This is a genomic window from Thermococcus chitonophagus, assembly GCF_002214605.1.
GTDB classification, from domain to species: domain Archaea; phylum Methanobacteriota_B; class Thermococci; order Thermococcales; family Thermococcaceae; genus Pyrococcus; species Pyrococcus chitonophagus.
On the sequence record NZ_CP015193.1, the window covers coordinates 1386753 to 1440096 of the forward strand.

The window sequence follows — 53344 nt, forward strand, 5'->3', positions numbered from 1 at the left end:
AAGTGATGTATTTACAAAAATTAGAAAGCACCTTGAGGCCGTTGAAGATACCTTAAAAAGCTTTAGAGAGATGTTCGAAGAGTACATTAATGGAAACATTGAGAAGTCCGAAGAAATCCTCAAAAAAGTTGAAAAGAATGAGGGAAAGGCAGACGATCTAAGAAGAGAAATAGAGCTAATGCTGTATGCAGGAGCCTTTATCCCGGCTAATAGGGGAGACTATATAAGGCTAAGTGAGCTAGTGGACAATATTGCTGATGCTGCAGAAAGTGCTGCCCATACTCTAATTTTCGCCAGACCAAATGTTCCAGAGGATCTAAAGGATGAGCTAGTAAAACTGGTAGAGGAATCCCTAAAGACCTTTGAATACTTAAAGCTTTCAGTTCTCGCACTAGAAAGTGACGTAGATGAAGCATTAAGACTTGCAAAAGAAACAGAAGTACAAGAAGAAAGCGCTGATAAAGTGGAATATGCTGTTTTGAGGAGAATTTTCTCATGCCAAAATATTTCAACATACGCAAAGCTTATCTGGAATCAAGTGGTCACCAAGATCGGGGACATTGCGGATAGAGCGGAGGATGCATCAGACCATATAATGCTGATGGCAGTTAAAAGGAGGTGATATAACATGAAGGTGCTCGTAGCAGCTCCCCTACACGAAAGGGCGCTCCAAGTTTTAAAGGAGGCTGGACTTGAGGTCGTCTACGAGGAGTATCCAGATGAAGAGAGGTTGCTAGAGCTCGTTAAGGATGTTGAGGCCATAATAGTCAGGAGCAAGCCAAAGGTGACAAGGAAGGTTATAGAGAATGCTCCAAAGCTCAAAGTCATTGCAAGGGCTGGAGTTGGTCTAGACAATATTGATGTCGAGGCTGCGAAGGAGAGAGGAATAGAGGTTGTGAATGCTCCTGGGGCCAGTTCGAGAAGTGTCGCTGAGCTCGCCTTTGGTCTAATATTCGCCGTTGCAAGGAAAATAGCCTACGCAGATAGAAAAATGAGAGAGGGAGTGTGGGCGAAGAAGGAGTGCATGGGAATTGAGCTCGAAGGTAAAACAATAGGAGTCGTGGGATTTGGAAGAATTGGATATCAGGTTGCAAAGATAGCTAGGGCCTTTGGAATGAACGTCCTATTGTATGACCCATACCCCAACGAGGAAAGGGCAAAGGAAGTCGGAGGAAAGTTTGTCGATCTTGAGACCCTACTTAAGGAGAGCGACATTGTAACGCTCCACGTCCCACTACTGGATTCAACTTACCACCTGATAAACGAGGAAAGATTAAAGCTTATGAAGAAGAACGCGATACTCATAAACGCCGCGAGGGGAGCAGTCGTTGATACGAACGCGTTAGTTAAAGCACTACAAGAGGGATGGATAGCGGGAGCTGGACTGGACGTTTACGAGGAGGAACCATTGCCCAAGGATCATCCTCTAACGAAGCTCGACAATGTTGTCCTAACACCACACATAGGGGCTTCAACTTATGAAGCACAGGAAAGGGCAGGAGTAGAGGTAGCAGAAAAAGTAGTAAAGATATTAAAGGGCTGACTTCATTCTTCTAAATATCTTTTTTAGCCTGCTCCTTGGTATCCCGGTTTTCTTTGCTAGATCCTCTATCCTCCATTTGGAAAGCTCTCTTAGTGAATTTATCCCTGCTTTCTTGAGCCTTTCCACAGTTTTAGGACCGACGCCTTTTATCGATAACAAGAATTTCTCAAAGTTCACGGTGTCCTCACTCTGACCGCTCACGAACTTTCCCTCATCCTTCTCTCCAGTCTCCGGTGGTATCTCCGGAGGCTCTATGTATTTTGGAACCTCCGGAGGAGCTTCGCTGATGTAAGGACCAAGCACAATTGGAGTGAAGACTTTATCTGTGTCCTCAACCTCTTCAAGTAGTTCCATCTCTTCGAACGTTCCGCTCTCAACGTATTCTTCTAGAGCGTTCGCGAGCCTGTGGAAGATGTGAGCGTGCTCTAAAAGTCTTCTCTTTCCGTACTCCTTAGCTTGGCCAGTAGTTATAAGGAACTGCCAGTCGCTTGCCTCTATGAGTAGCAACTCCCTGCCCAGCTGATCGAGAACCCTATCTGCTAGATCGTCCCTTCCCAGATATCTACTGACAAGTGATACCATCCTCCTCTCAGCTAGGTGTATTATCGGCCATGTCCACTCTACTTCTGGGTTCCACCATGTATAGTGCGTCCCAAACATTCCCCAGGATCCCTCTGGAAGTTCTATTTCATACTTCTCACCAGAATATGAATCCAAGAAATTGCTTATTGTTGTTGTCTTTATTCCATTCTCCTGGGCTAATTCCAAAACCCTGGTGAGCCACTTGACGCCTTCAAACCACCAGTGGCCAAATAGCTCTGTATCATAGGGTGCTACCACTATTCCTTTCTCTCCCTCTCTCTTTTCGAACTCTTCTAGCAGAGAACTAACGAGGGAAATAAAGTGCTTTGCATGCTCTTCAACTCTCTCCAAGGCTTTTTCCGGCTCATAGGGCTCCTTTGCTCCAAGGTCTTTTGTTCCAGTAACCCTCCAGTACTGCCCTCCGCTCTTCTCAGCTTTCTTATGAAACTCCCTATACCAGAAGTCCCCAGGATACCCAATATCGGCGCTCCATACCTGAATTCCCGTCTCCCTATTTCTTGCAAACACCGCAACCCCATTCTTAAGGAAGTAAGGTCTTAAGGTGGACTTCTTTGTCTTTGCTGGGAGGATCTTTCCATATTTTGATGTCGCAGGCCCTTCATCGACAAGATGGCTCTCGACAAAGAAGTATTCTATACCGTACTTCTTCAAGAAGTGCTCTATTCCTTTCCTCCACCTCACCTCACCATCACTGGGACTTCTCCAGAAGCCATCTGGCCTATAGGCACACTCTGGTAGCCAAATTCCTCTCGGCCTTCTTCCGAAGTATTTCTCATATGTCTTAATGCCATTAAGTATCTGAGCCTCTATCGCTTCGTCTCTATCGAGGAGGGGGAGGTAACCATGGGTTGCAGCTGAGGTAATCACCTCAACGTAACCAGCGTCCTGAAGCTCTCTAAATTTGCCCAGGATGTCCCCATTTATGGACTTCCAGTAAGAGTAGACCCTCTCAAAATAACCAATCATGTAGGAGATTGCCTCTTTGATCTTAACATCCTCAAACTTTTCAAGATCCTTGGCCATGGCCCTTAGCTTCCTCTCCATGTACTTCTCAAACTCCCTCTTTACGTATTCGTCATTAAGTTGCTCCATGAGAACCGGTGTGAAACTTATGACAAGTTCGAATTTCACACCTTTTTCCTTTAGCTTTTCGAGCTCCATGAGAAGGGGCAGATAACTCTCTGAGATTGCCTCAAATAGCCATTCCTCTCCAAAGGGCCACTTACCGTGCTTCCTAACGTAGGGAATATGAGTGTGTAAAACAAATGTTAAATATCCTTTCATGGCCTTTCCCCTAATGGAAAGTTCTTGGAGTAGTATTTAACGATTTCGCAAATTTCCTGTCTTTATTTCCAAAAAAATGATTTATCTACATAAAACACCATGATTTATGGGAGAGAGTGAGTTTTACAAAATCCCGGGAATTTATAAAAAAATTGACACACAGTCAAATGGGGGGAGGAATTTGAAGGAAAGCATGACGAGTGTCGACGTTAAGTACGTCATTGAGGAGCTTAAAGATATCGTTGGAAGTAGAGTCGATAAAGTTTATCATGAGGGTAGCGAGGTAAGAATTAAGCTCCACAAAGCTGGAGAGGGGAGGATAGATCTCCTAATTGAGGCCGGGAGGCGGATACACGTAACCACATATGTAAAGGAAAACTTACAACCTACGGCATTCGCAATGCTCCTCAGAAAACATCTCTCAGGAAAGTTCCTCACAAACATAGAGCAGAGGGAATTCGACAGAATCGTTGTGTTGCACTTTGGTGAATATAAGCTAATTGCTGAGCTCTTTGGAAAGGGAAATATCGTGCTCGTAAACAATGACTGGGAGATCATTGGAGCTTTGAGGTACGAGGAGTTCAAGGATAGAAGCATCAAGCCAAAAGTGAAGTACAAGTTCCCCCCAACACGTGAGAATCCATTAAAGGTAAGCTTCGAGAAATTTGTAGAGCTAATAAAGGGGGAAGATACTGAAATAGTCAGAGCCTTGGCGAGAAAGCTCAGCATCGGTGGGCTGTACTCTGAAGAGACCCTTCTAAGGGCAGGAATTGAGAAGACGAAGAAAGTGGGCGAGCTTAAAGATGAAGAGCTAAAGAAGATATACGAAACCATGCTTAGTGTTCTTAATTCCGAGAAGAGGCCTAACATAGTATTCAAAGATGGAGAGATGGTAGACGTCGTGCCAATCGACTTGATCTGGTACTCGGACTATGAGAAGAAGTTCTATGAAAGCTTTAGCAGGGCGTTGGATGAATACTTTGGCAGACTAACAATAGAGAAAGCCAAAAGAGAAAGAACAAAGGCGCTTGAGGAAAAGAAAAAAGCGCTGGAAATTTCTTTAAGGAGGATAGAGGAGCAGATTAAAGGGTTTGAGAAGGAGGCTAGTGAAAATCAGGAGAGAGGGGATCTTTTATACGCAAATTACACCTTAGTCAAAGAAGTTCTTGAAGGCATTAGAAATGGAATTAAAAAACTGGGAGTCAATGAAGTCAAGAGGAGAGTTGAGGAAGCCAAAAAGAAGGGTTACCCTTGGGCTAGGAGTATAGTGGAGATTGCCGAGGATTCCCTAACGCTGATTTTAGATGGGAAAAAGATAAAGCTCGACATCAACAAGTCGCTCGAGGAAAATGCAGAGCTATTCTACGAGAAAGCTAAGAGAGCAAGACAGAAACTAGAGGGAGCGAAGAAGGCTTATGAGGAAACAAGGAGGAAGATAGAAAACATAGAAAAAGAAATCGCAGAGGAAGAAGAGAAGATCTCAGTAAAGAAGCTTGAAAAAAGGAAGAAGAAGTGGTTTGAGAAGTTTAGGTGGTTCATAAGTAGCGAGGGATTTCTGGTCATTGGAGGAAAGGACTCAACCACGAATGAAATAGTGGTGAAGAAATACATGGATGAAAATGACCTCTATTGTCATGCAGACATCTGGGGAGCGCCTCATATCGTGATAAAGAACGGACAGAAAGCCGGAGAGAGGACAATCTTTGAAGCGTGTCAGTTCGCGGTCTCTATGAGCAGAGCGTGGAGTGAAGGTCTAGCCAGCGGTGATGCCTACTGGGTTTATCCAAATCAGGTTAGCAAGCAAGCACCGGCGGGAGAGTACCTTCCAAAGGGCGCGTTCATGGTCTATGGAAAGAGAAACTGGCTACACGGAATACCCCTCAAGTTGGCCGTTGGGATAATTAACTACGAAGGGGAGAACTTAGTTATGTGCGGACCCGTAGATGCCGTAAAGGCGCACACAGACAAATACATAGTTATAAGGCCCGGCGATACTAAAAAGAGCGAACTAGTAAAGAAGATAAAAAAGATATTTGAAAAATGGGGATATAAGGTTCCCGAAGAGGACATTATGGCGGTTCTTCCTCCCGGTGAGGGGGACATCGTGGAGGTGGTTGAATGAAGTTAATGAAGCTTTATTCTCTTGCACAGGAGCTGGCTAGAGATCTAGTGTTTGAGGTAGATGACGAAGTTGTCACGCTCTCAATAAAAGGTGTGTTAATAGCAAACGTCCTATCGAAATCCTACAACTTTTCCTTTTTTGAAGTCTCGGAGGATGAGTTCATACTTGCCCTTCAAGCCTCGGGCTATGTGATATACCTGGGAATCGAAAGTGATGCAGAGCTGAGTGAAGATGCATACCCGTCAATAGTTCAGATTTTAATATCAGAGTTAATGCCTCATGTAAACGCCCTAATAAGGGAGGCTGAGAAGATAAAATACAGGGGAAGCGATGTGCTACTCGATGACAACATGTCTCCCACACTGAAGGAAGCCATGTATGACATTCTCATTAAGCATAGAAAAGGAAAGATGCCTTATGAGCAGTTTGAGGTTGCTTAGATATTTTCCAAGATGTATTGAAAAAATTCTAAATATTTAGAAATTACTTTAAGTTTTTTTCAATTACTTGTGGATATAACATTATTTTGTTAGAAATTTTACAAAACACTTAAATATGTTCTGAGCGTATAGTTAATGGTGAGAGAAAGCATGATAATCTATGAGGGACCGAGAGACTATGAGTTCGCTGTCATACCTCATGCGAAGAGATTAGTTGAAGCCCTTGAGACGCTCGGAATGAAGATCAGAGAGTTTTCAATCCAAGGCAGGATATTAACACTAAATGGATACTTTGTACTGCACCTACAAGGGGAGTTGATAATAGAAAGGGCAGGTTTAATGTTCAAGACCCTCCCACAAGTGCTGGTAGAGCTAATTGAAGATATGGAGGAGAACATAAAGAAAGAACTGAAGCCCCTAGGAATGTTCGTCTACTTAAGGCCTTCAGACATAAAAATAACGTATGAAGAAAAGCCAAAAGCTAACGAAAGCCTTGTCATTGACTGTCCAGAAGAAATAAAGAAAGAGTGCGAGAGATTTGGAAAAGGCGTTTTAATAGATCTGAGGGATAAAGGAATTGCAATAGACACGTTGGTAATTTCCTCCTATGTCGTTGGAAGAACTCTGAAAGTTCGGGTAACGGTTGTTCCAAATGGAGAAACAGAAGGAATCGAGGAAGTTGTTAAGAAAAAGATCGCATACCTTGAAAGGACAATTAAGGGATACAACATTTCACTAGAGAAAGTCGAAGTCATAACTCCAAAGATAAAGCCAGTTCTCGGCTTTGTCCTTATAAGAAAGAGGTCAATAGAAAGAGAGGCTGATGAAATAGTTCAGAACGAGGAAGTCAAATCAGTTCTAGCTAAAATCAGGGAACCAAGTGAGAACCATCGCAAGTAGGGTAGGAGTAATAGCCTTCCCTGCAGGATCCGAAGGTTATGCCCCTCTTTTCTATGAGCTTCCTTGCCTTTTGAAGTATGGCAAACCTTAGATCCCTCTTTAGGTAATAGTATCCTTCGTACTTCTCAGTATACAGGGGCTCAAGCCTCTTCATAAGATCAGGAAACTTGGCACGCATCCTGGCCTTAATGTCGGGCCTGAGCTTCAAGGTCGAAACCGTTATATGGCTGACGAAATCTAAAGCCTTCAGGGTATCCTCAAAGTCATCCCACGTGTAGAAAGGTATTATTGGATCAATTCTGGCATAAACGGGAATTCCGGCTTTTTTAGCTTTTTTAAGAGCTCTTATTCTGTTCCTAGGGGGAGGAGCGTTAGGCTCAAGCAATTCTGCTTTATCCTCATCAACGGTTGTAACCGTAATTCCAACGGCACACCTCAACTCGCTCAATATGTCAATGTCCCTCTCAAATATATCGGATTTCGTCAAGAGCAGGCATCTGACGTTGTACCTCTTTAAAAGCTCAAGAACCCTCCTGGTTATCCCAAGCTCACGCTCTATTGTAGGGTAAGGATCGGAAGAGTACGACATGGCTATGATAAACCTCTTGTCAAACTTCCTTAATTCCCTCTCCAGTGAGGGAAGGAGGTTGTCTTTGGTTCTAACTTTGAAGGCCTTAGGTATATAACCCGTTATATAGCAGTACACGCACGCGTGATCACAGCCCGTGTAAGGGTTTAGCGTGTACTTGAAGGGGCACGTACAGAGCTTCGATTTCCACGGGTCGAATGGCCTTATGTACATCACTTGGAGTGTTGTTTGGCAAAGAGATAAAAGGATTACGAGAAAACTGAAACGGGTGAAAGTAATGTCAGATGTTGTGAAAGGAAAAGTGAAGTGGGTTGAGGGAGAGCAGTTCATCGGCAGGATAGAAGGAGATCAGTGTTCGGTGATCCTGGGAGAGGGTGGAATAAGTCCAATGAAACTGCTCCTCCTGAGCGTCGCTGGGTGTACAGCATTTGACGTCGTTATGATACTAAAGAAGATGAGGGAACCAATCAAAGGGCTCGAGATAGAAATTGAAGGAACAAGAAGAGACGAGTACCCCAGGATATACAAGGAGGTCACGATACACTACAGAATATATGGTAACGTCGATGAGAAGAAAGCTAGGAGAGCAATAGAGCTCAGTCAAGAGAAGTACTGCTCAGCATCAGCCCATATAAAGCTGAGCGGGGCAAAAGTTAACTATACCCTTGAGATAATCCCCGAATCTTAATTTAATTTTTTGGTGATCTTAATGCCCCTAATAGCAGTTTATGGGAGCTTAAGAAGGAGAAAGTGCCTTCACGACCACTACATGAAGAGTGCAACCTTCTTAGGGAAGGACTGGATAGAGGGATTTGAACTGTGGGTCGGGGAATGGCCTTATGCAGTTAAAGGAGAAGGAAGGATAAAGGTTGAAGTCTATGAGGTTTGTGAAGAGACCTTTGAGGAAATAAACAAGATGGAAGTAGAAAGTGGTTACATTCCAACAAAAGTTAAAACGAAGTTTGGCATTGCAGTTCTATGGGAGTATCCCAGGAGAAGAGGGAGAAAAATTGAGAGCGGGGACATAAATGATCAATGATGAGCCTCCATCCCCACTGAAGTGTGATGAGTGCACATCAGGCTGAGATAACTCTTTTCTACTCCCTCTTCCAAATCATTCTGGTGATTTAGGTGGTCAAAATACCGAAGAGCCATCCAAGATACTGGAGCCTTTACTATAGAGAGAAGATAATAGAAGGGATGGAGAAAGGAATAACGGCAAAGGCAGGCCTTATAGCTCATGGAAGAGGAGAGGCTTTTGACTACTTAATAGGAGAAAAAACGATTCCTCCGGCCGAAGAGGCCATGAAAGCGGCAGTTGCAAAGCTACTTCTGGCAGAACATCCCGTTATCTCAGTAAACGGGAACGTCGCAGCCTTGGTACCAAAGGAAACTGTTGAACTGGCAAAGGCCCTGGGAGCAAAACTTGAAGTAAATCTGTTTTATAGAACTGAGGAGAGAGTGAAGAAGATCGCAGAAGTTCTTTATGAGCACGGAGCTGAGGAAGTTCTCGGAATAAATCCAACTAAATTTATCCCAGGATTGGAGAGCGAAAGAGCAAAAGTCGATGAAAGAGGAATATGGAAAGCAGATGTCGTTGTTGTTCCCCTTGAGGATGGAGACAGGACTGAGGCTTTAGTTAAGATGGGAAAGTTCGTGATCACGGTAGATCTAAATCCACTCTCAAGGTCAGCTAGAATGGCGGACATAACCATTGTTGACAACATAATAAGGGCCTACCCCAGGATGATAGAACTTGCAAAGGAAATGAAATCCTGGGATAAAGAAAGGCTTCAAGACGTCCTCAAGAGTTACGACAACTCCAAGGTTCTAAGTGATGTCCTGATTCACATAAGGGACAGGCTAACGAGGCTCGCTAGCGAGGGGGTATGGAGGAAAGAAAGGTTAGACTAAAAGCTTCCAACAAGCTTTCTTAGACCAGCTATGAGCTCCGCTTCATTTTCTGCATGAGAAACAACAAGAGGAACCCTTTCCTTTTCCGCTATTTTTACCGCGAGTTCATCCAACCTCTTTACACCATGTAGAACGACCATGGCTGGTTTAAGCCCCTGAACTCTCACAGCTATCATGGGGCTTCTTCCAGTAGTAACCTTCGTGAAAACCAGGGCCCTCTCCGTGGTCCAGCCATAGAGCTTTAAGAACTCCTCGGCGGACATTTCAAGTATGGCCTGTATGCTGTCAACGACGGTGTAGCCATAAATCTTCTTGTCCATTAAATCAGGATTTGCCACTATCTCGCCTTTAACGGCGTCAACTATGTCCTTTACTGTAACTGGGATGTTGAACTCCCTTATGTCAAGAATTGCGCTCGTTGGAATTTCTCCCCCAAGGGTCCTGCTGAAAGCCTTTATTACGTTCCCCCCTCTCTTCTCGTCTATCTCAATCAAGGCCTCGACGAACTTCCTTATTGTTGAAGCTCCCGGGCTCTTCCTTCTCCCACCTTCATAATCGCTGATAACAGAAGAGGAGACACCCAAGTATTCAGCAAGCTCAGTTTGACTTATGCCAAATATTTCTCTCCACTTTCTCATGGTTTTACCCGGGTCTGGGGATAGAACTATCTCGCCGGCTATCCTTCTAGCAAGGGCTTCTTTCTCCTTTTCGAACATGATAGTATTTTAACTAAAAGGGATATAAACGTTTCGGCAATTGCCTAAATCTTAATGGAGTTCAAAAGTTCTCTTAGCTTCTTGAAATCCTCCTTTAGTTCTTCTCTAAGCTGAGGCCTATATAGAGCAACTGCTGGATGGTACATTGGGATTATATAGACCTTTCCAAAGAGCGTTCTTGCCTCAAACACTTTGCCATGAATTTTACTTATCCCTTCAACAGTGAAGCCAAACTTCTTGAGTATATATGAGGTGGAAAACCTGCCCAAAGTAACAATTACTTTGGGCTTTATTATATCTATCTGCGCATCAAGGTAGGGGGAGCAGGCCTTTATCTCCTCCTCGGTTGGATCCCTGTTGTTTGGGGGTCTGCACTTAACTATGTTCGTAATGTAAACTTCGCCTCTGCTAAGACCTATGGAAGCAAGCAACTCATCAAGAACTTTTCCCGCTTTACCAACGAAGGGCAGACCTTGCTGATCTTCCCAGTACCCTGGGGCTTCTCCGACTAACATTACCTTAGCATCGTAACTCCCAGCGCCGGGAACGGGATTAGTCCTTAATTGCCAGAGCGGACATTTCCTGCAGTTCCGGATTTTCTCCTCAAGCTTCTTCATTAATTCCCTCTTTGAGGGCACGGAAATCACCTTTTAACCGGCAACCTTGCCTGTGAGAGGTAAGCCTGAAGGAGTTCAACCCATGCTGTGTAGTAGCCCCTCTCATAGTCGTCTCTAAACTCCTGACTCCTTATTTCTTCAAACTGTTCAAGTAACTTCTTTATCTCCTCGGGATCAGGATTATTCATGAGCCTAACTATCAAAGAATCTGGATCGTTGTCCTTAATTGCACTCATGAACCCGTTTATCGCCTTAAGGTATCCTCTTCCCCACTCATCATCCTTTACTAGCTTTGACAGCTTATCTAAGTGTGACTTTGCCTTATCAAAGTCCCTCCTAAGAAGTGCCCTCAGGAACATTTCCATTCGCATTTCCCTAGCAGGCATTGCCTCACCTCCTGAGCCTCTGAATTAAATCCTCCTTAGGCGGCATGTTGTGGAAGACCTTGGGATCCTTGACCTTTACGAGAATGGGAATGTTATCATCGAACATCTTGAGAACCTTTCCGAAGGGTATCTTGCCTTCTCCCGGAAGCAAGTGAAGATCGCCGACTCCATACGCGAGGGCATCCTCTGGTTCAACCTGGGGAAACATCTTCCCGAAGTTATCATGAACAAGCAGAAGAATGGTCTTCTCGATGCCGAGCCTCACATCTTCAAGCAACTTATTCTCATCACCTTGAGCGCTTAAGAATGCATGGGCCACATCCAGGGCAAAACCGACGTTGTCCTTATCGACGTTGTCTATAACGTAAAGTGTATCTTTAACGCTGAACGTATTTTCAAGAGCTATCTGAATGCCAAACTTTGAGGCAGTATCAGCTAGGGTCTTTATAGCATCTATCTCCAAATCAAGCCTTCCAGTCTTTCCGCTCTGCATTACCACTATCTTGGCACCCAACTTAATGGCAACGTCCAATGCAGCCTTGGCAACCTTGAAGTGCCTACTATAGTAAATGCTATCCCTTAGGTTTATTGAGGCAGGCATTCTAATTATGTATTCAATTCCAACTCCCCTAAGTGCCGCCTCAACTTCTTGTAGGTGATTTTCGACGACTATTCCATTCTTTATCAAACCAAGAGCGTGAGGGAATATCTGAACAAAATCGTAGTTCTTGATCTTAATTTCAGCAAGAATCGAGGGCAAAGTCCTTCCTTCCTTAATGAAGTGGGGGTATATGCTTACTCCAACCTTCATTCTTAACCCACCTTGAGAGACCATCAAGCGAAAGACTTAAAAGTCTTCCGTGGGTGAGGTAATTCCGGGCAGTGCCGGGGTAGCTTAGCCTGGTCAAAGCGCCCGGCTCATAGGGCTACTCCCCCGTGAGGGGGAGCCTGAGAAACCGGGAGATCCGGGGTTCGAAGCCCCGCCCCGGCACCACCTTTTCTAAGCATAGGTATTTTTAAGGAGTTGAGCGTAGATAAGAGGGGATAGCGATGCACTTAATGGAGTTCCCCAGGGAGGTCGTTCTTGGCAATAATTTAATTCCGGAAGTAGTTAATGTAGCTAAAAGACTCAAACTTGAGTCCCCTGTTCTAGTTGTTTATGGTCCAAAAACAAAAGAGATCGCCGGAAAAGACGTTGAAAGGGAGTTAAAATCTGCCTTTGACGTTCATTCTGTCACAGTTGGAGAAGCAGATATAGAGAATGCTGAGAAAGTTCTCGCTAAAATCATGGACTTAGGGGTTAAATGGGCAATAGCAGTTGGTGGTGGAAGCATAATAGACGTAACGAAGCTTGCAAGCTACAAATCAGGTATTCCTTTTGTCAGCTTTCCCACGACAGCGTCGCACGATGGAATAGCAAGTGCAAATGCATCGATAAAGGGTCTCGGATCAAAAACATCGGTAAAGGCAAGACCCCCTCTCGCCGTGATCGCTGACATCGACGTGATAAAAACAGCTCCAAGAAGGTACCTCGCCGCAGGAGTTGGGGATGTTATAAGCAACATAACTGCAGTTAGAGACTGGAGGTTAGCCCACAAAATTAGAGGAGAGTACTTCAGCGAATACGCTGCCGCCTTAAGCTTAATGAGTGCGAAGATGGTTATGAGGGATGCAGAGATAATAAGGCTTGGAGAAGACGAGGGAGTTAGAAAGGTTGTTAAGGCCCTCATATCAAGCGGAGTGGCAATGAGCATAGCGGGCTCTTCAAGACCAGCAAGTGGAGCAGAACATCTTTTCAGTCACGCTCTCGACATGCTTCTCGACAAGCCCGCTCTCCACGGTGAGCAGACAGGGATAGGAACTATAATAATGGCATACCTGCACGGAATAAACTGGAAGAGAATAAAAGAGACCCTAAAAACTGTTGGAGCACCAACCACGGCATATGAACTCGGAATAGATCCAGAGATAATAGTGGAGGCCCTAACAATAGCCCACACGATAAGGCCAGAGAGATACACAATCCTAGGTAGGGATGGCCTCACTAGAGAAGCCGCCGAAAGGGCTGCTAAAATCACGGGTGTAATTTGAGGAGGTGATCGGATGGTCATCACATTAGTTGGTGAAAAGCTAGCCAAACCCGGGCTCGAATTCGTGTATTATGGACCGGGGGAACCGTGCAAGACATGCAAGCTTGCAAGGGTCTGCATAGGAAACTTAGAGCCTGGAAGGAGGTACAAGATAGTTAGGGTGAGAAACATTGAACACCCCTGCCCGCTCCATGAGGGGAAAGTCAGGGTTGTTGAAGTCGTTGAGCCAGCAATAGACGTTCTCATAGACCCAAGGTACGCAATAGCCGGCAGTAAGATAAAGCTTACCTTTGTAGAATGCGAGGAGCCTGACAAAACCGAGCTAGTAAGGCCAGAGGGCCTATTTGAGGGAGACATGGTCAAAATTCTAGAGATCCTTGGAGATATTGAGTGCAATGGAAAGAAGTATAAATTGGTAAGGGTGATGAGAGAGAAAGAGTAATCACATCTTTTCGGGAGCATCAATGCCCATGAGCCAAAGCGCGTTCCAGAGAACCTGTTTTACCGCCATGACTAGCAGTAGCCTTGCTTCCCTAACTCCTTTTTCTGCCTTTATAACTGGGTGATCCATGTAGAATTTGTTAAACAGAGAAGCTAACTCATTGGCATACCAGGCTATTAGGTGGGGCTTTACATCCCTTCCGGACTGCTCAACTATCTCCGGGAACTTTGCTAGGAGCATCAAGAGTTCTCTCTCCCTCTCAGTCAACTTTTCAAAGTTGGCAAAGCCTAAGAGCAACTTCCAGTCCGTTGTTATCCCAGTTTCTTCAGCCTTCCTGAGGATTGAAGCGCACCTGGCATGAGCGTACTGAATGTATGGGGCACTCTCTCCCTCGAAGTTCAAGACATCTTCCCACCTGAATACGATCTTCTTGTCGGGACTGTACTTAATGAGGTTGTATCTAACTGCTCCTATTCCGACCTTTTGAGCTATCTCATCCTTCTCCTCTTCAGAGAGCCCTGGGCTCTTCTCCTCTATTAGCTCCCTAGCCCTCCTTATAGCCTCGTTTAGTACTTCATCAACTGTAAATCCAACCCATGTTCCCTTCCTTCCAGAGAACTTCCCTTCAGGACTCTCCACGTGCTCATAGGCTAAGTGATAGAAATTGTTTGCTGCATCTTCATAACCTAGGAGTTGCAAGGCATACTTAACGGCAAGCTGTGGATGCCTCTGCTCTGCCCCAATGACGTTTATTACAACATCCGCATTCCCAAACCTTCCCGGCATTGGATCCCCATCTGGAGCGGTTGTCCAAGTGTGGAAGTCCCACCTTTTGTACAGAAGATCAACATCAACCTTGCCGAACTTCCACAGGTGATACGCTATATCCTTCCCTGTGTAAGTTGCCGTTCCATCGCTCCTCCTCAAGACCAAGTAGGGATTCTTCATATCGGGGAACAGCTTACTGAGATCCATAACGAAGGCTCCCTTATACTTGCCTTCCTGGGGGACGTAGAAGTTCTCATTCTTTTCTAAAAGCCTAAGGGCTATCTCAAAAAGCCTCCTAGCAACTATATCGCTTTCCCAGACCAGTAGATCATAGTTAATCTTTAATCTGTACGTAGTTTCCATTTGAGCCCTCACAACTTCCTCAGCTAATCTCCTGCCCTCAGGATCCCCCTCCTCGAGCTTCCTCATGAGCTCCCTTATCTCTTTGTCAACCTCAGGGTTTTCCTCAATTAACCTGTTAACTTCAACGTACAAGAGCCCCAAAGCATGATCTATCGGATTATCCTTGAGGTTCTTCTCCTTAAGCTGACTGTATATTTCCTCAAATTTATCCTTTAAGTTCAGGTAGCCCCAGTAAACTTGGGCAAACTGAACGCCTAGGTCATCTATGTAGTTCTGCACCTCAACCTCGTAGCCCAGGAATCTCAAGATTCTGGCCATGGTGTCTCCAAGGATGGCGTTCCTTGCGTGCCCCATATGGAGAGGCTTTGTCGGGTTTACGGACGTGTGCTCAACTATAACCTTCTTGCCCTTACCAACTTCGCTCCTTCCATAGTCCGTCGCTTTGCCAAGTATCTCACTTATCAGCAACTTTGCGAACTCCGCATAGTCTATGAAAAAGTTAACATAACCATTTACAGCTTTAACGTCCTTTATCCCCTCTAACTGCCTTGTCTTAAGCCTCTTTGCTAGCTCTTCCGCTATGACCATGGGGGACTTTCTTAAAACTCTTGCCAACTGAAACGCTACGGCAGTCCCAAAATCTCCCATCTCAGGATTCGGCGTATCGGCAAACTCTATTTTACCTTCCCAATCGGGTGCCATCTCTCTAATAACTTCCCTAAGAGAATTCTCCGCCTCAAGCTTAATCCTGTCCAACATCTTCAACACCTCACCTGATCTTGAACCTCAGAAGTGCAGCTATTCCCCCGAGGGCCTTAAGCTTATCGCCCCCTTCATGCTCAGAACTGACAACTACAACATTCGCCCTTAGGTTCCTCGCGAGTTCCATCATATCCTCGATCTTTCCCCTATTTTCGCCCTTTAACAGCTCGTCAAGCACGAGCAATGTATCTACAGCTCCATAGTTTATCGCTTCTTCAACCTCCTTGAGACCATATGCAACTGGCCCGTTCTTAGCTATCTCCTCTATAACTTTCTCAACCAGATTTATTTCTTTTGAGACCCTGTTTTCCATGTAAACCTTATCCACCGTTCCTCTCTTGATTACTTCATAAATTCCAGTTCTGCCCCCCATGCTCGTGTCATCTGTGACGACTTTTTTGGCGAGCTCTGGATAGTTCTCCTTAAGGAACTTAACAAAGTCCTCCTTGTAGAACCCAGGACCTGCAACTATTGCCCTCTCTATGTTTTCCCTCTCAAAAAGCTCGAGCATCGTCTTAGCGACGTCATGGAAGAACTTCTTTTCCTCTTCTTCCCTCTTGACGTTGTACCTCTTTCCTCCAAGGTTGTGCCTTATCGATGCTATGAAATCAAGCCCGTACTCCCTAACTACTGCAATTTCAGCCTCACCGTCCTCAATTGTGACTATCATAACTTTGGCCCTCTTAGAAGCCTCGACCGCTTCCTTTATCCTCTCTATGTGATGAGGCCTCCACCTTTCCTTCTGGATCGTTATAACTGTTCCTGGCTCAACAGCTATAGTGTGATACTTTCCCAAAGGCACATCATCCCTACTCGTGTAAACAATAGGACCAGTAATTCTAAGCTGATTTGCAAACCTATGCAGGTTTATTTTTTCAGCTTTAACGCCCAGAAAGACTGGGATCACCTCCACCTTTTCGGGCCTCAAGGAATCGCTCCTCTGAGCCTGCTTCCTCAAGGTTTTCGCATACACAATATCTCCCTCGTTTATAACGTGATAGAGGTGCCAGAGATCATCGAGAGTCTCAACTTTAATTTTAACCATTCCCTCTTTAGGTTTCTCCTCGAGTACTTCCACTCTCTCACCTCCAGCCAAACTCAGACAAAAACTTCTTCTTAAGCCTTCTTATGGTACCGGAAACTCCAAGGGTCCTCACTAGAACCTTTCTTCCTTTATATTCTGTTATTAAAGCCAGAGAAAACCTAACGTATTCAACGTAATTCCTGTCGCACCTAATAATCCCCGTTTGTGATTTTTCATCAAACTTAATTAACCATGGCTTAGCCATTGAGGTTCCTACTTCACCAAGAACTCGAAGGACGTTACTCCAGACCATATCCTTTACTTCTCCTTTCTTGAGGAGCTCCTCGGAGATGACTTGAAAAGCTATGTACCTATACTTGTCTCTGAGAGTTGGAGGTAGTGTTTTTGGTCTATCGCTCATGCTCTAAGTTACTCAGCCAGAATTTAATAATTGCTGTGCAAAAAATTTACACGATATGAGTCCTTAAAATACTTTTGGGAGATCCACTTAACACCCAATTTAGTAACACAAAAGGTTTATATACCTTTCGGTATCCGTAGTTATATTGAGAAGGGTTCTTGGACCGCCGGCGGGGGTGTTGGGGTGAGTAAGCAAAGAGTTTGTCCTGTTTGTGGATCAACCGAGTTCATTTATGACCCCGAAAGGGGAGAAATCGTCTGTGCAAGGTGTGGTTACGTAATTGAAGAGAACATTATCGACATGGGACCAGAATGGAGAGCGTTTGACGCTTCTCAGCGTGAAAGAAGGTCAAGAACAGGAGCTCCAGAGAGCATACTTCTCCACGACAAGGGACTATCCACGGATATAGGTATTGACAGGTCTTTGACTGGGCTAATGAGGGAAAAGATGTACAGGCTTAGGAAGTGGCAGTCAAGGCTTAGGGTCAGCGATGCAGCAGAGAGGAACCTCGCGTTTGCATTAAGTGAACTCGACAGGATTACCGCCCAGTTGAAGTTGCCAAAACACGTTGAGGAGGAGGCTGCAAGGCTGTATAGGGAGGCCGTGAGGAAGGGACTAATAAGGGGAAGATCAATCGAGAGCGTTATAGCTGCCTGTGTATATGCAGCCTGTAGATTGTTGAAAGTTCCCAGGACCTTAGATGAGATATCGGACATAGCAAGAGTAGAGAAGAAGGAGATTGGAAGGAGCTACCGTTTCATCGCAAGGAACCTGAATTTAACTCCCAAGAAGCTCTTCGTTAAGCCAACAGATTACGTTAATAAGTTTGCAGATGAGCTCGGGCTGAGCGAGAAGGTTAGAAGGAGGGCTATAGAAATCCTTGAAGAGGCCTACAGGAGGGGCCTCACAAGCGGAAAGAGCCCGGCTGGATTGGTTGCTGCCGCCCTCTACATAGCATCGCTCCTTGAAGGGGAAAAGAGAACCCAAAGGGAAGTTGCCGAGGTCGCAAGGGTTACTGAGGTTACCGTAAGAAACAGATACAAAGAACTTGTGGAGAAGCTCGGAATTAAAGTTCCCGTTACATAGCATGCCTTTCTCTTTATACCCTGTTAAGTAATGAATGGAATATTCTGGCGCCGGGGCGGGGATTTGAACCCCGGTGGGCGAACGCCCACGGGCTCTCCAGGCCCGCGCCTTCCCTGGCTAGGCTACCCCGGCATGCCCATATTAAATAGAATTAGAGGGATTATAAACCTTCAGGATATGAGCTCAATCTCAATTGTAACATCCTCAGGAACGCGAATTCTCATGATCTGTCTCATAGCCCTCTCATCAGCCTCGATGTCGATGAGCCTCTTGTGTATCCTGAGCTCCCACCTATCAAAGGTTGCTGAACCTTCCCCGTCAGGGCTCTTCCTTGTTACGATCCTTATCCTCTTGGTTGGCAGTGGTATTGGCCCGCTCATTCTAACTCCAGTCCTCTCTGCTATCTGCCTTATCTGATTTGCAACCTCCTCAAGGGAGCGGACGTTAGTGCTTGCAAGCTTGATCCTCGCTTTTTGCATAAAAATCACCTCAAGAGAATTAAAGAAGGGAGAAGAGATCACTCACCCTTCTGGATTGAGATTACCATACCAGCAGCGACGGTCATACCCATGTCTCTGATAGCGAACCTACCGAGCTGTGGGATCTCCTTGACGGGCTCAAGGACAACTGGCTTCATTGGCCTGAGGACAACGATAGCTGAGTCACCAGTCTTGATGAACTGTGGGTTCTCCTCTACGATGTTACCAGTTCTCGGATCAAGCTTGGCAAGGAGCTGCTCGAACCTGACTGGAACCTGAGCAGTGTGAGCGTGAAGAACTGGGCTGTATCCAACGGTGATTGCAGTTGGGTGGTTGAGCACGATGATCTGGGCCTTGAAGGTGTCCTTGGTTCTGACGACTGTTGGTGGCTTGTCTGGGTGTCCAGCAACGTCACCTCTCTTGATGTCGTTCTTGCTGACACCTCTGACGTTGAATCCGATGTTGTCACCTGGGAGTGCTTCCTGAAGTGGCTCGTGGTGCATCTCGATGGACTTAACTTCACCCTGGATGGGCTTGTGGAAGATAGTTGATGCTGGCTCGAAGATGACTACGTCACCGACCTTGAGCTTACCAGTCTCAACCCTACCAACTGGAACGGTACCAACACCCTTAATTGAGTAAACATCCTGGATGGGTATTCTGAGTGGCTTGTCAACTGGCTTCTCTGGCTCTGGAATCTGGTCGAGAGCCTCGATGAGAGTTGGGCCGTTGTACCATGGCATCTTGTCGCTCTTCTTAACGACGTTGTCACCCTCCCAAGCGCTGATTGGGATGACTGGGAAGTCCTTGTAACCGAGCATCTTAAGGAGCTTCTCAACCTGAGCCTTGACCTTCTCGAAGACCTTCTGGTCGTAGTTGACCATGTCCATCTTGTTGATGGCAACAATTATGTGCTTGATACCAAGGGTCCTTGCAAGGAAGGCGTGCTCCTTGGTCTGTGGCATGACACCATCAGTTGCTGCAACGACAAGGACTGCAGCGTCAGCCTGTGAGGCACCGGTGATCATGTTCTTAACGAAGTCCCTGTGACCTGGGGCGTCGATAATGGTGATGTACCTGTGTGGTGTCTCGAACTTGGTGTGGGCGACGTCAATAGTAATACCTCTTTCTCTCTCCTCCTTAAGTCTGTCCATGACCCAAGCGAACTTGAATGACTTACCCTTTTCACCCATCTCCTCGAACTTCTTGATAATCTGCTCTGGAATGTTACCGGTATCGTAAAGGAGCCTACCGATTGTTGTACTCTTACCGTGGTCTACGTGTCCGATAAACACGATGTTAACGTGGGGCTTCTCCTTTGGCATCTTTAACCACCTCCAAACTTTTGCCTAACCCTACTTTTGAGCGAGCTTTTTAAAATTTTCGCACATCGGCCCCCTCAGGCGGGAAACCCGCCCAAGTAGAGGGAGCCTCATGAGCTCGGATTGAAGTTGAGAAGGAGGTTTAAAAACTTAACTCAGGGCTCAGCGGTGACCACTCTCATCACTCCTCAGACAAGACCGATTTCTTCATCGCCTATTCAAGGCTAGCTCGTGAAAGTATTTAAGCGGTTTTCCCAAGCTGAGGTGGTGTTTATGATGAGGTTCATTCCACTCATCGTTGCAAGGCCCGAAGTTCAGATGGCCATAGATGAAGCAATAATGATGGCAAGGATTGAGGGCAAAGTCCCAGATACGGTAAGGCTTTACGTCTTCAAGCCTAGTTCTGTGACCATAGGGAGATTTCAGAGCGTAAAGCACGATGTCAATCTAGAGAAGGCTAGAGAGTTAGGTATTCCAGTCGTGAGGAGAATAACGGGAGGAGGAAGTGTTTTCCACGACGAATACGGTGAGATAACTTATTCTGTGATTATAGGGGAAGACTACCACCCTGCCCTTAAGAACATTCAAGAGAGCTATAGATTCTTAGCAGGCCCCTTGGTCGATGCCCTTAAGGATCTAGGGTTGAAGGCAGAGTTTTCAGGACTTAACGATATCATCGTTAACGGGAAGAAAATTAGTGGATCAGCCCAAACCAGAAGAAAGGGCGTCATTTTACAACACGGGACTTTCATGTACTCGACGAGACTTGAAATTCTGGCCTCTGTATTAAAGGTATCTAAGGAAAAACTGAAGGATAAGGGAGTGAAGAGCATATACGAGAGGGTAACCACCATAGAAAGGGAAGGAATAAAGCTGTCAAGGGAAGAAGCTTATGAGCTCCTGAAGAACAGCTTTTTCAGAGCATTTCCTTTGGAATTCGGAGAACTAACGGACTATGAGTTAGAGCTTGCGGAAAAGTTGATCGAGGAGAGATATGGGAACGAGAAGTGGAACTTCATGAAGTAACGCCCCTTATGTCCACGTGAACAAAGGCAACTTCAACCTCTGGCAACTCCTCTATTTTCTTCTTAACTTCCTCACTAATATCGTGTGCCTCTTTAAGAGTCATCTCCGGAGGAACCTCTATGTGTAACTCAACATGTAGCCTATTTCCAACGTAGTGAGCCCTCAAATCATGAACTCCCAAAACCCCAGGAACGCTCTTGGCAACCTCCTCTATCCTTCTGCAAATTTCATACGGAGGAGCTTTACCCGTTAAGTAGTGGACGTTCTCGAGGATTATTTCAACCGCAACTTTTCCTACGAACAGGGCAACTATAAATCCTGCAAGGGCATCCCCAAAGCTTATTCCGACTTTCTCAAGGCCAAACCCAAAGAGAACAGCTATAGTACTCAGGACGTCGCTACGATGATGATAGGCATCGGCTATCAATATTTGATTGTTCGTTTTCTTTCCTACAGCTAGGGTGTACCTTGTCATACCTTCCTTAACGAGGATTGAGAGAACTGCAACACCAACCATTAAGGGAGTTACCTCAATCCTCGTTCCGTGAATGATCCTTTCAAGGGAGTCTCTAGCTATTTCATAGGCAACTATAAGCAGGAGTTCGCCCATGAAGAACGCAAATAGAGGCTCAAATCTTGAATGACCAAATGGGTGGGAGCGGTCTGGGGGCTTTTTCGATATCTTCACCCCGATAAGTCCAATAATGCTCGTAAGGGTGTCACTGAACGAATGAATGCCATCAGAAATTAGGGCTATGCTTGAATAGAGGAGGCCAACTAATATTTTAATAATTCCAAGTATCGTGTTCCCAACTATGCTCACCACTATGGGCCTGTACTCCTCCCTCATTTTATCACCTTGCATATGCACAAAATTTTCTGGGCAACAAAATTTTAGAGAAGAGGCTTATTAGGATTTCTTTTTGTTAGCCTAATCTAATTCCTGCGGTCAGTCCGTCACTCCCTCATCACGCATCAGCCTAGGCTGAACTCCTCATCCCGCGGTATTCCCTAAAAAGCTCAGAGATCACCTACCATCATCACCACTCAGTTCGCCCATCAATCATCATTGCCAAAATCTCAAAGAAGAGAGAGTTTAAAAAGTTAAACGTCCCAGCCGAACTCCTCCCTTACAAGCTTTACTAACTCCTTGAACTCTTCTTTCTTGATATTAACACTACTAGTAGCTCCAACGAGGGCAATTATTCCGTGAACTTCTTCTTGGATTTGTATAACGTCATCGCTAACTTTGGCCACCCTAAGTTCTCTCCTTGCAACTTCGTCTTCACTTATCTTGAACCTGTCCTCCCCTATCTTGTAGTACCTGATCTCTGTCATTTTACTCACCTCCCGAAGCCCTTCCAAATTTTAGTTACGAAACGGAAGATTATAAAGGTTTCTCAGCCCAGGAACCGTAATATTTATAAAGTCATTTCAGTGGTTATTTTTTGGACGCGCCGCCGTAGCTTAGCTGGTGGAGCGCCGGACTGTTAATCCGGCGGTCCCCGGTTCGAATCCGGGCGGCGGCGCCAAAAGGAAAGGGCCCGTAGCTCAGCCTGGTCAGAGCGCGCGGCTCATAACCGCGTGGTCCGGGGTTCAAATCCCCGCGGGCCCACCAGAATTATTCCCTTCTTGAAAGCATTATTCCCAGGAGGATTAATGCAAGGCCTAGAAGTGTCGATTTCAAGATCTTCTCTCCAACTACAATTGATATGAACACCAAGGAAAGCACAGGAGTTAGGTAAACGAGAGATGCAACTTTTCCAGCGTCCTCTCTTTCCAACGCCTTAAGCCACAGAAGGAAAGTAAGACCCATCTCAAATGTCCCAATGTAAACTGCCCCAAGGATCCCAAGTGGATCGAACTTTATACCCCTTATGACTCCGAGAGCGAGAATGTAAAGAGAGCCAAAGAAGAAGTTCCAGAACATCTTCTCTTCAGCCTTTCTGGGATCTCTAAGGTTAAAGATCCAGTACATGGCCCACACCAACGCACTACTTAAGGCAAGGGCGTCGCCAAGGGGATTTGCAAAGCTTAAAGAGGAAAGGTTACCATGCGTTCCAATGACCAACGCTCCAAGGAATCCAACGATAACACCAAAGAACTCTTTAATAGTCAAAGGCTGGCCTAAAAAAGCTGAAGAGAATACCACGAGAATTATAGGCCATGTGTAGTTTAATGCCTGCGCCTCTTGAGCGGGCAGAAGGGAGTATGCGTTGAATAATACTAAGTAATACAGGAAGGGATTTATAAATCCTAAAAACGCTGAGTATAGATTTTCCCTTACAGAAAACTTCCTACCTTCTCTAAGATTCACTCCCAGGAATATTATCGTCGATGTCAGGGAGGCATAAAGGAGCATACTTACAGGATCCAACCTCGAGAGAGTAAGCTTAAATGCCGAAGCTACGGTAGACCAGAAGATTATGGCAAGTATGGCATAATGAACAGGGCGCATATAGAAGGATAGAAGGGGAGGTTAATAACGTTACTTCTTCTTGGCCCTCTGAAGCTTGGCCTCTTGGTAAGCCTTGGTCCACTTAAGCTTCCTGGGGTTCCTGCCCATGAAGAAGTACCTCTCGCACTTCCTTGAGCAGAAGAAGAATACCCTCCCATCGTTTCTGACGAACATCTTTCCAGTTCCCGGCTCGAATGGCTTCCCACAGTAGGAGCAGATGTTCCACCTTGCCATTCAATTCACCTCCTGCTCTTGATCTCCCTAGCCTCTCTTTCTGTCTCTCTAAGGATCAGTATGTCTCCAACCCTCACGGGACCTCTAACGTTCCTCCTAATTACTCTACCCTTATCCCTACCTTCAAGGATTCTAACCTTTACCTGGGTCACGTCACCAGTTGTTCCCGTTCTCCCTATGATTTCGATAACTTCAGCTGGATACCCCTCATCCTCCGCCATTCTCTCTCACCCCTAAAGATGATCGTGAAAGGGGAAAGGAAGGGGAGCTCACTTCATGAGCTCCCTAACCTTCATTGCGATTTCCTCAACAAGCTCCCTAGCCTTACCGGGCTCGATTATAGCAACACTAGCTGCAGCAACCTCAATTCCAGCTGCAGCACCAAGCTCCTTCTTGCTTGGGACGTAAATGTATGGAATCTCTTTCTCCTCACAGAGCGGTGGGAGGTGTGCAACGATCTCCTCTGGATCTACATCCTCAGCAATTATAACGAGCTTAGCCTGGCCCCTCTCAACAGCCTTCGTGGTCTCGTTGGTTCCCTTCCTTATCTTTCCAGTGTCCCTTGCTATTTCTACAGCCTGAAGGGCCTTCTCAGCGAGCTCCTTTGGAACCTCAAACTTCACGTAACTTGGCTTGGCCATCATCCATCCCTCCTTCAGTCATCGTTCATCTGTCGAGCTTGGTTGAGGTGGAGAATTTAAAAGGCTTGTGGTCCCTAGGAATGTTTTTAAAGACTGGGTATTTTTCAAGCCTTAGGGATCACCGTGAAGAAGGTTTGGAAGTACTTTCCTGGGACACTTACACTTCTCGTCCTTATAACGCTCGTATTTGCCTATGAGCTTATAGTTGGATTTAACAGGGCGATATTTCAGCTTGCACAGATAAACTTCCTAGTTTTGTATAAAGGTGAGTGGTGGAGGCTGATAACTGCAATATTCGTACATATGGGATTCGTTCACTTCGCGTTGAACGCATTCTGGCTGTTCTATCTCGGAATTGATCTAGAGGGAGTAGTTGGAACTAAGAGGTTTCTCGCGGTTTTCTTTATCTCAGCCTTAGTTGGGAACGTGTTAAGTCTGTTTACGCTTCCCCTCGATGTCGCCTCGGGGGGTGCCAGTGGAGGACTGTTTGGAATAGTCGGGGCATCTTTAGCGATAGAGGGAGTTTTAAGGAGGAACATGAGTAAGGCCCTAATGAACGCCCTCTTCCTGTTCCTGATAAACAGTATATTCCCTGGGGTGAATATAATAGCCCACTTCGGGGGTCTAGCAACAGGTTTAGCCCTGGGATACACCTACGGAAAATGGCTGAAGAGAAAGTTGATAGACATGAGCTATTGGTCATTTGTCTGATTTCGTTCTTTTTCATAGGCGATCATGCCCTTAGATAGCATTTCTTTCAACCTTCCCTTGCCCAGCACCTTTACTATATCATTGACATTCATAAAATCTAGGTCAACACCCTCCTCCCTTGCTATTTCCTCTAGATCAATTCCCCTCTCCTTAGCGAACCTAATTAACAATTCACGGGCTTTTTCGTAGGTGATCTCCTCCTTAGTTTCCCACACATATTCACTCAGATTTCTGAAAAATTCTGTCATGTTCACCCCGTGTATCTCAGCAAACCTGTACAATGCGGCAAACCTTATCTCTTGAAAGCCGGGATATTCCTCTTCTCTTATGAGGGTTTCACCGTTGAGAGTTACCTCTTCGACTTCAATTTTTTCCCTCCATGAGAATTGTGTATGTGATGTTATCAAGGACGATCTCAACCGTAGAGTTCCCTATCTTTATGCCACTTCCACCTTCAGCGTTTCTACTTTGAAAAGAACTACCATGTATAAATAAGACAACAAATAGCATAATACTAATAATAGCTACAATAACAATACCTTTGTTTTTTACCATACTTTTAACTGGGCTTAATAATATTTAAACCTTTCTAATCTCCACCTTTGGACACAGATTTTTAAGGGGACACACCTCACACCTAGGCTTTATAGGTCTGCAGATCCTTTTTCCATGGTCTACCATGGCATGATTGACGTACAGCCACTCATCCTTAGGAATTAGTTGCTTCAACCTTTCTTCAACATCCTCGGGAGAGGCATCCTTAGGAACGAGCCCAAGCCTCTTGCTTATCCTGTTAACGTGGGTATCCACTGGGATAGCTGGAATTCCAAATCCATAGGCAAGGACTATGTTGGCACACTTCCTTCCGATCCCAGGAAGCTTAATCAGCTCCTCAAACTTATCCGGAACTCTACCTCCGTACTTCTCGAGGATGATCCTTGAGGATTCAACTATCCACCTTCCCTTGCTCCTCCAAAGGCCAACCTTAAGCGACCTCAAAAATTCCTGCATCTCCTCAACACTAGCCCTTGCGATGTCCTCGATGGTTGGGTATCGCTTAAAGAGCTCTTCGGCAACCCTATCCGTCACCTCATCCCTGTTCCTTTGGGAGATTATGCACTTAATTAGCGTTCTGTAGGGATCTCCTGAAACGTGCCTTTCCCTGGGGTAAGTTCTCTTGAGTATCTTAACGATTTTGAGAGCCCTAGACCTTAATGAGCTTAAGTCTTCTTCCATCAACTACCACCAAGCCCGCCTTTGTCTGAATCACTTTAATTAAGTTTTCGAACTTTTCCCTGTATATCTCTTCAAGATTTTGGTTCAAAATTAGAACTTCATTTTCGAGAACCACGATAATATTATCACCATAAATGTACACATCCCTGGGCTTACCTGGGAGCTCGATCTCTAGAACATCAACCCCAGGCCTTGCAATAACAATTGCCGTCTTCTCAGAAACCCTGACGGGAGAGGGAACTGCTTGAACCACCTTGAACTCCAAGGGCTTCCCCAGGATATTTACTGTTACAACTTCCCCAGTTTTTACCTCTCTCCCCTTAAGCTTGGCCCTTAGAACCTCAGCAAAATCCTGGGGTAGCTCTACATTTGTCAATGGTTTTAGAACTACCCTCATTTAGAACACCCTCGCATAGCCCCACTTCTTGACGCTCGTAAGGATTGAGGTTTCAGTGCTTTTAATTCCATCTATCTTGCCCAGCTTATCGAGGAGGAAGTTCTCAAGCTCCTCGAGGCTCCTCAGGGTTACCTGCATAAATATATCATGGGCCCCTGTGGCTATACCCAGAACATCAACTTCATCAAATTTAGCGAGCTTTTCGGCTACCTCTCTGACCTTGCTGGGCTCAACATCAACGGCTATAACGGCCACTATACTATAACCAGCCTTGAATGGATTTATAAGAGCAGCGAACTTCCTTATTATGCCCTTCTCAACGAGCCTTTTCACCCTAGCTCTAACTGTTGACTCTGGAATCCCCAATATCCTTGCGACCTCCGAGTAGCTCATTCTTCCATCCTCCTGGAGTAAGTGGAGTATCCTTCTGTCAAGCTCATCCAACATTTTTACTTCACCATTTCTACGGATTTAGTATCCATCCTAATAAATATTATGACGAATCGACAAAATCATGCCGAAAAAGTTATCGAATTCTAAAGAGTACAGTATTAGGGGGAAACCATGGATCCGTGGGAGATCGTTGAGAGGTACCATAGAGTTATCGCTCCAGCCAACAGGACAACTTACTTTCCCCTAGTTCCAGTAAAAGCCGAAAATGCAAAGGTCTGGGATGTAAATGGGAGGGAATATATAGACTTCCTGAGCGATGCAGCAGTTCAAAACGTAGGCCACAATAATCCTAGAGTTGTTAGGGCAATAAAGGAACAAGTTGAAAAGCTAGTTCATGCAACGTACATTTATTCCTTCCCACTAGAACCACTACTCTTAGCGGAGAAGCTTGTTGAGATTGCCCCAATAGATAACGCTAAAGTCTCTCTTGGACTAAGCGGGGCAGATGCTAATGATGGTGCGATAAAGTTTGCAAGGGCCTATACTAAAAAGCATACTATCCTGAGTTACATGAGGAGCTTTTACGGCTCAACATATGGTGCAATGAGTCTTACAGGATTAGACTTCCATGTCAGGGCAATGGTAGGTGAGCTAAGCGGAATTCATTACATTCCTTATCCAAACTGCTATCGCTGCCCGTTCGGTAAAGACCCAAAGAGTTGCAAGATGGAGTGCGTAGAGTACATAAAAGAAAAGTTTGAGGGGGAAGTCTATGCCGAAGGGGTTGCCGCGCTATTTGCTGAGCCCATTCAAGGTGACTCCGGTATGGTTGTCCCTCCCGAGAGTTACTTCAGGAAGATCAAGAAGATACTCGATAATTATGGAATATTACTTGTGGTCGATGAGGTGCAGAGCGGTATGGGGAGAACGGGAAAGTGGTTTGCGATAGAGCACTTCGGCGTTAAGCCAGACATAATAACAATAGCAAAGCCCCTTGGAGGCGGATTGCCAATAAGTGCAACAATTGGAAGAGCTGAGATCATGGATTCCCTACCCCCTTTAAGTCATGCATTCACGCTCTCGGGCAATCCAACTGCAGCTAGAGCTGCATTGGCTGTCATAGAGGAGATCGAGGAGAAAGATCTCCTGAGAAGAGCCAAAAAGCTTGGAGACTATTCAAAAAAGAGGTTGGAAAAAATGAAAGAGGAGCATGAGCTCATTGGAGATGTTAGAGGGCTAGGGTTAATGCTTGGGGTTGAACTCGTGAAGAACAGGGAAACAAAGGAGAGAGCATTTGAGGAAGCGAAGAAGGTCGTATGGAGGGCATTTGAACTTGGTCTGATAGTGGCTTTCCTTCAGGGTAATGTTCTGAGGATCCAGCCTCCCTTAACCATTGAAGAAGATGTCCTCGATGAGGGCCTTAATATATTAGAGAGGGCCATAAGTGATGTTGAGGAGGGAAAAGTCCCAGATGACGTCGTGAAGAATGTGCAGGGATGGTAAGGCCTGTTTTGTGGTGAGAAAATGGTTAGTTGTTTAAATTATTCTTTTTTTATTCTACACCTTAGATAATACTAACTTGGATCGTTCAAAAAAAGAAGAGTTTAATAGAATTCTAAGAGTTTCTTTTTAGGAGGACAAAGAGTGCAACGATCAAAATTGCAGCTGGCCCGCAAACTCCCCCTCTTTTTGTGGGCACAGTTTCTGGTTTAGGAATTGTGATATTACTGGGAACATTACTTCCTAGTACATATTTATCAGGAATCCATACTGGAGGTTTCTCCTGCAATCCCTCAAGAACAGCAGCTAGCAGGGGGTGAGAACTTGTTCCTGGTTTCCTATCTGCAGTAATCTCCCAAATCATTACTCCACCAAGGCTCTGGTTTAGCATATATTGAGTTTTTATGAGTATACTCCTTGGATCATCGAACGTTATGAATATCCTTTTACTCTCTGAATACAGCCAAGGAACCTTAGAGTAGTTGTCCCAAAAGTACTCATACTCCCCGGTCTTAGCTTTATCCGCTACATCCCAATAGTCCATTATACCATGAGTTTCTGCAGCTGATCCCCAAGTTCCGGCGGGAGTTCCTTTATATGGCTGGAATAGACCATGATTCTTTGGCGGGACATTAGCAAAGCTTCTAGCGTAAAATGGTATCCCAAGAACTATTTTGGTCCTATCAGGAACGTGCTCTATGTACCACTTGATTGTTTGATCAACAGAACCATAGTCAGGCCCATTTGGATTTCTGTATAAGGGAGCATTGTGTCCAGTTACTGGGCTCCACGGCCCTATATAGTCATAAGTCATGACGTTTATGAAATCTAAGTACTTACTTGCCTCTTTCCAATCTATCCTAGAAGCAATCTCAAGGTTTGCTGGTGCTGCAACCGTAAGTAGATAATGCTTATGATCTTCCCTTCCCACATCATCCAATGCTTTTCTGAATTCCTTGAGTAGGACTATGAAGTTCCTGGGATCATCTGGGCTAACGTAGTTGCCCTCCATCCCACCGCCGCCTGGATACTCCCAATCAATATCAATTCCATCGAGGTTATATTTCCGAATTATTGCTATCGCACTTTTAATGAATTCTTGTCTTTTCTTTGGATCTGCAGCTACTGGAGAGAAGTACTTGCTTAGAGTCCAACCTCCCACTGATATCAAAAACTTAACAGCTGGATACCTACTTTTAAGCTCCTTAAAGGCTTCCAAATTCATAGGATCGGCCCAAGGATCAGCCCATGTTACTGTTCCATTTTCTAGCAACTTTAGGAAGGCATAATTGACATGGGTCACGTTTTCAAAAGGAACATCATAAGGTGAAAATGCTCTCGCGTAGATTCCCCAGGAGATATAATAAACAACAATTCTATACGGCTGTGGAGGAGTTGTCACTTTGATAACATTAGAGGGTGTCCCTCGCTTCCCATCCTTACCATCCTTAAATACTGGGACAACGATATAGTAATAAGTTGTATTCCCTGTAACATTGAAATAATCAACGGCGGTATTCGTCGGAGTTATTGGTCCTAATTTCTCCCAGTAATCTCCTTCTTGAGGAGGTTGGGATGTAACTTTCTTGGCTTTCCATAAATAACCCTGGTATTCCACGATCTCACCTGGGAGATAGTTCCAATTCTCCTTATATTTAGTATAGTTACTCCAATTAACAACGAAAATCAAGTTCGGGGAGGAATACACGTCTCTAGGGTTAGTGGATCTATATACCTCATAAGCTTTGACATTTGAAAGGGGAGTCCAGGTTAAGTTTACTGCATCCCATGCTATTGGCTGTGCCTTTAGCTTAATTTCTGACTTAGAGAGAACTGGGGTTGGAGTAGCAAATAATATAACTATTACTACCAGAGTTAAAGCCAAGGCTCTTTTCATACATGTCACCCCAATGAATCTCAAAGAAAACCCTTAAGGCGTTTGTTTTAAACCTATAAAACAAGAATATAGGAAAAGAAAAGTGTTTCAAAAGAAATTAGAGGAAATCAAGTTGAAGATACTGCTTGTTGAGTAACTGGTTGGTAGCCAAAGGCTTCCATGAATTTTACGAAGACGTGGCTGTAAGCCCAGTCTGGGTCACTAGTACCCCTGTGGAGTGGTGAAACTTGGCCCTCTGGGCCTGGGTGATCCCTGTCTACACTCCAGAACGCCAAAGCTCTTATCTTATACTGAATTGCCCAGTCTACAAGGGTCTGAGCATCCTGTAGTGTGAACACACTCTTGTCGTCATTGACTCCAATCATTGGGGTCAGACCGATCATACCCCAGATCTCCTCATCAGTCTTGTTTGGATAAAGCTGCTTGAGCTGGTTGAATAAGTTCTGGGCAACCTTTATTGCGTTCTCAGCATTTGATGGGGTCCAGTAGTAATCCATAGTCATTGCATTGACCCTGTCTATCTTTACACCCTTCTCAACCATTGTCTTAATTAGGGAGTATCCTGAGCCCGTTAATCCGACACCTGGATCACTTGGTAGGGTGAAGCTTATCTTAACCCATGGCCTTTCTCTCTGAACAATCAGGAGTGCATCTGCCAGCATGTTTGCATCAACATAGGACTCAATGTCAAAGTCCAAGTACGTTGCATTGTACATGTCAATTATCTGGATGTACCACTGGGCTAACTGCTCAGCACTCTGAGCTTGCTGACAGAGGTATGGCCCAACGGCACCTCCGAAGGCTATGATGACCTCACCACCCATCTTCCTGAGGTCATTGACCTCCTGAACGAAGGTATCTAATGGCAATGCACCACCCCATGATGGACCGTAAGCGGAACTGTAGATGATGAATGCAAGCGTGAAGTACTTGGTTCCTGTAAGCTGAGCATACTCCGTGAGAGGCTTGTGGACTGAGAGTGTCATATCGATGTATGGAGCGAAGAAGTGCTCTGGAATAGGATTGGCACCCACTGGGGCTGGGACTTCAGTCTGAGTAGTGGTGGTAGTTGTGGTCTGGGTTGGAGTGCTCGTAGTTGTAGTGGTAGTAGTGGTTGTAGTTGGAGCTGGAGTTGCTGTGGTAGTAGTCGTAGTTGTTGTGGTAGTGGTTGTTGAGGTTGTTGTGGTGGCCTCGCCCGAGCTAGGCCACACATCCCAGATTTCTCCGTTTATTTCGAGGATTATTTGTTTGACTCCGCTGACTGGGCCGTTGACGATGAATCCAAAGCTTGCCGTTGGACCCTTGTTCCAACTGAGTGGCGTGAAGACTACCCAATCACCCTCTTGGCTCTTCTGGACACCCCAGTAGTTGCCCATCTGGGTTGATGAATCAAGCTGGACTTTAACAACCCAATCGTACTGCCCACCAAGGTTTAGGGTAATGTCAAACTGCCCACCAGTACCCCAATCATTAACCTTAACACTCATCGAACCAGGCTTAACCGGACTACCAGCCGAACTAGTAGTCGTAGTAGTCACAGTACTCGTAGTTGTTGAGGCAGTAGTTGTGCTGGTAACAGTAGTAGTGGTAGTGGTTGTAGTTGTAGTAGTTGTGACAGTGGTTGTTGAGGTTGTTGGAACTGACGTTGTAGTAGTCGTCGTAGTAGTGGTAACGGTTGTAGTACCCGTCTCAGACGGCACCTGAGACACCTCAGGCCACACATCCCAGACTTCCCCGTTTATAACAAGCACTATTGACTCAACGGGCATATCTCCGGATGCTATGAATCCGAAGCTAGCTGTTGGGCCCTTGTTCCAGCTCTTTGGTGTGAATACTGCGGTCCCATCTTCCTTGTAGGTAAGATCAGCGCTCCAGTAACTTGTGATCTTTGAACCCTCCTTTAGCTTGACTTCAATAGTCCAGTCATATTGACCGTCAAGATAGAGGGTGCATGAGTATTGAGTAGCACTTCCCCAGCTATTTACCCTAACGTCAAGTGTTCCAGGTCTTATTGGATTCTGAATGTTTGAAGATGTCGTCTGGGTTTGTGATATGGAAGACGTTGTTGAGGGTGATTCCACATCTTGTTGGAGTAAAGGTTGCTTGCTAACTTCGAAATTCTTTATACTCCAGTTAAAGAGTGCCGATGTAGTTGTAGGATTTCCAAACTCTGTACCAATTTCCCAATCCTGCATGTAGAGATTTCCTATATCCACTTGTGTGTATTCTTGAACTTTTTTGACAAATAATGTTGGATCAATTTCTATTTCTGCACTCTTCATTGGTGTTGTCAATCTAAAGGCAAAGTACGTCCATCCACTACCAATGCTATCTTTCTTCCAAACTTCAAATGTCCCGTTTATGAGTTTTCCATTAATAATGATGGGTATCTTGACTGTGTCTATTATCCTACCAGCCGGATTTATCTTGTTATTATAAAGCCAGACCATGATCTCTACTTCTCCAGCCCTAACTCCAGTTGTCCTTAGTTGATCCGTTGTTAACCAAGTTTCCATTGCAAAATTAATTGGCAGATTAGGATCATGCTCAAGGTTGTAACTAAATTTTACAGTAAAGCCAGTAAGATCTGACACCTTCTTTGGTAGATCTATAAGTCCATCCGCTTTATTTCTGTTCCAAGGCTTGTTCCCAATGTATATCTCCGGGTATCCATGAACCCAAGTATTGGGATTTTTAGTAATGATGTTTGTTAAGTTGCTAAAGAACCGTATTTCATTACTAACAGGATCGTATTCCATGATTTGCTTCCCATCTGCGTCTTGGATGTTCCATGGATTGATTTCCATTACGAAATCTGAAATGCCATCCCCATTCATATCGACAAACGCTGTAGGCCATTGGTTGCCTGGGAACTCTCGTATTATGGGCTCTTGGGCAGAGGCTGGAAAACTCATAATTGTTGCAAGTAGTGTCAGGACACTTAATATAATTGCAACTCTCTTCATACTCTCCCCTCCACGCCTTGATAGATTCTGAGGGATTCAGAACTTGGTGTATTTAAGAATTTTGAAGCAAATTATGTAGATATGACAAAAATAAAAGGTTCTAAGAGAGAAATAGTTACATCGCTGTCTATTTTATTATCTCCTGCTTAATAACCTCCGCTATCTCCCTTATTGCCTGCGAGGCTTTTGACTCTGGGAACGCTTCAATGAAGGGCCTAAGCATCGACATGCTCTTTGGAATTGCAGAGTCATAGGGTATCTCACCCAGAATTGGTATTCCCTCTTGCTCCGCCCACTCCTTAAGGCCGGTGAACCCCGGATTTATATCGGCCTTATTTATTATCAGGTAGGCAGGCTCGTGGAAGTGCTGGACGACTTTGTATACTCTCTGAACATCGCTCAACGAGGCTGGAGTTGGCTCAGCTATTAGAATTGCTACGTCGGCCCCTCCAACGCTCGCTATAACTTGGCATCCAATCCCTGCAGCCGAATCAACGATCATATGCTCTAGATTTTGCTCCTTCATTATCTGCTTAGCCCACTCCTTCTCCTCCGTGACTAACTTACCGCTCTCTGGCCTTCCAACGTCGAGCTGTGCCGAGATTATCGGGAAGCCATACTTGGTTGTGGCCTTCCTTATAACTCCAGAGCGAACCTGCTCCAGCGTTATCGTTCCTGGGACAGGGCACACTAAACCACAAACATTGCAACCCTCACAGGTGAGCTCGTTGACCACGTAATTACCTTCATCGTCAACGTAGATGCACTCGTAGGGACACCTCATCTGGCAGATTCCACAGCGGATGCACGTTTCCGTGTTAATTCTGGCTATCTTCGCCCCAACGTGCTCCCTCTCCTCCTCCCACTCAGTTACCCCCAGGAGTAGGCCAAGGTTTGGAGCTTCAGCATCTGCATCAACCGCTATTAGCCTGTACTCATCCTTGAGCAGGTAAAGTAGAGATGCTGTAACCGTGCTCTTGCCAACACCACCCTTACCGCTCGCTATAACTATCTGCATTTTATCACCCCCTCAAGAACTCGTAAATCCTCTCGGCGATTTCCCGGAATATCTCGGCCTCGGGATAATCGGTCGTTACAATCGGGGTTCCAGAAACGTACGTCTTCACGATGTTCTCACTGTACGGTATCTCGGCTATCACCTTGGCCTTGTACTTCTCAGCTCTCCTGTAGACTTCGTTAACGTCACCCAGATCTGCCCTGTTGATGACAACCCAGGTTTCAATTCCCATAAGCTTGCCGAGCTGTAAAATCAACTCAGTATCGTGGATTCCTAAAGGAGTTGGCTCGGTGACCGCTATTAAGAGCTGAGATCCCTCAATGGCCTTTGAAACTGTATTTCCGGTTCCAGCAGCTGTATCAACTATCAAGAGCTCGTAGTCAAGGTTTTTGAGCCTCTTCTTGGCGGCAACTACTAATGGCATCGATCTCTCTTCTCCTTCCCTGAGCTTTCCTGTCACAAGGGTAAAGCCGTAGGGGGTTGGCGTAACGTACGTGTGACCAATAAGCCTCGAGCCTTCCTGTATTGCCCCGGGAACCGGACAGACTATCTCACAGGCCCTGCAGCCCGAGCACAGTGTGGGCATTAGGAAGGGCGTTCCATCCTTCAGGGTTATTATCGCGTGCTCCTCACAGACCTCCGCGCACTTCCTGCACTTTATGCACTTTGAATAGTCGAACTTCGGCATGAACTGGTTTACCTCCTCCTCGTTTTGCAGCTCAACCCCTAAGAGGAGGTGATCGTTTGGGGCTTCAACGTCTAAATCAGCTAGGATAAGCTTGAATCTTTTAGCTAATTCAACTGCAACGTTTATGGCAACTGTTGATTTGCCCGTTCCGCCTTTCCCACCGCTTATCGCTATCTGCATCTCCTCACCTCCGAGAATTAGGTCAGCCTAATATTTTTAAAATTTGTGCATATGCTCAAATCTGTTTAATCGTTAGTCAGAGCCTTGACTTTAACTTTCTCATGTAGAACTTCACGCCGTTGTACTCGAGCTCGATGAGCTTGCCTTCCCTGATTAGCTTTTCAACTACATCCCAGGAAGCATTTGCCTTCTTAAGCAGTTCCCTAACTGCATCTTCCCTCATTGGGTGAACCGCGGTTATCGAGAGTAAGTCTTCCTCAACGTTGCCCGTGAATGCGAAGGCGTTGCCTTCGTACCCTATCAGGTATTCAACGTTTTCAGGTCCAATGGCCTCGCTGAACAGTTGATATGTTAGATGAATAACCTCCTCACTCGCCGGTTTGACCCACTTCTCCGCTGGTGGCCTTGTTGGGATTGCGATGTAAGCTTTGTCGGGCTTTAAATCTTTCAGAAACTCCGCGATTCTTTTAAGCTCATTACCGTAGTCTATGTTTATCAGCATCGTTTCCGTAACAACGACTCCTGGAAATTCGTCCTTTAACGTGAGCATTCCCTCCAAAATTCTCTCCAAGCTTAAGGATTTGTGGGGCCTGTCAACTTTCCTCCACACATCCTGGGTTACCGCGTCAAGCTTCAGTGAGATGAAGTCAAAGTTCATTAGATCCTCCCTAACATCATCCCTCCACACGAGGGACGAGTTAGTTAGGATGGCTAGCTTTATTCCAATATCTTTGAGCATCTCAGCTTCCTTTCCCAGGTTAATATCCAGAGTTGGCTCCCCATCGGGAACGAAGGTTATATACTCTATCTCTTCCCCCTTTTCCAAGGCCTCGTTTACCTTCCTTTCAACGTCCTCCACTATCTCCTTGGGATCGTAGAATTCCTGCCTCTCGATCTGCATCTTTATCGTCCTTCCAATCTGGCAGTAAACGCAGGCGTAGCTACAGACTTTGTCCGGAATGTTGTTCACTCCAAGGCTCTTTCCAAGCCTTCTTGAAGGAACTGGACCGAAGGCTATCATACCACCACCAAAATTAGGTTGGCCTAATCGCGTATAAGGATTTATGACGAATGATGTGAAGATAAAGAACATGATATTGGGAAAGATTAAGAAGAAGGCCCTTAAGCTTATTGACGACCTTGAGATAGTGGACTTTTCCTTTGGCCTTCCTTATACATGGGTTCTCGTCGGGGGTAAAAAAGGCGGAGCATTGGGTGTGGCCATGACTTTGCCGGAGGAAGTTCAGAGGTACAGAAACTCGATAAAAGAAATTTCCCTTGAAGAGTTTATTGAGAAAGCAGACAGTATAAACGTAATTGAAAGAACGCTTGGCCTCGCCGCGATAAATGCAGTCTCCCAGTACCACATAGACCTGAGCAACGCGGAGTGGGTAGATGTTCTTGAGCTTATTCCAGAAAATGCTGAGAAGATAGCGATAATTGGCAACATGCCTCCTCTAGTGAAGGCCCTAAAAGATAAGTACGAGATTTATGTTTTTGAGAGGAACGCGAAGCTCTGGGATAAGGATACATACAGTGATACCCTCGAGTACCACCTATTGCCGGAGATGGATATAGTAATTGCAAGTGCCAGTTGCCTAGTTAATGCCACAATAGATATGCTACTTGAGAGAGCCAAAAAGGCAAAACTGTTTGTTTTAACGGGCCCGACAGGTCAACTACTTCCAGAGTTCCTTAAGGGAACAGTGGTAACTCACCTAGCGGCGATGAAAGTCATCAATATAGAAAAGGCACTCCTCGGTCTAAAGCTGGGGAGTTTTAAAGGATTCGAGGAGGGAAATAAAAAGTACGTGGTAGAGGTGCCCTAAAGGAGCTTTCTGAAGTAGCTCTTTAGCGCGGCCCAATTCAAGTAGATGTGAACCACAGAAAGGCCGAAGAATGCGAAGCCTAAATAGATGTGGAGTGTATCAGATACTTCCACTGGTAGCGAAGGAAAGAGCCTTCCTAAAAGCAGTATAGTTCCAGTTATACCTGTTATCAGCCACAGGAAGAATAAGACTATTGAAACGAACATCCTCAGTCTCATTTTATCCCCTCCTCAACGTTGTTCCATCTATCTTTATTTCTTCGGCCTTCCAAGTTCCCTCCTCGTAAGTTGCGACGACTTCAACGTACTCTCCGACCTTCAGCATTCCAAGGACATCCTTCCAGTTATAGCTTCCCCATCTGCCCCTAACGTAGATCTTCGTTCCGTTCACCACGAAGTACCTGAGCTCAACGTTTACTTCCTCTATTTTACCTTTGAAGGTTTTAGTAACATTTTCTAAAACTATTGATTGAGTTTGATTGGCCTCCACGAGTTCAGTTTGAGTTGGAGTCCCAATGTAGAATCCTACCGTGACCCTTTCCTCTGTTCCATAAGGACAGCCAGTTCCGTACTTAAAAACTACGTCTATGCTCCCATTGCCTAAGACTTTAATTTTGTACTGTTTGAAGGCAGTATAAGGGTCTTCAAGCTTTGTCTCTGTCTCTTCGATAACTTCAACGTTCTTAGAATTCTCAACTAATATTTTCCAGTCTGAGTAAGGACAAGGTTGGGCATGCTTGAAGCGGACGGTGACATTTAGCGTTACAACCTTGCCGGGCTCATCCACATAGGCCTTGGCAGGGACAACGCATAGAATATCTGCACCCTCATGGGATGTTGCTGTGCCTACGTAGTAAACCCCTCCAACAATCATTGTGCTGTTTTCCTGGGGTGTTATTGCTTCTATCTGCTTCTTCTCCGCTATCTTCACTATAAACGGAAGGGCTGTAATCAGGATAGCAAGGATTATCGATGCCACAAGCCCCCTTTTCATGGGCTCACCTGTAGATGAATGACCATTCATTTTTAATAAACATTAGGGAATTGGGGCATTTATGTAACCATTTTAGTTTTACATCAAGTTATTTAGTTTACATAAACGCTTAAATTCAGTGCATATGCAAATGCTCCTCCGGGTGGTCTAATGAAGTTAGCTAAACCTACTGTAATCTTGTACCGGCTGTTATCCTCTTAGGAGCAGGAGGCTCGCTGAGGGAGCTACCAGTGGATAGATGAGGGTACTCCGAGTTAGGATTTCTTACCAATATCTCAACACCTATCAGTGGCCTAGGAAGGTTTCAGAAAGCCTATGATTTCGTATTATAGCCTCCGGCTGGCTTAAAAATGGGGAAAAGATCGTGTTTCCCTTGACGAGCACGACGCTGGGGTATTAGATGGTCACATAAAGGCAAACTTCATAAAGCCCGAAATCTGGGATGAGGCCATAGCCTTGGCAGACATGTTCCTGAGCAACCCTGCCGGAGAGCTGGGAACAATGATAGTTGGCTCTGCCCTAAACCTGCTGTTATTATCTCCCACGTACGGGAGGAAAATTCAGGAAAAAGATCAAGGAAACTCTCGCCATGGACAAGAGCAAAACCTACCTCTTCACCGTCAACACCGACATCTTTCCAGAATGGGTGAGTGAGTTGGAAGAGGCATCGGATAACCTGATGTTCAGCAGAATGGAAAGGCCAATGAGGCTTTTCTTGAGAATAGAAAGAATGAAGGAGGTTCCGTTCAAGAGGGGAGAATTTGAGGTATCGTTGCCCGAAGAAGTGCTAAGGATGATTAAGAAAGAGGCCGAAAGGGGATGAAAGTGCTAATTCCAGAAATAAAGAAAGTCTAGGTATAATTTATTAATATACCTTTATTTATATTTGTAGCTGGTGATCGCTTTGGACACCCGAGAAAAACTCCTGCACTCGGCCAAGAAACTCTTCGCAAGTAAGGGCTTCGACAGGGTAACGGTTGATGAGATAGTTAAAGATGCAGGAGTAGCAAAGGGAACCTTCTACCTCTACTTCAAGAGAAAGGAGGACATAATAAGGGAAGTTGCGATTATGGCAATGCCCTTTCAGGCCTTGAGCGATGTTTTCAAGTCCGTTGATAGGGAAAGCTTCAGAAATCTTGGGGATTACCTAAGGTTCCTGGGAGAGAAGTTCTTCGAGCACTACTCCGACAGGGAGCTCGCGTGCATATTCTTCCATACAGTCTCAATAAAGAGTAGCATTACATCCCTAAACGACCTCCACAGGGAGCTGTGTTCTAAGTTAATCAAGGAGGGAACAAGGAGAGTTCTTGAGTTCGTAAACATCGAGGAGAAAAAGGCCGAGGTTCTCTTCAGAACTTTCCTTGGGAGCCTGCTCCACTACCTATACTCTGAGGACTGTAGCCCAATAGACCACAAAGAATACTTGGAAAACCTCGTTCAGATTTTAACGAATTCGATTAACAATTCCACTAGCAGTAAATGAACCAAATTAACCTTTGATGTTCTAAGGTGTTCATCCTTGCATATAAATCCGAAAAATATTTAAAATTGCTCATCGAACACTGAATGACCAGTCAGTCATAAAATTCAAGGTGGTAAGCATGGAGGAACTCGTGCCAGTTGTATGTCCGTGGTGCTCCGTTGGGTGTAGGCTGTACATAGTCTCAGTAAACGGCCATCCCAGAAAGATCGAGTGGGATTACGATCACCCAAACACACCAAACAAGGGTAAGCTATGCCCCAAGGGCGTTGCCTCCTACCAATTCACCATAAGCCCGGACAGGCTTAAGAAACCCCTAATTAAGAGGAACGGTAAGTTTGAGGAGGTTTCTTGGGAGGAGGCAATAAGGTACGTTGCCCAGAAGTTTAAGGAAATTATCGAGGAGCATGGGCCGGAGGCCTTAGCCTTCCTGGGGAGCGAGAGATGTTCCCTCGAAGATAACTACGTTCTCCAGAAGCTTGCTAGGGCCTTGGGAACGAACAATGTAGAATTTGCTGGAAGGCTCTGTCAGTCCTCAAACTTCGTCGCTAGGAGCAAGGTGTTTGGGAGCCCCGCGCAGACTAATCCCTTCGAGGATATAGTTAAGTCCAAGGTCATCTTAGTCTGGGGCTACAACCCTGCCGAAACCAATCCCGTTCTCTTCGGTCAGTACTTCGAGAAAGCCCTAGACAACGGAGCGAAGATAATAGTAGTTGATCCAATAAAGACTAAGACGGCCAAGTTTGCCGACATTCACCTCCAGCCCTACCCAGGAACGGATCTTGCGGTTGCCTTGGCGATGCTCAATTACATAATAAAGAACGAGCTCTACGACAGGAAGTTTGTTGAGGAAAGAACGGACAACTTCGAGGAGCTCGCAAAGTCCGTGGAGGAGTACACTCCAGAGTGGGCCGAGAAGGTAAGCGAAGTGCCGGCGGGGATGATAAAGAGGGCAGCGGAGCTCTTAGCTACGGGAGGCAACGCAACTATAGTGCTTAACGAGGGGGTGAACCAGCACGCGAATGGAACGATGACTGCTTTGGCAATAGCTAACTTGATCGCGATAACTGGAAACATAGGGAAGGAAGGAGTGTTCTCAGGAGTAATTCCTGGGGCCCACTGTGGCCTCTGTGCTGCGGTTCCTGGGGTTAACTGCGCTCAGCTCCCTGGGCCAGTCCCGCTGAATGAGGAAAATGCGAAGAAGTTCAGCGAACTCTGGGGATTTGAAGTTCCGAGAAAGCCCGGCCTCCACTATCAGGCTATATTCAAGGCCATGGCCGAGGGAAAGATGAAGGGAATATTTATCATGGGTCAAAATCCGGCCAGATCCCTTGCAAACTCAAGCTTAATTGAGGAAGCCCTTGAGAAGGCCTTCGTCGTCGTAAGCGACATCTTCCCGACGGAAACAACGAAGTTCGCTGACGTAATACTACCAGCGGCAAGCTGGTATGAGAAGACGGGAACCGTGATAACCCAGAACAGGAGGGTAATGAGGAGCTTCAAGGCAGTTAAACCGCCGGGAGAGGCAAAGCCCGACTGGGAGATACTTGTCATGTTGGCCAGGGAACTCGGCGTTGGGGAGTACTTCAACTACTCGAGCGTCGACGACATCCTTAGGGAAATCAACAGGGCAATTCCTGCCCTTAAAGGAGCAACACCCGAAAGGCTGAACTCAAATTTGGAGGGCTGCTTCTACCCATGCCCAGATGAAAAGTCGGAAACACCGAGGCTGTTCTTGAATGGCTTCCCGACTAAGACCGGGAGGGCCCAGCTTGCACCGGTTAAGTGGATCCAGCCGGGAGAAGTTCCGGACGAGGAGTATCCGCTGTGGTTGACCAACTTCAGGCAGGTGGGTCACTTCCACACGGGAACGATGAGCATGAGGAGCAAGAGCCTGATCAAGAGGTGGCCAGAGGGCTTCCTGATGATAAACCCAGAGGATGCCAAAGCACTCGGGATAAGGGATGGAGACAGGGTTAGGGTTGAGACGAGGAGGGGTTCTCTCGTTGTTAGGGCCATGGTTACGGATAGGATAAGGAAGGGTGTTGTCGCGATGCCCTGGCACTGGGGAGTTAATTTCCTCACGAAAGATGATGCGATAGATGAATTCTCCAAGATGCCAGAGCTGAAGGCAGTAACCTGCAGGGTCACCAAGGAGGTGGTAGAATGAGCAAGAAGATCTTCATAGACTTCAAGCGTTGCATTGGCTGCAGGGCCTGTGAAGTAGCCTGCGAAATGGAGCACGGAGAAGCGAGGATAAGGGTCTTTGAGTTTCCAGACTTAACGACGATACCCTTCAACTGCAGGCACTGTGAAAAAGCCCCCTGTCTGGAGGTCTGTCCAACGGGTGCATTGTACAGAGATCAGGATGGGGCCGTAGCCTTCGATCCCCTCAAGTGCATTGGCTGTCTGATGTGTGCCGTTGCCTGTCCATTTGGTGTTCCGAAGATAGATGAGGTAAACAAGATCATGGACAAGTGTGACCTCTGCTCAGAGAGAAGAGCGGAAGGAAAGCTTCCGGCCTGCGTTTCTTCATGCCCAACTGAAGCACTGAAGTTCGGCGAGATAAACGAGCTACTTTGGGACAGGGAGGGAAGCTTCGTTTCTCGCCTCAAAGAGGCGAGGGAGAGGGGAGAGAAGGAGCCGATATACCTGCTGTGAGGTGGAAGCATGGATCCCATTATTCTTTCCTTTTTAGTTCCCATACTCGCGGGAATTTTTGCGTTTAAGCTCGAAGGTAAGAGAGCCGATGCCCTGTTGGTAGGAGCTTCAGGCTTTTCCCTCCTCGCGATAACTTACTCGCTCACAACTTTCACGCCCAGGCACGTTGTTCTTGCGGAGGTTGGGGGTTTTGGTGAAGTTTACGGCCTGATGGTTGATGATATATCCCTCCCGATAGCATTTGTGGTTTCCCTCGTGGGCTTCCTCTTCATGCTGTACTCCATCGACTATCTCTCACCTCAAAACAGGGAAAAACCTGTACATGAGGGGAAGGGAAGGTTCCACGGGTGGATGCTTATATTCCTGGGCTCAACTCTAGGTTTCCTGTTCTCATCCTCAATGCTACAGATGCTCGTGTTCTTTGAGCTCATGAGCCTTGCCTGCTGGGGCGTCGTTGGCTTCTATGGAACGAAGGAAGCTATAAGATCTGCTTATAAGGCTCTCCTCATGCCCAACTTCGGCGCGCTCGTCGGTCTTTACTCTGCTTTCGCCCTTGCATACCTGAAAACCCATAACCTGTCCCTGCTCTCCCTCTCGGGCCTGCCCCAGGATATTAAGCTCTTAGTCTTCCTAGGGGCCATGATAGCGGCGTTTACGAAGAGCGCTCAATTCCCACTATACTCGTGGCTTCCTGATGCCATGGAAGCTCCAACGCCAGCCAGCGCATTTCTCCATGGAGCGGCGATGATAGAGATGGGTGTTTTCCTCCTAGCGAGGGTGGTTCAGTTTATGAGCCCAATTCCAAAGATTGGTGGCTTCGTGATGCTTTTCCTCCTCGCGATTACCCTCCTGATTACCACGATAGCCTATCCAATGCAGAAAGATGCCAAGAGGTTGCTCGCCTATTCAACGATGGCCGAAGCGGCGGTGATGTACAGTGGGGTTCTCTTTGCCGTCTTCGGTTCCGAGCTTGGAATAAAGCTTGCGATGTTTCAGATATTCACCCACGCTTTCGTTAAAGGCTTGGGCTTCTTAACCGCGGGGACGTTCAGCTACTCCCTGGGAACCCGAAACATGGGCAAAATAAAGGTGAGCGGTTTAGTGGGGGCAGTTTGGATGCTTTCCCTCTTTGGCCTAGCCGGAGCTCCTCCATTCGGAATATTCTTCAGCAAGGCCCTTCTCCTCAGATCTGGAGCTCAAATAGGGGGGATGTGCTGGGCGATCGTCTTGCTGATCCTTCTGGATTCAACAGTGTTCTTCGTTGTCTCAGCTCTAAGGGTTAGAGATATGCTGGGAGGCAGGGACTTGAAGGTTACTAGCCTCATGAGGGGAATAATCACGATCCTTGCTGTCTTGGCCGTTATTGCTCCAGCGTTGGGTTACAAGCTCATAGTGGGGTGGTAAAATGGAAGTCGTCCCTTACCTACTGGCCCTAGCATCGCTTGTAGGATTCATGGGCTTTGCAAGGGTGGGGCTTGGGATAGCCTCAATTTCCTCGCTCATCATGATAGGCTTAGCTGTTGAAGACTTGGGGAGCGTTGAGAACTACTTCCTCCTAATCCTGGGGGTTTCTTCACTGGCGGTCTTCGTGTACTCAATGACCTACACCAAAGACAAGCCTCAGTCAGCGCTCCTTCCCCTATTCGTGCTCTCGATGTACGGGGTTTTGGTTAGCGAGAACTTACTCCTCTTCGTGTTTTCCTGGGAACTAATGACGTTGCTCTCCTACGTCTTCATAAGAGATAGAGATGTTGGAGCTAAGTACTTCATAACCATGCACATCTTCACCACAATCCCTCTCCTCTTATTAGTTGCACTCGCTCCCTCACTCTCACTCAGCTCGCTTAAAGGCGATCTTCCCTTCCTGCTGGTAATGATAGCGTCCATGGCAAAGTCCGGGATAGTCCCACTGCACTTCTGGGTTGCGGAAACCTACGACAGTGCACCAAGTAATGTTTCCTCACTCTTTGCAGGGGCCATGGAGAAAGTTGCACTATTTGCCCTCGTTAAAGCCTATCTAACTTTTAATCCAAGCAGGGAGCTGGGAGTGATCGTTGCAGTCTTGGGGGCATTGAGCCTAACCGTGGGAACGCTCTTCGCCCTGAAGCAGAAAAACGCGAAGAGATTACTCGCCTACCACAGTGTTGGCCAGATGGGGTATATGTGGCTCGGCATAGGCATCGGCATCTACCTAATTCCCAGTAGAGTTGGCTACTTGGCGTTGGCCGCGGGCCTCTTCCATGCACTAAACCACTCCCTCTTCAAGGGCTCCCTGTTCCTTACAGCTGGAGCCTTCGAGTACTCAAAGGGGACCGTAGATCTGGACAAGCTCGGTGGCTTGTTTAGGGCGATGCCGTACACGGGAGTATTTGCCTTACTATCTTCGCTAGCGATTTCAGGTGTTCCTCCGTTTAACGGCTTCTTAAGCAAGCTACTCCTCTATGAAGCAGGCTATTCCTCAGGAGATCCAGTGCTACAGTTGGCGACAGTCTTTGCGTTTTTCATAAGCGCCGCAACGCTGGCATCTTTCATTAAGTTCTACTCTTCAGCATTCCTGGGAGGGGAAGCTGAGGGGAGTGAAGTTCCAGCCCCGATGGTAGTTGGTCAGGGCATACTCTCGATCCTCTGCCTGCTCTTGGGCCTCTTCCCCTTAACCCCAGGAATAAACCCCTACTCTTACTTCTCCTCCATCATCTTCCTCCTAGTGCTCACGGTGCTCGCGGTTGGTGTTCTAGTGGCAATTCCCTTCAATGGGGTTAAAGCCAAGCCCTGGAACTGCGGGGCCACGGGCTTCCCCGAGGAGAGATTTAGGCTGAAGGCCTCTTCCTACTACCACCAGTACGAGGAGAAGATAGGTGCCCTCTATTCCCTGTCCAGCTACCTTAGAAAGGCTGGCTCTGCCTTAGTCAACGCTGTGGCATCGGCATATTGGTGGATCTCCAAGTACTTCGAGGAGTACATAGATGAGGCAGTTATAACGCCCGCTGTCAGGTTCCTTACCTCCCTGATGATAGTTTTCAGGGACTTCAGCATGGCTATGGAGGTTGCGATGGTTTTGAGCATGATAATCCTTGCCGGAGTTATTGTGTTGCTTGTGGGGTGGTGAAATGCTGGGCGTAGCGCTCTCCCTCCTTATATCCCCCCTATTCGACGGCATAGCGAGGAAGATAAAGGCAAGGGTCCAGTTTAGGGTTGGCCCTCCAATACTCCAGACGTACTACGATATAGCTAAGTTGCTCTCCCTCCAGCCCAGGATACCAACGAAGAATAAGCTCTTCGTAATTGCCCCATACTTAGCCTTAGCTTCTGCCTTGGCTTCAGTGAGCATTCTGCCCTTCGGCAAGTTCTGGGTAAGCTTCAGCTGGGACGTAGTAGCTTTTATCTACGTCCTCGCGATGGTCAGCGTGTTCTTCATGCTTGGGGCGTTCTCAGTTAGGAGCGCCTTCTCCCATATAGGGGCCCACAGGGAGATGATGCTTGTCCTCAGCACGGAACCGATACTCGCGGTAGCCCTCGCCATGCTCTCCGCCAGTGCCGGAAGCCTGAAGATGAGCGAGGTGCTATCGCCTCCACTGAGCCCGCTCTCACTCCTTGGGGTGCTCTTCTTAGTGTACTCAGCGTACGTTGAGGGCTCGTTCGTCCCATTTGACGTTGCCGAGGCCGAAACCGAGATAGCTGGGGGGATATTCGTCGAGTACAGTGGAAAGCTCCTTGGGATCTCGCTTTATGCACTTTTAATTAAGAGGCTCGCTTTAACGTGGCTTTTGGCATCGATCTTAACCTACAGGTTCCTCCTAGGTGTGAGCTGGCCAATTGTGCTTCTTGTCCAGCTCGCGGTTTCTGTGGCAATATACTCGATGTTTGCTCTCGTCGAAGCGACGAGTGCTAGACTTAGGATCGACCAGATAGTCTCGATGAACGTCCGCGTGTTCTTCCTGGCAGTTATCGCATTCATAGTGGGGTGGTTCGCGTGATTGAAGAGTTTGAGGCAGAGTTCAAAGATCACATCCTGGAGAAGAAAACTCCAGCGAGAAATCAAATCCTCTACGTGGTTAAAAAGGAGGCCCTCCCCGAGATGGTTGAGTACTGGCAGTGGCATCCCCAGGCCAGAGAGACTCACTACTCCATGGGCGTTGGAACCGATGAAAGGCAAATAAGCGGTGGTTTTGTCTACATGCCCGTGATAAGCGTCGTTAACCATGAGACGGGCGAGGAGTTCTGGATAATGCTCAAGGCCTATCTCGACCCCGAGAACCCTGAATTCCCCTCTGTGGCATCGAAGGTTCCGGCAGCTTTGTGGGCCGAGAGGGAGGTTCACGATCTCCTAGGTTTAAAGCCCAAAGGACATCCTGATCTGAGGAGGTTAATACTCCCCGAAGACTGGCCCGAGGGGATCTATCCATTAAGAAAGGACATGGACTACTCCTACTCTCCTATGGGAACCCCTAAGTGCGCCTACCGTGAAGGTCCTCCCGACACAAGCTTAGTTCCTATAGGCCCGTACCACATGGCCCTCGATGAGCCGGCCCACTTCAGGCTCTTCGTCAAGGGAGAGGAGATAGTGGATGTTGACTACAGGGGCTTCTACTCCCACAGGGGGATAGAGAAGATAGGAGAAGGCAGGCTAACATACAACCAGATATTCTTCATAGCAGAAAGGATCTGCGGCATATGCGGTTTCCAGCACTCGGTAAGCTATGCCATGACTATAGAGAACCTTGCGGGAGTTGAAGTTCCTGAAAGGGCCCAATACATAAGGGTCATTCTCCTTGAGATAGAGAGGATCCACAGCCACCTCCTGTGGGCTGGTGTTGCGGCACACTTGGCGGGCTTTGACACGGGCTTCATGTACGCGTGGAGGATAAGGGAAAGGGTAATGTGGCTGGCGGAGAGGCTTACCGGAAACAGGAAGACCTACGGAATGAACATCGTTGGTGGTGTGAGGAGGGACATCCTCGAGTACAGAAAGGAGCTGATACTTGAGGCAGTTAAGGAACTGAAGAAGGATGTTGAGAAGTTCTATGAGATAGTAACGAACACGAGAACTCTGCTCAAGAGGGCGGAAGGAGTTGGTATTCTACCGTACAAGGTGGCAAAGGCCTACTCAGTTCTAGGGCCTACGGCGAGGGCCTCTGGAAGGGATATAGACACGAGAAGGGATCACAACGTTCTTGTCTACAATGAACTCGACTGGAAGGTTCCAGTTTATAAGGAGGGCGATGTCCTCGCGAGAATCCTCGTTAGGCTTGATGAGGTTCTAGAGAGCATCTGGATAATCGAGCAGGCCGTGGATCAGCTACCGGGAGGGGAAATCTTCACGCCAGTAGGTAAAATTCCTGAGTATGAAGAAGGCCTTGGATACACCGAGGCCCATCGCGGCGAAGTAGTTCACTACGTCATGACGGGAGAGAAGAACAAGGTCTACAGGTGGAAGGTCAGGGCTCCAACGTACAACAACCTACCTGCCGTCCCGGAGATGCTGAAGGGCTACAGTGTCGCAGATGCCCCGCTGATAATAGCCAGCATAGACCCATGCTACTCATGCACGGAGAGGGTTCAGATAGTAGATGCTGAGACGGGCAAGGTTAGGGTTCTCACGGAGAGCGAGTTTAACGAGCTTTCCATAAAGAAGGGGAGGGAAATGAGTTGATATTCTCTTCTTGGAAGAGGAGGGATCTCAGGCAGGGAGTTCCTGTAACGGTAACTTACCCGTTCACGGACACGGAAAAGCCACCTGAGTACAGAGGAATTCCGCACATAAATCCTGAACTGTGCATAGGTTGCGGTGCCTGCGTTAGGGCCTGCCCTCCCGATGCCCTCAGCATAGAGTGGGACTTTGAAAACGGAAAGAAGAGGATAGTGTTCAATGCAGCAAGGTGCATAAGGTGCCACCGTTGCGTTGAAGTATGCCCAACCGAGGCGATGGAAGAGACTACGAGGTTCGAGATAGCCACGGACAATAAGGAGGACTTGATAGAGGTTGTAGAACATGACCTATACAGATGTCCCCATTGCGGAAGGTACGAGGAGTTCACCGAGAGGCAGATCTACAAAATGCTGCAGATTTTACCCAAGGAGATTTTCGATGAATCCTCTCTTCTCGAGAGGGTTCTGCTATGCAGGGAGTGCAGGATGAGGGAGGAAGTTGAGAGGGTAAGGGGTGGTGGGGATGAGGTATAAGTCCGTATGGGTGTTTCACGTTGACAGCGGTAGCTGTAACGGGTGCGATATAGAGATACTTGACGTTTTGACCCCTTACTATGACGTCGAGAGGTTTGGAATAAAGCTCGTCGGAAGTCCAAGGCATGCTGACGCCTTACTTGTCTCTGGCCCCCTCACTAGGCAGACGTACTATGCAGTCAAAGCGGTGTATGAGGCAATGCCCCCAAAGCCCAGGATAGTGGTCGCCATAGGAACCTGTGCCTCAAGCGGAGGGATATTTTACAACGGCTACCCGATATACAACCCCACTAAGGAGAGGGGAAGGGACAGGCTGAGAACCGGCGGAATTGAAGTTCTCCTGCAGGAATACGGAACGAAACCAGACCTGTACATTCCCGGATGTCCTCCAAGCCCGGAGGAAATACTCTACGGCCTCTCCCTCCTCTTAGGGATCAAGGAGAAGAAGATGAAAGGTGAGAGGTGGACAGCATCCCCACCCGGAAAGGAGGAGGGGGTTCCCTTCAGGCTCCCCGTTAGGCCCGTAAACGAGAGGATATACCTGACATTAAGGGAGGAGCTCAGGAGAGTTATCGGCTACTTCGACAGGAAACTCGTCCTTGAAGAATTTCTGAGGATGGTGAACAAGGCAGAGAAAAGTGAAAATCCGAGGGAAACTCTGCACTCTCTAATTCAGGAGTTCCTGAAAAAGGAGAAGGATTGTAGGATTAGATTCGCGATGCAGTTCTTAGAAAAAGAGTACTGGAGGCTTAGAGATGAGTATGAAAGGAGGCACGTGGGCCTTGTTAAGGTTGAGGTACCTTAGCGACATCTACCTCTCAAAGGTAACCTCTCACTTCGCGGGGGACATGCTGATCATGGAGGAAATCGGTGAGGTAAGCGAGCTAACCGCGAGGAAGATCCTCAAGATGGGCGAAGTTACTCCTGAAACACTCTCGGCTCTAAACCTTAACGAGCTTCCCGAAGAGGACAGGAAAGTCATCGAGAGGGCAATATCAGGAGAGTGGAAGGCTCTAAAGGTGGTCAGGAGGGAGAAAGATGATTGAGAGTGTTGTAAAGCTGATAGTTCCGATATTCTCCCTCGCGATAGTTATGTACCTGATAAGGGCCGTTAAGGGGCCCACAATTCCCGATATAGTTCTCGCAATAGACTGTATAGGCTACGATCTAGCGGCGTTCATGGGGATTCTCTCGCTCTATTTCAAGTCCCCCTACCTTATTTCAGGAGCGATAGTCCTTGCCCTCTGGTCCTACCTCCTCGACATCTACGTCTCCAGGTACCTCCTGAGGGAGGTGAGAGGATGATCCTACTCTACATCGGTGCAGGCCTCATGATCATCGGTGCCCTCTGCGACCTCTTAGCGGGAATAGGTATGCTGAAGTTTAGGAACTTCTACCTAAGGCTGCACGCCGCCACCATAGGCACAGTGGGCGGTGCGGTTGTCCCGCTAATCGGCGTTGCATTGGCAGCCCTAGACATGCCCGGCTTACCAGGAAGGTTCGCCATAGCCGGGGCAAGCTTCATAACTGCCTTGATAATCCTTCTAGTTGCGCCCGCGGGCAGCACAGCACTAGCCTACGCCGCTCACCGCTCAGGAGTCGAGGGAAACTTCTACTTTGATCACCTGAGGGGTGAGGAGAGGTGATGGCTCTGTTAGCGTTCTTCTCCCTCATCGGCCTCATCATGGCGTACCTTGCCGTAACGGAGAGAGATCTCATAAAGGCCGTGGGCTTCTCTGCCCTCCAAGCCATAGCCTATGCTGGGATATTCTACCTTCTGATGGCCCCTGACATAGTTCTGGCCTACGTTGCCATCTCGGTGGGAATATACACGGCTCTCCTGGTCTTCGTGATTATGAAAACCGGAAGGTACGAGGTGAGCTGAAATGAAAAGGCTAATATTTGGAATTATACTCACCCTAACACCATTCGTCGTTGCCTACCTCTACCCCCTCTCGGTCCCGAGCTCCATCCACTCCCTTGGCGAGTTCTACCTTAAGAACAGCCTGACTTCGGTTAGGAGCCCAGAGGTTGTTACTTCGATCTTATGGGACTACCGTGGCCTTGACACGGTGTTCGAGACTGCAGTGTTCTTCTTAGCTATAATGGGAGGCTTGGCAATATTCCGGGAGCTGAAGCTTGAATATTCCTCCTGGGAGGAGTTCCCACTGCCCGTTAAAGTTGTGACCAAGGTTACAGCAGTCCTGATAGTGACGGTTGCAGCTTCCCTCGCACTCCACGGACAGCTCACCCCAGGAGGAGGCTTTCAGGGGGGTTCAACGTTAGCGGTTGCTCCGCTCCTAGTTATCGGGGCTGTCTCACTGGCATCCCTCAAGAGAACTGGGATAACTTTAGAGAGGGCTGTACTGATTAGAATCCTCGGCCTCACGGGGATTGTAATCCTTGCACTTATTCCACTCGCCCTTGGAGGCTACGCGGTTCAAAACCAGCCGTACTTTCCGAGCGAGTTCCTGGGGACGCTCCTTGGAGGATCTCTTCTGTGGTACAACATCTTCGAGTTCTTGGCCGTAGGAGCTGGATTCACGGCGGTGTTCTTGATTCTAGCGGTGGCAGGGGGTGGTAGGGATGATTAACCTCTGGAGCGTGGCGATAGTTTCCCTAGTCCTCACGATGGTCTTGGGCATTTATGGCGTTACCGCGAGGAAAGATCTTGTAAAGAAGCTGATCTCTCTAACGATACTTGGGGATTCAGCAAACGCTTTTGTCGTGGCTTTAGGTTACAGAATCAACGGCAAGCCCCCGATTCTTCCATCCGGGGAATCCGTTGCAACGTTCGCTAAGACCGCCGTTGATCCCCTACCTCAAGCCCTAGTGATAACGGCCGTCGTAATTGGGATGGCAATAAACGTGCTCTTAGCTTTCGCGATAGTCCAGCTGAGGAGGGTTGAGACATGAGGGAGTTGCCCGTGTTCCTTCTAGTCCTGGGGGCCTACCTAATATTCACGGGCTCTGCAAAACCGTACGACTTAGTTACTGGAGCCCTCGTTGCCCTCGTGATATCAGCTCTTACATCCAAATACTTGGTTAAGATGCCAGGAAAGGCCCTGAACCCGTTAAGGTGGCTCTGGGCTCTGATTTACTTCCTGTGGTACATGATTGTTGCCGAGGTTAAAGCCCATGTTGACGTGATAGTCAGGATATTCACCGGAAACGTCAGGCCCGCAATAGTCAAAGTCCCCGTTAATTTGGCCTCCGACTACTCGAAAATGCTCGTTGCGAACTCCATAACAAACACCCCAGGAACGGTCGTCGTTGACGTTGATGATGAGTACCTCTATGTAAACTGGATATACGCAACTACGGACAGACCGGAGGAGGCTAGAGAGAGAATTTCCAAGGAATTTGAGAAGTTCGCCTCGAAGATTTTTGAGTGAGGTGGTGGAAATGAACCCGGTTCCTCTGGCAGTCTTGATCCCAATTGCTTTCGCGTTCACCCTGCCCCTCATTGGAAAGCTGTCAAAAAGCGTTGCTAAGGCGTACGCCGTGCTTGGAACATTCCTTACGATGCTCTTCACGTTTGATATATTCAGATCCTCTGAAGGTGGCCCATTAACATACACCTTCGGAGGGTGGAGGGCCCCCGTAGGGATAGTTTACGAAGTAGACACGATGAGCGCGTTCCTTGCCCTCGTAACATCAACTCTGCTCTTCCTAATAGCCATCTACAGCCTCGAGTACATAAGGAGCGGGGAGGTTTGGTACTTCACCCTGTACCTTGGCCTCGAGGCCGGGCTGATCGGCGTCCTCTATACGGGAGATATGTTCAACCTCTTCGTAATGCTCGAGGTAACGAGCGTCGCTGCCTACGCCCTCGTAATGTTCAATAGAGATCCTCAATCCCTGAGGGCCGGCTTGAAGTACGCCTTCATAGGGGCCATTGGAACAACTCTCTACTTCATCGCAATGGGCCTACTTTATAGAACGTACGGGACGCTGAACATGGCCCAGCTGGCTGAGATAGTCCATTCCTCTGATGTAGTCAACGCTTCCCTTGCCATCCTTCTCTTAGCCACTTGGGCCTTCCTGATAAAGGCGGCAATATTCCCCAATCACTTCTGGCTTCCAGATGCGCATCCAGCAGCCCCAAGTCCAATTTCAGCGGTTCTCTCTGGTTTAGTCGTCAATGTGGGAATTTACTCAATAGGGAGGCTTTACTTCACACTGTACTCAGGCCTTCCCGAGGTCAAATCCCTGGGAACCCTGCTAATTATCCTAGGGGTGATTTCGGCGTTCTTGGGTGCGATCATGATGAACGTCCACTCAGACATCAAGAGGGTCATAGCGTACTCAACGATAATGCACATGGGTTACTTGGCAATGGCCCTCGGGATTGGGAGTAGCTTGGCCTTGGCATCTGCAGTCTTCCACACCTTCAACCATGCCGTTGCGAAAGCCCTGCTATTCCTCTCCGCCGGAATAATGATCCAAATCGGTGGATCTAGGGATCTCAAAGATTTAGGGGGAATTGGGAGGGCAAATCCGTTTGCAATGTTTTCCTTCGCAGTTGCAGCCCTGAGTTTAGCTGGAATACCTCCATTGAACGTGTTTTCGAGTAAAGTAATGTTGTTTACGGCCTTCCTAGATTGGAACCCAGCGCTTGCGGGAGTTCTCGTTGTAACGTCGATAATGAGCCTGGTAGCTTACATCAAGATGATGAGGGTTCTGTGGCTTGGAGGCGGGAAGAAGGAGAGCAGAGGTATGCCGGTAATGACGGGCGTGGTTGTGGCTATTTCAATAGCGGTTGTAGTCTTGGGCCTGGTCGGCCCATGGATATTCAAGAGCGTAGCACTTCCCGCCGTTGCCCAGGGATGGAAGAGCTACGTCGCGGGAGGGCTGGGAGGATGAAGGAGGAGATAGTTAAGAGGATACTCGAGGTTTATGGGGACGACGTCCTCTCAATAGTTTTTTATGGGGGCCACTTGAAGGGACTGATCGATGAGGTAGATGTCTTGGTGATACTAAGG

Annotated in this window: 64 protein-coding genes and 4 tRNA genes (3 of these 68 cut by a window edge); 38 read left to right on the forward strand and 30 right to left on the reverse strand. The window is 46.9% G+C overall.

What is annotated here, in order from left to right:
• Positions 1-6, forward strand: the 3' portion of a protein-coding gene (locus A3L04_RS07810; RefSeq protein ID WP_068578515.1) for a 2-dehydropantoate 2-reductase. The gene continues 912 nt to the left of window position 1, outside the view; 6 of the gene's 918 nt are visible here — the last part of the coding sequence; its start codon lies beyond the left edge, outside the window; it ends in the stop codon at positions 4-6.
• A protein-coding gene (locus A3L04_RS07815) for a TIGR00153 family protein (protein ID WP_068578517.1) crosses the window boundary here: on the forward strand, positions 1-622 show its 3' portion. It extends 17 nt beyond the left edge of the window; 622 of the gene's 639 nt are visible here — the last part of the coding sequence; the start codon falls outside the window, past its left edge; the stop codon is at positions 620-622. Before A3L04_RS07810 ends, A3L04_RS07815 begins: the two co-directional genes overlap by 23 nt.
• Positions 623-628: 6 nt before the next feature.
• Positions 629-1543, forward strand: coding sequence for a D-2-hydroxyacid dehydrogenase (locus tag A3L04_RS07820; RefSeq protein WP_068578519.1), 915 nt, complete (start codon positions 629-631; stop codon positions 1541-1543).
• Here A3L04_RS07820 and A3L04_RS07825 read toward each other — a convergent pair.
• Positions 1532-3430 carry a 1,4-alpha-glucan branching protein gene (locus tag A3L04_RS07825; protein ID WP_068578520.1) on the reverse strand — a complete coding sequence of 633 codons (1899 nt, stop codon included), beginning with the start codon at positions 3428-3430 and terminating at the stop codon, positions 1532-1534. The two genes, A3L04_RS07820 and A3L04_RS07825, sit on opposite strands and share 12 nt — an antisense overlap.
• A 181-nt stretch (positions 3431-3611) precedes the next feature.
• Here A3L04_RS07825 and rqcH point away from each other — a divergent pair, with 181 nt between their 5' ends.
• The 3 genes from rqcH to A3L04_RS07840 all read left to right on the forward strand — a co-directional run bounded on the left by rqcH (position 3612) and on the right by A3L04_RS07840 (position 6892).
• Positions 3612-5552, forward strand: a complete 1941-nt coding sequence (gene rqcH / locus A3L04_RS07830; protein ID WP_068578522.1) for a ribosome rescue protein RqcH — start codon at positions 3612-3614, stop codon at positions 5550-5552.
• Positions 5549-5992, forward strand: coding sequence for a hypothetical protein (locus A3L04_RS07835; RefSeq protein ID WP_068578524.1), 444 nt, complete (start codon positions 5549-5551; stop codon positions 5990-5992). The genes rqcH and A3L04_RS07835 overlap by 4 nt, the downstream gene beginning before the upstream one ends.
• 135 nt (positions 5993-6127) lie before the next feature.
• Positions 6128-6892, forward strand: a complete 765-nt coding sequence (locus tag A3L04_RS07840) for a hypothetical protein (RefSeq protein WP_157895693.1) — start codon at positions 6128-6130, stop codon at positions 6890-6892.
• On the opposite strand, the gene A3L04_RS07845 is transcribed toward A3L04_RS07840, so the two are convergent.
• Complete coding sequence (locus A3L04_RS07845; RefSeq protein WP_068578528.1) at positions 6861-7694, reverse strand: SPL family radical SAM protein; 834 nt, start codon at positions 7692-7694, stop codon at positions 6861-6863. The genes A3L04_RS07840 and A3L04_RS07845 overlap by 32 nt on opposite strands.
• A gap of 64 nt (positions 7695-7758) precedes the next feature.
• Here A3L04_RS07845 and A3L04_RS07850 point away from each other — a divergent pair, with 64 nt between their 5' ends.
• From A3L04_RS07850 to A3L04_RS07860, 3 genes are all read left to right on the forward strand, one after another.
• A complete protein-coding gene (locus A3L04_RS07850; protein WP_068578531.1) occupies positions 7759-8169 on the forward strand; it encodes an OsmC family protein in 411 nt (136 codons plus the stop codon).
• Positions 8170-8190: 21 nt separating this feature from the next.
• Entirely contained in the window at positions 8191-8520 is a 330-nt protein-coding gene (locus A3L04_RS07855) for a gamma-glutamylcyclotransferase family protein (RefSeq protein WP_068578532.1), read from the forward strand.
• A 92-nt stretch (positions 8521-8612) separates the two neighbouring features.
• A complete protein-coding gene (locus tag A3L04_RS07860; RefSeq protein ID WP_068578534.1) occupies positions 8613-9395 on the forward strand; it encodes a 4-phosphopantoate--beta-alanine ligase in 783 nt (260 codons plus the stop codon).
• On the opposite strand, the gene A3L04_RS07865 is transcribed toward A3L04_RS07860, so the two are convergent.
• From A3L04_RS07865 to A3L04_RS07880, 4 genes are read right to left on the reverse strand one after another with little or no spacing between them, the layout of a single operon-like run.
• Positions 9392-10111, reverse strand: a complete 720-nt coding sequence (locus A3L04_RS07865) for a helix-turn-helix domain-containing protein (protein ID WP_068578536.1) — start codon at positions 10109-10111, stop codon at positions 9392-9394. The genes A3L04_RS07860 and A3L04_RS07865 overlap by 4 nt on opposite strands.
• A gap of 44 nt (positions 10112-10155) precedes the next feature.
• Entirely contained in the window at positions 10156-10728 is a 573-nt protein-coding gene (gene udg, locus A3L04_RS07870) for a type-4 uracil-DNA glycosylase (protein WP_068579615.1), read from the reverse strand.
• Positions 10729-10754: 26 nt separating this feature from the next.
• On the reverse strand, positions 10755-11114 hold the full coding sequence (locus A3L04_RS07875) for a hypothetical protein (RefSeq protein ID WP_068578538.1): 360 nt from the start codon (positions 11112-11114) through the stop codon (positions 10755-10757).
• A 4-nt stretch (positions 11115-11118) separates the two neighbouring features.
• The gene (locus tag A3L04_RS07880; protein WP_068578540.1) at positions 11119-11925 is read right to left on the reverse strand and encodes a sugar phosphate isomerase/epimerase family protein; all 807 of its coding nucleotides are present in this window, start codon (positions 11923-11925) and stop codon (positions 11119-11121) included.
• Between the two features lie 73 nt (positions 11926-11998).
• On the opposite strand from A3L04_RS07880, the gene A3L04_RS07885 reads away from it, so the two are divergent.
• The 3 genes from A3L04_RS07885 to A3L04_RS07895 all read left to right on the forward strand — a co-directional run bounded on the left by A3L04_RS07885 (position 11999) and on the right by A3L04_RS07895 (position 13646).
• Positions 11999-12108: transfer RNA gene (locus A3L04_RS07885), tRNA-Met, on the forward strand.
• Between the two features lie 56 nt (positions 12109-12164).
• Positions 12165-13205 (forward strand): NAD(P)-dependent glycerol-1-phosphate dehydrogenase, encoded by a 1041-nt coding sequence (locus tag A3L04_RS07890; protein ID WP_068578542.1) that lies wholly within the window; start codon positions 12165-12167, stop codon positions 13203-13205.
• 12 nt (positions 13206-13217) lie between these two features.
• A complete protein-coding gene (locus A3L04_RS07895) occupies positions 13218-13646 on the forward strand; it encodes a UPF0179 family protein (RefSeq protein WP_068578544.1) in 429 nt (142 codons plus the stop codon).
• On the opposite strand, the gene A3L04_RS07900 is transcribed toward A3L04_RS07895, so the two are convergent.
• Genes A3L04_RS07900 through A3L04_RS07910 form a run of 3 tightly spaced genes read right to left on the reverse strand, consistent with a single transcriptional unit; the run spans position 13647 to position 16984 of the window.
• Positions 13647-15536, reverse strand: a complete 1890-nt coding sequence (locus A3L04_RS07900) for an arginine--tRNA ligase (RefSeq protein ID WP_068579616.1) — start codon at positions 15534-15536, stop codon at positions 13647-13649.
• Between the two features lie 10 nt (positions 15537-15546).
• Complete coding sequence (locus tag A3L04_RS07905; RefSeq protein WP_068578546.1) at positions 15547-16617, reverse strand: mRNA surveillance protein pelota; 1071 nt, start codon at positions 16615-16617, stop codon at positions 15547-15549.
• Between the two features lie 4 nt (positions 16618-16621).
• The gene (locus A3L04_RS07910) at positions 16622-16984 is read right to left on the reverse strand and encodes a ribonuclease P protein component 2 (protein WP_068578548.1); all 363 of its coding nucleotides are present in this window, start codon (positions 16982-16984) and stop codon (positions 16622-16624) included.
• Positions 16985-17167: 183 nt separating this feature from the next.
• On the opposite strand from A3L04_RS07910, the gene A3L04_RS07915 reads away from it, so the two are divergent.
• On the forward strand, positions 17168-18070 hold the full coding sequence (locus A3L04_RS07915; RefSeq protein ID WP_068578550.1) for a transcription initiation factor IIB: 903 nt from the start codon (positions 17168-17170) through the stop codon (positions 18068-18070).
• Between the two features lie 45 nt (positions 18071-18115).
• Here the strand turns inward: A3L04_RS07915 and A3L04_RS07920 are convergent.
• From A3L04_RS07920 to tuf, 3 genes are all read right to left on the reverse strand, one after another.
• A tRNA-Ser gene (locus A3L04_RS07920) sits at positions 18116-18202 on the reverse strand.
• Between the two features lie 38 nt (positions 18203-18240).
• A complete protein-coding gene (gene rpsJ, locus A3L04_RS07925) occupies positions 18241-18549 on the reverse strand; it encodes a 30S ribosomal protein S10 (RefSeq protein ID WP_010885562.1) in 309 nt (102 codons plus the stop codon).
• Between the two features lie 38 nt (positions 18550-18587).
• Positions 18588-19874, reverse strand: coding sequence for a translation elongation factor EF-1 subunit alpha (tuf, locus tag A3L04_RS07930; protein WP_068578552.1), 1287 nt, complete (start codon positions 19872-19874; stop codon positions 18588-18590).
• 273 nt (positions 19875-20147) lie between these two features.
• On the opposite strand from tuf, the gene A3L04_RS07935 reads away from it, so the two are divergent.
• Positions 20148-20897: a lipoate--protein ligase family protein gene (locus A3L04_RS07935; protein ID WP_068579619.1), complete on the forward strand. Its 750-nt coding sequence runs from the start codon at positions 20148-20150 to the stop codon at positions 20895-20897.
• Here A3L04_RS07935 and A3L04_RS07940 read toward each other — a convergent pair.
• Positions 20887-21747, reverse strand: coding sequence for a cation diffusion facilitator family transporter (locus tag A3L04_RS07940; protein WP_068578554.1), 861 nt, complete (start codon positions 21745-21747; stop codon positions 20887-20889). The two genes, A3L04_RS07935 and A3L04_RS07940, sit on opposite strands and share 11 nt — an antisense overlap.
• A gap of 254 nt (positions 21748-22001) precedes the next feature.
• Entirely contained in the window at positions 22002-22235 is a 234-nt protein-coding gene (locus A3L04_RS07945) for a hypothetical protein (protein WP_068323939.1), read from the reverse strand.
• Positions 22236-22353: 118 nt separating this feature from the next.
• On the opposite strand from A3L04_RS07945, the gene A3L04_RS07950 reads away from it, so the two are divergent.
• Positions 22354-22429, forward strand: a tRNA-Asn gene (locus A3L04_RS07950).
• A gap of 8 nt (positions 22430-22437) precedes the next feature.
• A tRNA-Ile gene (locus A3L04_RS07955) sits at positions 22438-22515 on the forward strand.
• A 3-nt stretch (positions 22516-22518) separates the two neighbouring features.
• Here the strand turns inward: A3L04_RS07955 and A3L04_RS07960 are convergent.
• Genes A3L04_RS07960 through rpl7ae form a run of 4 tightly spaced genes read right to left on the reverse strand, consistent with a single transcriptional unit; the run spans position 22519 to position 24230 of the window.
• A complete protein-coding gene (locus tag A3L04_RS07960) occupies positions 22519-23355 on the reverse strand; it encodes a DMT family transporter (RefSeq protein ID WP_068578556.1) in 837 nt (278 codons plus the stop codon).
• Between the two features lie 30 nt (positions 23356-23385).
• Positions 23386-23589: a 50S ribosomal protein L24e gene (locus tag A3L04_RS07965; RefSeq protein ID WP_068323921.1), complete on the reverse strand. Its 204-nt coding sequence runs from the start codon at positions 23587-23589 to the stop codon at positions 23386-23388.
• Positions 23590-23594: 5 nt separating this feature from the next.
• Positions 23595-23810 carry a 30S ribosomal protein S28e gene (locus A3L04_RS07970; RefSeq protein WP_010867791.1) on the reverse strand — a complete coding sequence of 72 codons (216 nt, stop codon included), beginning with the start codon at positions 23808-23810 and terminating at the stop codon, positions 23595-23597.
• Positions 23811-23858: 48 nt separating this feature from the next.
• Positions 23859-24230 (reverse strand): 50S ribosomal protein L7Ae, encoded by a 372-nt coding sequence (gene rpl7ae / locus A3L04_RS07975; protein ID WP_068324810.1) that lies wholly within the window; start codon positions 24228-24230, stop codon positions 23859-23861.
• A 123-nt stretch (positions 24231-24353) separates the two neighbouring features.
• On the opposite strand from rpl7ae, the gene A3L04_RS07980 reads away from it, so the two are divergent.
• Positions 24354-24941 carry a rhomboid family intramembrane serine protease gene (locus A3L04_RS07980; protein WP_068578558.1) on the forward strand — a complete coding sequence of 196 codons (588 nt, stop codon included), beginning with the start codon at positions 24354-24356 and terminating at the stop codon, positions 24939-24941.
• On the opposite strand, the gene A3L04_RS07985 is transcribed toward A3L04_RS07980, so the two are convergent.
• From A3L04_RS07985 to A3L04_RS08000, 5 genes are all read right to left on the reverse strand, one after another.
• Complete coding sequence (locus tag A3L04_RS07985) at positions 24923-25222, reverse strand: hypothetical protein (RefSeq protein ID WP_157092437.1); 300 nt, start codon at positions 25220-25222, stop codon at positions 24923-24925. The two genes, A3L04_RS07980 and A3L04_RS07985, sit on opposite strands and share 19 nt — an antisense overlap.
• Before the next feature lie 82 nt (positions 25223-25304).
• Positions 25305-25496, reverse strand: coding sequence for a hypothetical protein (locus A3L04_RS11020; protein WP_157092438.1), 192 nt, complete (start codon positions 25494-25496; stop codon positions 25305-25307).
• 24 nt (positions 25497-25520) lie between these two features.
• A complete protein-coding gene (locus tag A3L04_RS07990) occupies positions 25521-26177 on the reverse strand; it encodes an endonuclease III domain-containing protein (RefSeq protein ID WP_068578562.1) in 657 nt (218 codons plus the stop codon).
• Entirely contained in the window at positions 26146-26574 is a 429-nt protein-coding gene (locus A3L04_RS07995; RefSeq protein ID WP_068578564.1) for a DUF6849 domain-containing protein, read from the reverse strand. The genes A3L04_RS07990 and A3L04_RS07995 overlap by 32 nt, the downstream gene beginning before the upstream one ends.
• Positions 26575-27021: an Lrp/AsnC family transcriptional regulator gene (locus A3L04_RS08000; protein ID WP_068578566.1), complete on the reverse strand. Its 447-nt coding sequence runs from the start codon at positions 27019-27021 to the stop codon at positions 26575-26577.
• Positions 27022-27138: 117 nt separating this feature from the next.
• Here A3L04_RS08000 and A3L04_RS08005 point away from each other — a divergent pair, with 117 nt between their 5' ends.
• Positions 27139-28470 carry a leucine/methionine racemase gene (locus A3L04_RS08005; protein WP_068578568.1) on the forward strand — a complete coding sequence of 444 codons (1332 nt, stop codon included), beginning with the start codon at positions 27139-27141 and terminating at the stop codon, positions 28468-28470.
• Positions 28471-28582: 112 nt separating this feature from the next.
• On the opposite strand, the gene A3L04_RS08010 is transcribed toward A3L04_RS08005, so the two are convergent.
• The 5 genes from A3L04_RS08010 to A3L04_RS08030 form a co-directional block, all read right to left on the reverse strand.
• The gene (locus A3L04_RS08010) at positions 28583-30364 is read right to left on the reverse strand and encodes a glycoside hydrolase family 18 protein (RefSeq protein ID WP_068578570.1); all 1782 of its coding nucleotides are present in this window, start codon (positions 30362-30364) and stop codon (positions 28583-28585) included.
• 107 nt (positions 30365-30471) lie between these two features.
• On the reverse strand, positions 30472-33330 hold the full coding sequence (locus A3L04_RS08015; RefSeq protein WP_157895694.1) for a cellulose binding domain-containing protein: 2859 nt from the start codon (positions 33328-33330) through the stop codon (positions 30472-30474).
• Positions 33331-33457: 127 nt separating this feature from the next.
• Positions 33458-34348, reverse strand: coding sequence for a nucleotide-binding protein (locus A3L04_RS08020; RefSeq protein ID WP_068577016.1), 891 nt, complete (start codon positions 34346-34348; stop codon positions 33458-33460).
• Positions 34349-34352: 4 nt separating this feature from the next.
• A complete protein-coding gene (locus A3L04_RS08025; protein WP_068577018.1) occupies positions 34353-35216 on the reverse strand; it encodes a P-loop NTPase in 864 nt (287 codons plus the stop codon).
• A gap of 76 nt (positions 35217-35292) precedes the next feature.
• Complete coding sequence (locus tag A3L04_RS08030) at positions 35293-36237, reverse strand: radical SAM protein (RefSeq protein ID WP_068577020.1); 945 nt, start codon at positions 36235-36237, stop codon at positions 35293-35295.
• A 70-nt stretch (positions 36238-36307) separates the two neighbouring features.
• On the opposite strand from A3L04_RS08030, the gene A3L04_RS08035 reads away from it, so the two are divergent.
• Complete coding sequence (locus A3L04_RS08035) at positions 36308-37045, forward strand: Rossmann-like domain-containing protein (protein ID WP_068579493.1); 738 nt, start codon at positions 36308-36310, stop codon at positions 37043-37045.
• On the opposite strand, the gene A3L04_RS08040 is transcribed toward A3L04_RS08035, so the two are convergent.
• Together A3L04_RS08040 and A3L04_RS08045 are read right to left on the reverse strand one after the other, a co-directional pair.
• Complete coding sequence (locus tag A3L04_RS08040) at positions 37042-37263, reverse strand: DUF4405 domain-containing protein (protein ID WP_068577022.1); 222 nt, start codon at positions 37261-37263, stop codon at positions 37042-37044. The genes A3L04_RS08035 and A3L04_RS08040 overlap by 4 nt on opposite strands.
• Position 37264: 1 nt before the next feature.
• A complete protein-coding gene (locus tag A3L04_RS08045; protein ID WP_068577023.1) occupies positions 37265-38038 on the reverse strand; it encodes a DUF5666 domain-containing protein in 774 nt (257 codons plus the stop codon).
• 589 nt (positions 38039-38627) lie between these two features.
• Here A3L04_RS08045 and A3L04_RS08050 point away from each other — a divergent pair.
• The 19 genes from A3L04_RS08050 to A3L04_RS08140 form a co-directional block, all read left to right on the forward strand.
• On the forward strand, positions 38628-38861 hold the full coding sequence (locus A3L04_RS08050) for a hypothetical protein (protein WP_068577025.1): 234 nt from the start codon (positions 38628-38630) through the stop codon (positions 38859-38861).
• An 81-nt stretch (positions 38862-38942) separates the two neighbouring features.
• A complete protein-coding gene (locus A3L04_RS08055) occupies positions 38943-39521 on the forward strand; it encodes a TetR/AcrR family transcriptional regulator (RefSeq protein ID WP_088859123.1) in 579 nt (192 codons plus the stop codon).
• A 118-nt stretch (positions 39522-39639) separates the two neighbouring features.
• Positions 39640-41688 carry a formate dehydrogenase subunit alpha gene (fdhF, locus tag A3L04_RS08060; RefSeq protein WP_068577029.1) on the forward strand — a complete coding sequence of 683 codons (2049 nt, stop codon included), beginning with the start codon at positions 39640-39642 and terminating at the stop codon, positions 41686-41688.
• Positions 41685-42179, forward strand: coding sequence for a 4Fe-4S dicluster domain-containing protein (locus A3L04_RS08065; protein ID WP_068577031.1), 495 nt, complete (start codon positions 41685-41687; stop codon positions 42177-42179). The genes fdhF and A3L04_RS08065 overlap by 4 nt, the downstream gene beginning before the upstream one ends.
• Before the next feature lie 9 nt (positions 42180-42188).
• Positions 42189-43583, forward strand: coding sequence for a hydrogenase 4 subunit D (locus tag A3L04_RS08070; RefSeq protein WP_068577033.1), 1395 nt, complete (start codon positions 42189-42191; stop codon positions 43581-43583).
• A 1-nt stretch (position 43584) separates the two neighbouring features.
• Positions 43585-45285: a complex I subunit 5 family protein gene (locus A3L04_RS08075; RefSeq protein ID WP_068577035.1), complete on the forward strand. Its 1701-nt coding sequence runs from the start codon at positions 43585-43587 to the stop codon at positions 45283-45285.
• 1 nt (position 45286) lies between these two features.
• Positions 45287-46153, forward strand: coding sequence for a respiratory chain complex I subunit 1 family protein (locus tag A3L04_RS08080; RefSeq protein ID WP_068577038.1), 867 nt, complete (start codon positions 45287-45289; stop codon positions 46151-46153).
• Positions 46150-47829 (forward strand): hydrogenase large subunit, encoded by a 1680-nt coding sequence (locus A3L04_RS08085; RefSeq protein WP_084448863.1) that lies wholly within the window; start codon positions 46150-46152, stop codon positions 47827-47829. Before A3L04_RS08080 ends, A3L04_RS08085 begins: the two co-directional genes overlap by 4 nt.
• Positions 47826-48359: an NADH-quinone oxidoreductase subunit I gene (locus A3L04_RS08090; protein ID WP_068577041.1), complete on the forward strand. Its 534-nt coding sequence runs from the start codon at positions 47826-47828 to the stop codon at positions 48357-48359. Before A3L04_RS08085 ends, A3L04_RS08090 begins: the two co-directional genes overlap by 4 nt.
• Complete coding sequence (locus A3L04_RS08095; protein ID WP_068577043.1) at positions 48349-49164, forward strand: NADH-quinone oxidoreductase subunit B family protein; 816 nt, start codon at positions 48349-48351, stop codon at positions 49162-49164. The genes A3L04_RS08090 and A3L04_RS08095 overlap by 11 nt, the downstream gene beginning before the upstream one ends.
• Positions 49115-49405: a hypothetical protein gene (locus A3L04_RS08100; RefSeq protein ID WP_157092407.1), complete on the forward strand. Its 291-nt coding sequence runs from the start codon at positions 49115-49117 to the stop codon at positions 49403-49405. The genes A3L04_RS08095 and A3L04_RS08100 overlap by 50 nt, the downstream gene beginning before the upstream one ends.
• Positions 49398-49664 carry a monovalent cation/H+ antiporter complex subunit F gene (locus tag A3L04_RS08105; protein WP_068577046.1) on the forward strand — a complete coding sequence of 89 codons (267 nt, stop codon included), beginning with the start codon at positions 49398-49400 and terminating at the stop codon, positions 49662-49664. The genes A3L04_RS08100 and A3L04_RS08105 overlap by 8 nt, the downstream gene beginning before the upstream one ends.
• Complete coding sequence (gene mnhG, locus A3L04_RS08110; protein ID WP_068577048.1) at positions 49661-50005, forward strand: monovalent cation/H(+) antiporter subunit G; 345 nt, start codon at positions 49661-49663, stop codon at positions 50003-50005. The genes A3L04_RS08105 and mnhG overlap by 4 nt, the downstream gene beginning before the upstream one ends.
• Entirely contained in the window at positions 50005-50244 is a 240-nt protein-coding gene (locus A3L04_RS08115) for a hydrogenase subunit MbhD domain-containing protein (protein WP_068577050.1), read from the forward strand. Before mnhG ends, A3L04_RS08115 begins: the two co-directional genes overlap by 1 nt.
• 1 nt (position 50245) lies before the next feature.
• Positions 50246-50953 carry an MnhB domain-containing protein gene (locus tag A3L04_RS08120; RefSeq protein WP_068577052.1) on the forward strand — a complete coding sequence of 236 codons (708 nt, stop codon included), beginning with the start codon at positions 50246-50248 and terminating at the stop codon, positions 50951-50953.
• A complete protein-coding gene (locus tag A3L04_RS08125) occupies positions 50946-51275 on the forward strand; it encodes a sodium:proton antiporter (protein WP_068577053.1) in 330 nt (109 codons plus the stop codon). The genes A3L04_RS08120 and A3L04_RS08125 overlap by 8 nt, the downstream gene beginning before the upstream one ends.
• Positions 51272-51754, forward strand: coding sequence for a Na+/H+ antiporter subunit E (locus tag A3L04_RS08130; RefSeq protein WP_068577055.1), 483 nt, complete (start codon positions 51272-51274; stop codon positions 51752-51754). Before A3L04_RS08125 ends, A3L04_RS08130 begins: the two co-directional genes overlap by 4 nt.
• Before the next feature lie 10 nt (positions 51755-51764).
• A complete protein-coding gene (locus tag A3L04_RS08135; protein WP_068577056.1) occupies positions 51765-53225 on the forward strand; it encodes a proton-conducting transporter transmembrane domain-containing protein in 1461 nt (486 codons plus the stop codon).
• Positions 53222-53344: the 5' portion of a nucleotidyltransferase gene (locus A3L04_RS08140; RefSeq protein WP_084448865.1), read on the forward strand. Its footprint extends 279 nt past the window's final position; 123 of the gene's 402 nt are visible here — the first part of the coding sequence; the start codon lies at positions 53222-53224; its stop codon lies beyond the right edge, outside the window. The genes A3L04_RS08135 and A3L04_RS08140 overlap by 4 nt, the downstream gene beginning before the upstream one ends.

What these genes read in the sequence shown, in the direction of transcription:
- A3L04_RS07945 (WP_068323939.1), bottom strand. Translation starts at nt 22,235, where the DNA reads ATGACAGAGATCAGGTACTACAAGATAGGGGAGGACAGGTTCAAGATA.
- A3L04_RS08130 (WP_068577055.1), top strand. Translation starts at nt 51,272, where the DNA reads ATGAGGGAGTTGCCCGTGTTCCTTCTAGTCCTGGGGGCCTACCTAATA.
- A3L04_RS08040 (WP_068577022.1), bottom strand. Translation starts at nt 37,263, where the DNA reads ATGAGACTGAGGATGTTCGTTTCAATAGTCTTATTCTTCCTGTGGCTG.
- A3L04_RS08075 (WP_068577035.1), top strand. Translation starts at nt 43,585, where the DNA reads ATGGAAGTCGTCCCTTACCTACTGGCCCTAGCATCGCTTGTAGGATTC.
- A3L04_RS07970 (WP_010867791.1), bottom strand. Translation starts at nt 23,810, where the DNA reads ATGGCGGAGGATGAGGGGTATCCAGCTGAAGTTATCGAAATCATAGGG.
- A3L04_RS08070 (WP_068577033.1), top strand. Translation starts at nt 42,189, where the DNA reads ATGGATCCCATTATTCTTTCCTTTTTAGTTCCCATACTCGCGGGAATT.
- A3L04_RS07990 (WP_068578562.1), bottom strand. Translation starts at nt 26,177, where the DNA reads ATGGAAGAAGACTTAAGCTCATTAAGGTCTAGGGCTCTCAAAATCGTT.
- A3L04_RS07855 (WP_068578532.1), top strand. Translation starts at nt 8,191, where the DNA reads ATGCCCCTAATAGCAGTTTATGGGAGCTTAAGAAGGAGAAAGTGCCTT.
- A3L04_RS07865 (WP_068578536.1), bottom strand. Translation starts at nt 10,111, where the DNA reads ATGTTCGAAAAGGAGAAAGAAGCCCTTGCTAGAAGGATAGCCGGCGAG.
- A3L04_RS08100 (WP_157092407.1), top strand. Translation starts at nt 49,115, where the DNA reads ATGAGTATGAAAGGAGGCACGTGGGCCTTGTTAAGGTTGAGGTACCTT.
- A3L04_RS08010 (WP_068578570.1), bottom strand. Translation starts at nt 30,364, where the DNA reads ATGAAAAGAGCCTTGGCTTTAACTCTGGTAGTAATAGTTATATTATTT.
- A3L04_RS08125 (WP_068577053.1), top strand. Translation starts at nt 50,946, where the DNA reads ATGATTAACCTCTGGAGCGTGGCGATAGTTTCCCTAGTCCTCACGATG.
- A3L04_RS07875 (WP_068578538.1), bottom strand. Translation starts at nt 11,114, where the DNA reads ATGCCTGCTAGGGAAATGCGAATGGAAATGTTCCTGAGGGCACTTCTT.
- A3L04_RS08135 (WP_068577056.1), top strand. Translation starts at nt 51,765, where the DNA reads ATGAACCCGGTTCCTCTGGCAGTCTTGATCCCAATTGCTTTCGCGTTC.
- A3L04_RS07850 (WP_068578531.1), top strand. Translation starts at nt 7,759, where the DNA reads ATGTCAGATGTTGTGAAAGGAAAAGTGAAGTGGGTTGAGGGAGAGCAG.
- A3L04_RS07840 (WP_157895693.1), top strand. Translation starts at nt 6,128, where the DNA reads ATGGTGAGAGAAAGCATGATAATCTATGAGGGACCGAGAGACTATGAG.
- A3L04_RS07895 (WP_068578544.1), top strand. Translation starts at nt 13,218, where the DNA reads ATGGTCATCACATTAGTTGGTGAAAAGCTAGCCAAACCCGGGCTCGAA.
- A3L04_RS11020 (WP_157092438.1), bottom strand. Translation starts at nt 25,496, where the DNA reads ATGGTAAAAAACAAAGGTATTGTTATTGTAGCTATTATTAGTATTATG.
- A3L04_RS07935 (WP_068579619.1), top strand. Translation starts at nt 20,148, where the DNA reads ATGAGGTTCATTCCACTCATCGTTGCAAGGCCCGAAGTTCAGATGGCC.
- A3L04_RS08080 (WP_068577038.1), top strand. Translation starts at nt 45,287, where the DNA reads ATGCTGGGCGTAGCGCTCTCCCTCCTTATATCCCCCCTATTCGACGGC.
- A3L04_RS07995 (WP_068578564.1), bottom strand. Translation starts at nt 26,574, where the DNA reads ATGAGGGTAGTTCTAAAACCATTGACAAATGTAGAGCTACCCCAGGAT.
- A3L04_RS08115 (WP_068577050.1), top strand. Translation starts at nt 50,005, where the DNA reads ATGGCTCTGTTAGCGTTCTTCTCCCTCATCGGCCTCATCATGGCGTAC.
- A3L04_RS07835 (WP_068578524.1), top strand. Translation starts at nt 5,549, where the DNA reads ATGAAGTTAATGAAGCTTTATTCTCTTGCACAGGAGCTGGCTAGAGAT.
- A3L04_RS07880 (WP_068578540.1), bottom strand. Translation starts at nt 11,925, where the DNA reads ATGAAGGTTGGAGTAAGCATATACCCCCACTTCATTAAGGAAGGAAGG.
- A3L04_RS08065 (WP_068577031.1), top strand. Translation starts at nt 41,685, where the DNA reads ATGAGCAAGAAGATCTTCATAGACTTCAAGCGTTGCATTGGCTGCAGG.
- A3L04_RS08095 (WP_068577043.1), top strand. Translation starts at nt 48,349, where the DNA reads ATGAGGTATAAGTCCGTATGGGTGTTTCACGTTGACAGCGGTAGCTGT.
- A3L04_RS08105 (WP_068577046.1), top strand. Translation starts at nt 49,398, where the DNA reads ATGATTGAGAGTGTTGTAAAGCTGATAGTTCCGATATTCTCCCTCGCG.
- A3L04_RS07940 (WP_068578554.1), bottom strand. Translation starts at nt 21,747, where the DNA reads ATGAGGGAGGAGTACAGGCCCATAGTGGTGAGCATAGTTGGGAACACG.
- A3L04_RS07820 (WP_068578519.1), top strand. Translation starts at nt 629, where the DNA reads ATGAAGGTGCTCGTAGCAGCTCCCCTACACGAAAGGGCGCTCCAAGTT.
- A3L04_RS08005 (WP_068578568.1), top strand. Translation starts at nt 27,139, where the DNA reads ATGGATCCGTGGGAGATCGTTGAGAGGTACCATAGAGTTATCGCTCCA.
- A3L04_RS07900 (WP_068579616.1), bottom strand. Translation starts at nt 15,536, where the DNA reads ATGTTGGACAGGATTAAGCTTGAGGCGGAGAATTCTCTTAGGGAAGTT.
- A3L04_RS08120 (WP_068577052.1), top strand. Translation starts at nt 50,246, where the DNA reads ATGAAAAGGCTAATATTTGGAATTATACTCACCCTAACACCATTCGTC.
- A3L04_RS08035 (WP_068579493.1), top strand. Translation starts at nt 36,308, where the DNA reads ATGATATTGGGAAAGATTAAGAAGAAGGCCCTTAAGCTTATTGACGAC.
- A3L04_RS08050 (WP_068577025.1), top strand. Translation starts at nt 38,628, where the DNA reads ATGGACAAGAGCAAAACCTACCTCTTCACCGTCAACACCGACATCTTT.
- fdhF (WP_068577029.1), top strand. Translation starts at nt 39,640, where the DNA reads ATGGAGGAACTCGTGCCAGTTGTATGTCCGTGGTGCTCCGTTGGGTGT.
- A3L04_RS08030 (WP_068577020.1), bottom strand. Translation starts at nt 36,237, where the DNA reads ATGATAGCCTTCGGTCCAGTTCCTTCAAGAAGGCTTGGAAAGAGCCTT.
- A3L04_RS07965 (WP_068323921.1), bottom strand. Translation starts at nt 23,589, where the DNA reads ATGGCAAGGTGGAACATCTGCTCCTACTGTGGGAAGCCATTCGAGCCG.
- rpl7ae (WP_068324810.1), bottom strand. Translation starts at nt 24,230, where the DNA reads ATGGCCAAGCCAAGTTACGTGAAGTTTGAGGTTCCAAAGGAGCTCGCT.
- A3L04_RS08000 (WP_068578566.1), bottom strand. Translation starts at nt 27,021, where the DNA reads ATGTTGGATGAGCTTGACAGAAGGATACTCCACTTACTCCAGGAGGAT.
- A3L04_RS07890 (WP_068578542.1), top strand. Translation starts at nt 12,165, where the DNA reads ATGCACTTAATGGAGTTCCCCAGGGAGGTCGTTCTTGGCAATAATTTA.
- tuf (WP_068578552.1), bottom strand. Translation starts at nt 19,874, where the DNA reads ATGCCAAAGGAGAAGCCCCACGTTAACATCGTGTTTATCGGACACGTA.
- A3L04_RS08045 (WP_068577023.1), bottom strand. Translation starts at nt 38,038, where the DNA reads ATGAAAAGGGGGCTTGTGGCATCGATAATCCTTGCTATCCTGATTACA.
- A3L04_RS08025 (WP_068577018.1), bottom strand. Translation starts at nt 35,216, where the DNA reads ATGCAGATAGCGATAAGCGGTGGGAAAGGCGGAACGGGCAAATCAACA.
- A3L04_RS07960 (WP_068578556.1), bottom strand. Translation starts at nt 23,355, where the DNA reads ATGCGCCCTGTTCATTATGCCATACTTGCCATAATCTTCTGGTCTACC.
- A3L04_RS08020 (WP_068577016.1), bottom strand. Translation starts at nt 34,348, where the DNA reads ATGCAGATAGTTATAGCGAGCGGTAAGGGTGGTGTTGGCAAGAGCACG.
- A3L04_RS08015 (WP_157895694.1), bottom strand. Translation starts at nt 33,330, where the DNA reads ATGAAGAGAGTTGCAATTATATTAAGTGTCCTGACACTACTTGCAACA.
- udg (WP_068579615.1), bottom strand. Translation starts at nt 10,728, where the DNA reads ATGAAGAAGCTTGAGGAGAAAATCCGGAACTGCAGGAAATGTCCGCTC.
- A3L04_RS07910 (WP_068578548.1), bottom strand. Translation starts at nt 16,984, where the DNA reads ATGAGCGATAGACCAAAAACACTACCTCCAACTCTCAGAGACAAGTAT.
- A3L04_RS07845 (WP_068578528.1), bottom strand. Translation starts at nt 7,694, where the DNA reads ATGTACATAAGGCCATTCGACCCGTGGAAATCGAAGCTCTGTACGTGC.
- A3L04_RS07825 (WP_068578520.1), bottom strand. Translation starts at nt 3,430, where the DNA reads ATGAAAGGATATTTAACATTTGTTTTACACACTCATATTCCCTACGTT.
- mnhG (WP_068577048.1), top strand. Translation starts at nt 49,661, where the DNA reads ATGATCCTACTCTACATCGGTGCAGGCCTCATGATCATCGGTGCCCTC.
- rpsJ (WP_010885562.1), bottom strand. Translation starts at nt 18,549, where the DNA reads ATGCAAAAAGCGAGGATCAAGCTTGCAAGCACTAACGTCCGCTCCCTT.